At 69.9% G+C, this 40,494-nt stretch carries 31 protein-coding genes; 7 read left to right on the forward strand and 24 right to left on the reverse strand.

Annotated elements, in window-relative coordinates; all coding sequences use genetic code 11:
- Nucleotides 1-217: 217 nt before the first annotated feature.
- From ACJMNC_RS06260 to ACJMNC_RS06275, 4 genes are read left to right on the forward strand one after another with little or no spacing between them, the layout of a single operon-like run.
- Complete coding sequence (locus ACJMNC_RS06260; RefSeq protein WP_408947087.1) at nucleotides 218-880, forward strand: TetR/AcrR family transcriptional regulator; 663 nt, start codon at nucleotides 218-220, stop codon at nucleotides 878-880.
- A complete protein-coding gene (locus ACJMNC_RS06265) occupies nucleotides 873-1,793 on the forward strand; it encodes an adenylate/guanylate cyclase domain-containing protein (RefSeq protein WP_408947088.1) in 921 nt (306 codons plus the stop codon). Before ACJMNC_RS06260 ends, ACJMNC_RS06265 begins: the two co-directional genes overlap by 8 nt.
- Nucleotides 1,794-1,827: 34 nt before the next feature.
- Nucleotides 1,828-2,790, forward strand: coding sequence for an ATP-binding cassette domain-containing protein (locus ACJMNC_RS06270; protein WP_408947089.1), 963 nt, complete (start codon nucleotides 1,828-1,830; stop codon nucleotides 2,788-2,790).
- Nucleotides 2,787-3,608: an ABC transporter permease gene (locus ACJMNC_RS06275; protein WP_408947090.1), complete on the forward strand. Its 822-nt coding sequence runs from the start codon at nucleotides 2,787-2,789 to the stop codon at nucleotides 3,606-3,608. Before ACJMNC_RS06270 ends, ACJMNC_RS06275 begins: the two co-directional genes overlap by 4 nt.
- Nucleotides 3,609-3,646: 38 nt before the next feature.
- Here the strand turns inward: ACJMNC_RS06275 and ACJMNC_RS06280 are convergent, their stop codons facing one another.
- The 6 genes from ACJMNC_RS06280 to ACJMNC_RS06305 form a co-directional block, all read right to left on the reverse strand.
- The gene (locus ACJMNC_RS06280; protein ID WP_408947091.1) at nucleotides 3,647-4,903 is read right to left on the reverse strand and encodes an ROK family protein; all 1,257 of its coding nucleotides are present in this window, start codon (nucleotides 4,901-4,903) and stop codon (nucleotides 3,647-3,649) included.
- A gap of 285 nt (nucleotides 4,904-5,188) precedes the next feature.
- Nucleotides 5,189-5,866: a histidine phosphatase family protein gene (locus ACJMNC_RS06285; protein WP_408947092.1), complete on the reverse strand. Its 678-nt coding sequence runs from the start codon at nucleotides 5,864-5,866 to the stop codon at nucleotides 5,189-5,191.
- Nucleotides 5,867-5,912: 46 nt separating this feature from the next.
- Nucleotides 5,913-6,929 carry a phosphotransferase family protein gene (locus ACJMNC_RS06290; protein WP_408947093.1) on the reverse strand — a complete coding sequence of 339 codons (1,017 nt, stop codon included), beginning with the start codon at nucleotides 6,927-6,929 and terminating at the stop codon, nucleotides 5,913-5,915.
- Nucleotides 6,922-8,139 (reverse strand): acyl-CoA dehydrogenase family protein, encoded by a 1,218-nt coding sequence (locus ACJMNC_RS06295; RefSeq protein WP_408947094.1) that lies wholly within the window; start codon nucleotides 8,137-8,139, stop codon nucleotides 6,922-6,924. Before ACJMNC_RS06295 ends, ACJMNC_RS06290 begins: the two co-directional genes overlap by 8 nt.
- A gap of 120 nt (nucleotides 8,140-8,259) precedes the next feature.
- Nucleotides 8,260-8,862 (reverse strand): TetR/AcrR family transcriptional regulator, encoded by a 603-nt coding sequence (locus tag ACJMNC_RS06300; protein WP_408947095.1) that lies wholly within the window; start codon nucleotides 8,860-8,862, stop codon nucleotides 8,260-8,262.
- A gap of 9 nt (nucleotides 8,863-8,871) precedes the next feature.
- Nucleotides 8,872-9,507 (reverse strand): TetR/AcrR family transcriptional regulator, encoded by a 636-nt coding sequence (locus tag ACJMNC_RS06305; RefSeq protein WP_408947096.1) that lies wholly within the window; start codon nucleotides 9,505-9,507, stop codon nucleotides 8,872-8,874.
- 133 nt (nucleotides 9,508-9,640) lie between these two features.
- Here ACJMNC_RS06305 and ACJMNC_RS06310 point away from each other — a divergent pair, with 133 nt between their 5' ends.
- Nucleotides 9,641-10,471 (forward strand): oxygenase MpaB family protein, encoded by an 831-nt coding sequence (locus tag ACJMNC_RS06310; protein WP_408947204.1) that lies wholly within the window; start codon nucleotides 9,641-9,643, stop codon nucleotides 10,469-10,471.
- Nucleotides 10,472-10,493: 22 nt separating this feature from the next.
- On the opposite strand, the gene ACJMNC_RS06315 is transcribed toward ACJMNC_RS06310, so the two are convergent.
- From ACJMNC_RS06315 to ACJMNC_RS06330, 4 genes are read right to left on the reverse strand one after another with little or no spacing between them, the layout of a single operon-like run.
- Nucleotides 10,494-11,783: an alpha-hydroxy-acid oxidizing protein gene (locus ACJMNC_RS06315; protein WP_408947097.1), complete on the reverse strand. Its 1,290-nt coding sequence runs from the start codon at nucleotides 11,781-11,783 to the stop codon at nucleotides 10,494-10,496.
- On the reverse strand, nucleotides 11,783-12,274 hold the full coding sequence (locus ACJMNC_RS06320; RefSeq protein ID WP_408947098.1) for a DUF4334 domain-containing protein: 492 nt from the start codon (nucleotides 12,272-12,274) through the stop codon (nucleotides 11,783-11,785). Before ACJMNC_RS06320 ends, ACJMNC_RS06315 begins: the two co-directional genes overlap by 1 nt.
- Nucleotides 12,271-13,794 carry a flavin-containing monooxygenase gene (locus ACJMNC_RS06325; protein WP_408947099.1) on the reverse strand — a complete coding sequence of 508 codons (1,524 nt, stop codon included), beginning with the start codon at nucleotides 13,792-13,794 and terminating at the stop codon, nucleotides 12,271-12,273. The genes ACJMNC_RS06320 and ACJMNC_RS06325 overlap by 4 nt, the downstream gene beginning before the upstream one ends.
- 39 nt (nucleotides 13,795-13,833) lie before the next feature.
- Nucleotides 13,834-14,856 carry a Ku protein gene (locus tag ACJMNC_RS06330; protein WP_408947100.1) on the reverse strand — a complete coding sequence of 341 codons (1,023 nt, stop codon included), beginning with the start codon at nucleotides 14,854-14,856 and terminating at the stop codon, nucleotides 13,834-13,836.
- Nucleotides 14,857-14,917: 61 nt separating this feature from the next.
- On the opposite strand from ACJMNC_RS06330, the gene ligD reads away from it, so the two are divergent.
- Nucleotides 14,918-16,855 carry a non-homologous end-joining DNA ligase gene (ligD, locus tag ACJMNC_RS06335; RefSeq protein ID WP_408947101.1) on the forward strand — a complete coding sequence of 646 codons (1,938 nt, stop codon included), beginning with the start codon at nucleotides 14,918-14,920 and terminating at the stop codon, nucleotides 16,853-16,855.
- Nucleotides 16,856-16,920: 65 nt separating this feature from the next.
- On the forward strand, nucleotides 16,921-17,658 hold the full coding sequence (locus tag ACJMNC_RS06340) for a VIT family protein (RefSeq protein WP_408947102.1): 738 nt from the start codon (nucleotides 16,921-16,923) through the stop codon (nucleotides 17,656-17,658).
- Nucleotides 17,659-17,724: 66 nt separating this feature from the next.
- On the opposite strand, the gene ACJMNC_RS06345 is transcribed toward ACJMNC_RS06340, so the two are convergent.
- The 14 genes from ACJMNC_RS06345 to ACJMNC_RS06410 all read right to left on the reverse strand — a co-directional run.
- Entirely contained in the window at nucleotides 17,725-19,275 is a 1,551-nt protein-coding gene (locus ACJMNC_RS06345; RefSeq protein WP_408947103.1) for an acyl-CoA carboxylase subunit beta, read from the reverse strand.
- A 43-nt stretch (nucleotides 19,276-19,318) separates the two neighbouring features.
- Nucleotides 19,319-24,718, reverse strand: coding sequence for a polyketide synthase Pks13 (pks13, locus tag ACJMNC_RS06350; RefSeq protein WP_408947104.1), 5,400 nt, complete (start codon nucleotides 24,716-24,718; stop codon nucleotides 19,319-19,321).
- A 168-nt stretch (nucleotides 24,719-24,886) separates the two neighbouring features.
- The gene (fadD32, locus tag ACJMNC_RS06355) at nucleotides 24,887-26,791 is read right to left on the reverse strand and encodes a long-chain-fatty-acid--AMP ligase FadD32 (RefSeq protein WP_408947105.1); all 1,905 of its coding nucleotides are present in this window, start codon (nucleotides 26,789-26,791) and stop codon (nucleotides 24,887-24,889) included.
- 151 nt (nucleotides 26,792-26,942) lie between these two features.
- A complete protein-coding gene (locus ACJMNC_RS06360) occupies nucleotides 26,943-27,908 on the reverse strand; it encodes an LLM class F420-dependent oxidoreductase (RefSeq protein ID WP_408947205.1) in 966 nt (321 codons plus the stop codon).
- A gap of 201 nt (nucleotides 27,909-28,109) precedes the next feature.
- Entirely contained in the window at nucleotides 28,110-29,078 is a 969-nt protein-coding gene (locus ACJMNC_RS06365; protein ID WP_408947106.1) for a cutinase family protein, read from the reverse strand.
- A 4-nt stretch (nucleotides 29,079-29,082) separates the two neighbouring features.
- Nucleotides 29,083-29,622: a hypothetical protein gene (locus tag ACJMNC_RS06370; protein ID WP_408947107.1), complete on the reverse strand. Its 540-nt coding sequence runs from the start codon at nucleotides 29,620-29,622 to the stop codon at nucleotides 29,083-29,085.
- A 100-nt stretch (nucleotides 29,623-29,722) separates the two neighbouring features.
- Nucleotides 29,723-31,168: an alpha/beta hydrolase-fold protein gene (locus tag ACJMNC_RS06375; RefSeq protein WP_408947108.1), complete on the reverse strand. Its 1,446-nt coding sequence runs from the start codon at nucleotides 31,166-31,168 to the stop codon at nucleotides 29,723-29,725.
- Between the two features lie 167 nt (nucleotides 31,169-31,335).
- Nucleotides 31,336-32,343, reverse strand: coding sequence for an alpha/beta hydrolase (locus ACJMNC_RS06380; RefSeq protein WP_408947109.1), 1,008 nt, complete (start codon nucleotides 32,341-32,343; stop codon nucleotides 31,336-31,338).
- 352 nt (nucleotides 32,344-32,695) lie between these two features.
- Complete coding sequence (locus tag ACJMNC_RS06385; protein WP_408947110.1) at nucleotides 32,696-34,855, reverse strand: hypothetical protein; 2,160 nt, start codon at nucleotides 34,853-34,855, stop codon at nucleotides 32,696-32,698.
- Nucleotides 34,848-35,774, reverse strand: a complete 927-nt coding sequence (locus ACJMNC_RS06390) for a decaprenyl-phosphate phosphoribosyltransferase (RefSeq protein WP_408947111.1) — start codon at nucleotides 35,772-35,774, stop codon at nucleotides 34,848-34,850. The genes ACJMNC_RS06385 and ACJMNC_RS06390 overlap by 8 nt, the downstream gene beginning before the upstream one ends.
- A gap of 10 nt (nucleotides 35,775-35,784) precedes the next feature.
- Entirely contained in the window at nucleotides 35,785-36,393 is a 609-nt protein-coding gene (locus ACJMNC_RS06395; protein ID WP_408947112.1) for a phosphatase PAP2 family protein, read from the reverse strand.
- Complete coding sequence (locus tag ACJMNC_RS06400; protein WP_408947113.1) at nucleotides 36,374-38,299, reverse strand: glycosyltransferase; 1,926 nt, start codon at nucleotides 38,297-38,299, stop codon at nucleotides 36,374-36,376. Before ACJMNC_RS06400 ends, ACJMNC_RS06395 begins: the two co-directional genes overlap by 20 nt.
- Nucleotides 38,300-39,535 (reverse strand): UDP-galactopyranose mutase, encoded by a 1,236-nt coding sequence (gene glf, locus ACJMNC_RS06405; RefSeq protein ID WP_408947114.1) that lies wholly within the window; start codon nucleotides 39,533-39,535, stop codon nucleotides 38,300-38,302. It abuts the gene before it with no gap.
- Between the two features lie 118 nt (nucleotides 39,536-39,653).
- On the reverse strand, nucleotides 39,654-40,494 hold an 841-nt coding region (locus ACJMNC_RS06410; RefSeq protein ID WP_408947115.1), incomplete at its 5' end, for an LGFP repeat-containing protein.

Here is a 40,494-nt window from a genome sequence, read left to right on the forward strand (position 1 = left end):
CGGCGCGCCACCGGACGGGCTCCCTGGCCCGCCGCCGGTCGACGCTCCGCCCCAACCGCCGCGACCTGAACGGCTCCTTCCGCGCGTCCCTGAGCTCCAGGACCAGCCTCTTGAGGCTAGGCCACAGCCCGGGGAGGCCCTTCGGCTTCCGCGGGGTGTCCGCGTCCCGGTGGAGTGACAGGTCTGGCTCGCGGAGCTAGGCGGCCGGAGCCTGCGGGTGGACCAGGACATCGCCGAATCGACTCTGCGTCAACTGATCCGGCGACTCCTCTCGCTCACCCCCTCGGCGGCGCCGCCGATCCCCGAGCTGCCGGCCGACCTCTTCGCCACCCCCGGCCGGCGCGACGAGATCCTGGACGCCGCAGCCCGGCTGTTCGCCGATCAGGGTTTCGCCGGCACCGGGATGGACGAGATCGGAGCGGCCGTGGGCATCACCGGACCCAGTGTGTACAAACACTTTCCGTCCAAGGAGTCGATCCTGATCGCCATCGGCCAGCGCAGCGCGCTGCGGCTCGAAGCGGGCGCACTGGCTGCGGCGGCCACCTCGCCCGAGCCGCGCGGACAGCTCGATCTTCTGGTCGACTCGTACGTCCAATCCATCAGTGGCGCACCGGATCTGAGCGTCTCGTTTCAGAGCAGATTTGTCCTCGCAGGCAATCCGCAGGCGATCGAACTGATCGCCGGGCAGCGCCGCTACGTGGCCCGCTGGATCGAGCTGATCCGGTGCCTCGAGCCCGAGACCGACGAGCAGGCGGTGTCGCTGACGGTGCACGCCGCCCTGGCGATCGTCAACGACGCGGTGCGGATGCCGCGCAGCACCCCGCGGCCGGAGTTCGCGGCCCGGATGGCCTATCTCATGAAAGGCTTATTGCATGCGTGACGACGACTCGCGACCGGCGTCCGGCGAACGCATCTACACCCGCGACGATCTGATCGAGGCGCTCGGTCTGGACAGTGAGGTGGCCCTGCGCCTGTGGGGCGCCTTCGGCTTCCCGGAGGGGCCCGACACCGGATCGGAGTTCTCCGACCAGGACCTCGAGTCCCTGCGCGCCTTCCTCGGCAAGTCCAGCGCCGCCAACCCCGCCTCGCAGCTGGCCGCCGCCCGGTCCCTCGGGCAGGCCACCGCGCGGCTGGCCGAATGGCAGGCCGAGCAGATCCGGCTGATGGCGGCCGACCCGGAGACCGGCATGACCGAGCAGGAGCTCGCCGACGCCGTGGGCCGGCTCCAGCAGCTGGTGTGGCGACGCCATCTCGACGACCGGCTGGCCCGGCACGCCGAGAGCGGCGAGACCGAGGCGATCGTGGGCTTCGCCGACATCGTCGGTTTCACCTCGCTGTCCCGGCGGCTGCGGCTGCCCGAGCTCGAGGACCTGATCGAGGCCTTCGAATCCGCAGCTCAGCAGATCGTCAACGGCCGCGGCGGCCAGGTGATCAAGAACATCGGCGACGCGGTCATGTTCACCGCGCCGACCCCCGCACAAGCCGCCGCGATCGCGCTGGATCTGCACGATCTGACCTCGGACGGGGTGATGCCCACCCTGCGGATCGGGATGGCCGAGGGGGTGGCGCTGATCCGGATGGGCGACCTCTTCGGCGAGCCGGTGAACATCGCCGCCCGGCTGGCCAGCAATGCCCGGGAGGGCACCACGCTGGTGGACCAGAACCTGGCCGATGCGCTGGCCGACGACGAGGACGTCCGGGTGCGCCACGTGCCGGCCCTGTCGGTGCGCGGCTACCGGCGGCTGCGGGCCAGCGCCCTCGTCCGGGCGCACCGGACCGGAGAAACCCGCTAGCCGGATCCGCGGTCGGGCGCATAGGCTTGTGCGCATGCCCGATATCCCCGGCCGCTCCCCGGCCGTCGAAGCCGTCGGCCTGGTCAAACGCTTCGGCGACTTCACCGCCGTCGACGGTGTGAGCTTCTCCGTGCCGGCCGGCACCGTGCTCGGCCCCAACGGCGCCGGCAAGACCACCACCGTCCGGATGATGACCACCCTCTCCCGGCCCACCGCGGGAACCGCCAGGATCGCCGGTCACGACGTGCTCGAGGAACCGGCCATGGTACGCCGCAGCATGGGGCTGACGGGTCAGGCGGCCACCGTCGACGAGCTGCTCACCGGCCGGGAGAACCTGGCGATGATCGGCGGGCTGTACGGCATCCGGCGCGCGGCGCTGCGCAGCCGCTGCGAACAGCTGCTCGAGCAGTTCTCCCTCACCGACGCCGGGAACAAGGTGGTCCGCGACTACTCGGGCGGCATGCGCCGGCGCCTGGACCTGGCGGTGAGTCTGCTCGCCGCGCCGCCGGTGCTGTTCCTGGACGAGCCCACCACCGGCCTGGATCCCCACAGCCGCAACGAGCTGTGGGATGTGCTGCGCGAGCTGGTGGCCGGCGGCACCACCCTGGTGCTGACCACCCAGTACCTCGAGGAGGCCGATCAGCTGGCCGACACCATCGTGGTGATCGACCGGGGCCGGATCATCGCCGAGGGCACACCGCTGCAGCTCAAGGAGCGCTCGGGCGCGGCCAGCGTGATCGCGACGGTGACCCACGCGCACCAGCTCGAGCACGCGCACCGGCTGCTGGTGCAGCACTCCCCCGAGATCTTCCTCGACGCCGACGTGCGCACCCTCACCGTGGCCGCCGGCGGCCTGGACGACCTGACCCGGATCGCCGGTCTGCTCTCGGCCGAGCGGATCGCCGTTGACGACCTGCGGCTGTCCCGGCCCAGCCTCGACGATGTCTTCCTGTCGCTGACCGGGCACCGCTCGAGCACCGGGGAGGAGCAACCGTGACCAGTGCCGACCTGCCGATCACTCCGCCGGGATTGTGGCGACAGACCTCGATCATCGTGCGCCGCAGCCTGATCCACACCCGGCGCATGCCGGAGATGCTCACCGACGTCACCGTTCAGCCGGTGATCTTCGTGCTGCTGTTCTCCTTCGTCTTCGGCGCGGCCGTCTCGGTGCCCGACGGCGGCAACTACCGCGAGTTCCTGCTCCCGGGCATCATGGGCCAGACCATCGTCTTCACCGCCTTCGTGGTGGCCATGGGCATCACCGCCGACGTGGACAAGGGCATCGTCGACCGGTTCCGCTCGCTGCCGATCAGCAGGTTCTCCTATCTGCTGGGCCGGGCGATCGCCGCCCTGCTGCATTCGGCGATCGGCCTGACCGTGATGGCGGTGACCGGCCTGGTGATCGGCTGGCGGATCCACGGCGGCATCCTCGACGCGATCCTCGGCTTCGTGCTGATCGTGGTCTTCGGTTTCGGGATGATCTGGTACGGCGTGCTGATCGGTTCGTGGCTGCGATCGGTGGAGGCGGTGAACGGCTTCCTGTTCTCCACCCTGTTCCCGCTCACGTTCCTGTCGAATGTCTTCGTGCCGACCGCGCCGATGGCCGACTGGCTCCGGTTCATCGCCGAGTGGAACCCGATCTCGTCCCTGGTGCAGGCCATGCGGGAGCTGTGGGGCAACGGACCGGCCGCCGCCCCGGGCGCCGCACTGCCCCTGCAGCATCCGGTGATCGCGACGGTGTTGTGGTCGCTGGCTCTGACCGTGGTCTTCGCGCCGGTCGCACTGCGCGCCTTTGTGCGCCGCACCGCCGACTGAGCCCACACCGCCCCGGCCGACGGCGCAGCCGGGGAGCCTCAGGCGGTGTGCGAGAGCGCGTCCAGCGGATCGGAGTAGATGGCGTCCAGGGCGACGGCGCCGGCCGCCTTCTGCTGCACGGTGATCGCCGACCGGGCCACCCGCACGTCGCGGTTGTTGATCACCGACGTCGCGCGCAGCGCCTTGGAGACCACCGGCAGCGCCTCCGGGTAGTCGGTGAACGCCTGCCCGCCCAGGATCACGTGATCGGGGTTGAAGATGTCCGACATCAGTGCGACGGTGCGCCCGAGCACCTCGGCCCGCTCGGCGAGGATCTCGTGCGCGACGGTGTCGCCGGTGCGTGCCGCGGCGCGCAGCTCGTCGAGACTGGTCACGTTCAGACCGGCCGCGGCGGCCGCCTCCAGTACGCCCGAGTCGCCGACGGCGTCCTCGAGGCGACCGGTGCTGTTCGGGTCGAGCAGCCGGGTGGGGCCGGTCGGGAAGTGCCCGATGGTCGGCGGTCCGGCGGCCGGGGTGTGCACGGTGCCGTCCACACTGAAGGCGATACCGGCCATTTCCCGGGCGTAGAAGTAGAGGAAGTTCTGGCTGGATTCGGCCGGGTTGACCACCAGCTCGGCGGCCGCCATGGCCTCGACGTGCGAGGCGACCGACACCGGCAGCCCGAGTTCGGCGGCGATCAGCTCGCCCACGCGCACCCCGGTCCAGCCCAGCCGCGGATGGTCGACGACGCCCTTGTCGCCGACGCGGCCGCCGATGGCGACACCGCCCCAGAGCAGGCGCTTGCCCACCCAGCGGTCGGCGAAGCGCCGGGCGCTGGCGCCGATCGCGCTGACGATCTGCGCCGGGTCGGCGGCCTGCGGCGTGGGGATGGAGATGGCGCCGACCACGCGGTGCTGCAGGTCGTGGGTGGTGATCGAGGTGGTGCGGTAGCCGATGTGGATGCCGACGGTGAGGAAGTCGCCGGTGTTGATCTCGAACGGCACGCGGGGCCGGCCCACAGCCCCGGGCGGGGTGAGGTCGGCGCGCTCGCGGATCAGGCCGGCCCGCAGCAGCGCGCTGACCTGGCGGTTGACTGTGGAGATGGACAGCCCGGTGGCGGCGGCCGCGTCATCGCGGAAGACCGGACCGGAGACCCGGGCGGTGCGCAGCACCAGGGCGGCGGCCTTGGTGGACAGGTGCAGACCGGCCACCTCGGCGTGCGGGGCGGCGGCGCGGCGGGCGGCCCGGGCCGGGCGGACGGTGAGATCGGCCGGCGCGTTCGGGGCCGGGATACGTCGATCGAGGGTGGAAGTCATGAGTGTGGTCCTTGGTTGCCGAGTGCCGGCCGCCGGCGGCGGTGACACTGAGGGAGGGCCCGCGGCGCAGAGGCGGGCACGACGAAAGCTGGGTCAGCGCATTCGACGGCAACAAAGGACCCGGGCCAGCGGCAGACGGCATCCCAGAGCGGTGGTCACATAGGTGACCTCCGGGATCGCATACGGCTGGTGAGTCATGGACGCAAAGCTAGCAAGACCGCTGACCGGTGGCAAGCGCAGGGCCTGTGAGATCGGACTCGCGGGCGCCTGCGCCCGGCCCGGCGGTCACCGGAAGCTGGCCAGGCCGGCGTCCCCGGCGGCCAGGTGAGCGTGCTCGTTGACCGAGACCACGGTGACCCCGCTGCGCCCCACCAGCAGCCGGGAGAACGAGGCGTTGAACATCGAGCGGGCCAGCGTGGGCCACTGGGCGTCGGGCACCTGCCACAGCCGGGCGACCAGTTGCATGATCACCCCGGCCGAGGACACCACGAGCACGTTCTGGCCCGAGCCGGCCAGCGCAACCGCCCGCTCGGCGGCGGCGGCGACCCGGCCGCCGAAGGCGGCGTAGCTCTCGCCGCCGCTGTCCTCTCCGCCCACCCATCGGGCCAGGGCGGCGTCGAGCACCCGCTGATAGGCGGCGCCGTCGCGGTACATCCGGGTCAGCTCCTCCGCCGAGGCGTCGATGCTCTGCGGGATCTCGTACTCGTTCCAGTCCGGGTCGACGACCGGCTCGGGCGGCGTCTGAAAGGCCTCGAGCACCCCGGCGAGGGTGGCCCGCTGACGCGGCAGGTCGCCGCTGATCGCCGCGGTGAACCCGGGCACCAGACCGGCCAGCTCCGCGCCGGTGCGCCGGGCCTGGGCGGTGCCCAGTTCGGTCAGTCCGGGCCCGGCGGCGGCCGCGTCGCCCACGCCGTAGGCCGTGGCCGGGGCCTGCCCGTGCCGCACCAGATAGATCCCGCCCATCGGTTACCTCGCCTCTTCTTCTCGTCTGGGTGCGCCCGCCACCGGGTCAGCCGATCGCGGCCAGGCCGGCCGCGATGAACGACGCGGTGGCCTCGGCGGCGTGTTCGGCGCCGGCGGCGCCCGAGGAGCCGCCCTGCAGCGCCCGGTGGGTGATGCCTTCGGCGATCACGCCCAGCTTCAGGTTGGCCAATCCGAGGTAGAACTGCCAGTCGCCCAGGTCGGTGCCGGCGATCTGGGCGTAGCGCTGCGCCATGTGGTCGGGATCCGGATACCGGGCCGAGGTCCAGGCCGCGTCGAAGCCCAGCACCGCCGAGAACACCGGTTCGCGGTAGATGCACATCAGCGCGACGTCGGTGAGCGGGTCGCCGAGGGCCGCCATCTCCCAGTCGACGACGGCGGCCACCCGGGCCGGGTCGCCGGGCGCGAGGATGGTGTTGTCCACCCGGAAGTCGCCGTGCACGATGCTGCTGGCCGCCTGCGCGGGCACCCGTTCGGTCAGCGCGGCCGCCAGTCGCTCCACATCCGGCAGTTCGCGGGTCTTGACCAGGCCCCACTGCCGGGCCCACAGTTTCACCTGCCGGGCGGCGAAGCCCTCGGGACGGCCGAAGTCGGCCAGCCCCACGGCGCGGTAGTCCACGGCGTGCAGATCGGCCAGGGTATGCACGAGCGCGTCGAAGTTGGCTGCCACCTCGTCATCGGTCCAGGCCTGCAGGTCCTCCTCCGAGCGGATCACCTGGCCGTCGACGAAGTCGACGACGGTGCACGGGGCACCGATGAACTCGCCGGTCCGGTCGATGGCCACCGGCGCGGCCACCGGGACAGGGGTGCCGGTGAGCGCGGCGGTGACGGCCCATTCACGCTCCATGTCGTGGGCCGACGGGGTGAGTCCGGCCAGCGGTGGGCGGCGGGTCACCCAGCGATGCACATCGTCACTGACGGTGAAGGTGAGATTGGAGCGGCCGCCGCTGATCAGTTCGATGTTCAGCTCGCCCTGGACCTCGACGTCGTTGGCGGCGAGCAGCTTTCGCAGATCGGCGGCCCGCAGACCGGGATGATCAGACATGGACGATTCCCGCTTCCGTGTTCTTGCGGGCCCGGCCCACGGCCCGCCTGGCCAGCGCCCAGCGGTGCACCTCCGAGGGGCCGTCGTAGATCCGGAAGGGCCGCACCTCGTTGGCCAGCCGGGCCAGCGGCAGATCCTCGGAGACGCCGAGCCCGCCGCACATCTGCATGCACCGGTCCAGCACCCGCGAGTACGCCTCGGCGGCGAAGGTCTTGGCGATGGAGGTGGAGTCGGAGGCGTGCTCTCCCTGGTCGAGTTCCCAGCAGGCGCGCACCAGCAGCGCACGGGCGCCGGCGATGTCGATCTCGTTGTCGGCCACCATCTGCTGGATCATGCCCAAATCGCCGATCCGACCGCCGAAGCCCTGCCGGGTGCTCACATAGTCCAGGGCGAGGTCGTGGGCTCGGACCGCGATGCCCATCCAGCGCATCACGTGGGTCATCCGCGCCGGCCCCAGCCGCACCTGGGCGTAACGGTAGCCCTGGTCGGGTTCGCCGAGCACGTCCTCGTCGGGCACGAAGACATCGGTGAAGCGCACCTCGCAGTGGCCGCCGATCATCCCGCGGTCGTAGGTGTGCACGTAGCGCTGCACCTCGATGCCGGCAGCCTCGGCCGGCGCCAGGAACATGGTGGCGCCGCCGCGGTCGCCGGGTTCTCCGGCCGTGCGGGCCATGATGATGAAGAAGCCCGCGCCGTCCGCGCCGGTGATGAAGCGCTTGAGGCCGTTGATCTTCCAGCCGCCCGGCACCTTCTGCGCCAGCGTGTTCAGTGCGTTGGGGTCGGCGCCGGCGCCGGGCGCCGGTTCGGTCATCGCGAAGGCGCTGCGCACGTCGCCGGCGGCGAGGGGTGCGAGGTATTTCTGCTTCTGCGCGTCGGTGGCGATGTGGGCGAGCATGTGCACGTTGCCCTCGTCCGGTGCCCCCAGGTGCAGGGCGACCGGCCCGAAGGTGGAGCGGCCGGCGGCCTCGAAGACCGGTGCACGGTCGGACATGTTCAGGCCCAGGCCGCCGAACTCGACGGGTGCGTGCGGCGCGAAGATACCGGCCTGCTTGGCCTGCGCGTTCAGTTCCCGCCGCAGGTCGTCGCCGCCGGCCGCCTCCACGTCGCCCGCATGCCGGTTCTCCACCGGCAGCACCACGTCGGCGATGAAGCGCCGGGCGCGGTCGACGAGGTCGACGACCTCCGGCCGATAGGACAGATCGATGGACATCCCACACTCTCCTTCACCTCGGCCGTGTCCGATCGCCGGCCGGGAGCCACTATGACCGAGCGCTCGCTCGGTTGCTGCGAACACTGTACCCGGATGCCGCCGCCCGGCGTCAAGTAGCGATCAGACCGGCGAGACGTACCGGACCATGTCGTGGGCGATCTGCAGGTTCCGGCGCACCAGCTCGTCAGCGGTGAGCGGACCACTGGGAGTGAACCAGGTGGATACGCCGACCGCCATCGTCGCCAGCGCCCGCGCCGCATCCTTGGGATAGCCGGTGGTGAACACGCCCGCCTCCACGCCGGCGTCCACCACGCCCTCGATCATCCGCTGCTGCCGGTCGCGGTGCCCCACGTAGATCTCGCGATAGCCCGCATCGAGACTGCGGATCTCGGTGGAGGCGACGAAGGCCTGCTCCCGGCGGAACATGTGGAAGCGCAGCAGCGACTCGGTCAGCGCATCGAAGCGCCGCACCGGATCCTGGCCGGCCTCGTCGAGCGCCTCCTGGCTCCGGCGCAGCAGGTCCATCATGGTGATCTCACACAAGCCTTGCAGCAGTGACTGTTTGGACGGGTAGTGGTGATAGAGTCCCGGCACCGACAGCCCCGCTCGTGCCGCGATGTCCCGCACCGAGGTGCCGTGGTAGCCGTGTTCGGCGAAGGCGGCGAGCGCAGCGGCCAGCGGGGACGGCAAGTCGACGGGCCCGTACTCTCGCCAGCTGGTCATCTGATCACCCTAACGCGCCAGGCTGTTCGGCAGCAGCATGCCCACGCACACGCCGATCAGCGACTCCTTGTCGATCTGCACCGTGCCCTCGATCCACGAGGCCAGCAGCCGGGACAGGCCGCCGACCTGGAAGTGCGCGGCCGCTGTCACCTCCGGCCCCGGCGAGAGGCCCAGCGCCTCCTGCGCGGAGTCGGCGGTCAGGGCGACGAAGAGCAGCAGCGAGTCCCCGCGTTTGGCGGCCACCACCGGGCTGACCGGTGCATCCGAGAAGACCAGCCGCCCCTTCCTGGCATCGTCGTCGACCACGTCGACGATGGCCCGCACCGCGCGGGCCACCCGGCGCCGGGGATCCTGCGTGGAGGCGAAGGCGACCTGCCCCCGTTCGGCGAACTCGGCGATCACCTCGTCGTAGGCGGCCCCGACCAGATCGTCGACGCCGGTGAAGCTCTCGTAGAAGTAGCGCGGGGTGAGTCCGGCGCGAGCGCAGACGCCGCGGACGGTCACTGGCGCCGGCTCCGGCGCCCCGAGCAGATCCAGCGCCGATTCGATGAGCGCGGTGCGCCGGCGGGCCACCCGGGACCCGCCGTCCTCTCCGCCGTAGGCACGCAGTTGTGCCGACTCGCCGGCCGATCGCTGAGACACCACGCTTCCCATCTTGACACCGCATCACGGCGGTAGTTCAATCGATGTCAGTAAGTGGAAACATCTGTTATCACATTTTGAGGAGGCCGCGGTGAGCATCGAGGCGAGTGCGCAGACCGAGTTCCCGGCCGAGAACATGCATCGCTCCCGGCGCGAGGAACTCGACCACGTCGACTCCACCGGCATGGAGATGCTCGGCGCCGCGCTGCTGGCCGGTCCCGCGAATGTGATCATGCAGCTCGCCGTGCCGGCCGTCGGCTACGGCGTGTACGAGAGCAAGGTCGAGAGCGGGAATCTGTTCAAGAACCCGACCAAGCGCACCCGCACCACCCTGACCTACCTCGCGGTCGCCGCCATGGGCGGCCCGCAGCTGCGCAGGAAGTACCGGCAGGCGGTGAACAGGTCGCACGCCCACGTCCGCTCGGACGAGAACAGCCCGGTGAAGTACAACGCCTTCGATCCGTCGCTGCAGTTGTGGGTGGCCGCCTGCCTCTACCGCGGCTGGGAGGACGTCCAGCGGCTGTACGGCGATCCGCGCCGGATCACCGAGGAGGCGTACCGGCAGGGCGCGGTGATGGGCACCACCCTGCAGATGCCGCCGGAACTGTGGCCGGCCACCCGCGCCGACTTCGAGGACTACTGGAACACCACGGTCGACGACCTCGAGATCGATGACACCATCCGCGAGTACCTGATGCGGATCGTGCGGATGGAGTTCGCCCACCCGATGGTGCGCCGCCTGGGCGGCTGGTACTCCGAGGCGATGACCATCGGGTTCCTGCCCGCGCCGTTCCGCGCCAAGATGCGGATCGAGCAGAAGCCGTGGCAGCGCCGGTTCTTCGAGACCCACAACGCCGTCGCCCGGATCGTGCTGCGCGGCTGCCCCAAGCCGGTACGCCAGTTCCCGCTCAACGCCTTCCTGCTCGATGTGCGCTGGCGGCTGCGCACCGGGCGTCCGCTGGTCTGATCCGGCGTTCGTGTCCGGACCGTCAGCGGCCCAGGTACTTGAGCGCGGACCGGTCCAGGCCGGCGACGTCGGTGTGCCCGGACAGCCCCAGGGTGAGATCGAGTTCGGCGAGGATGTTCGCGACCGCGTCCCGGGCCCCTTCGGCCCCGGCCAGGGCCAGCCCGTACATGTGCGGGCGGCCGATGCAGACCGCGTCAGCCCCGAGCGCGAGCGCCTTGAAGACGTCGGCGCCGGTGTAGAACCCGGAGTCGGCCAGGATCTTGAGGCTGCCGCCCACCGCGTCGACGATGTCGACGAGCGCATCGGTGGAGCTGATCGATCCGTCGATCTGCCGTCCGCCGTGGTTGGAGACGACGATGCCGTCGACGCCCAGCGCCGCGGCCTGGCGGGCGTCGTCGGGGTGAAGGACCCCTTTGAGCACGATCGGCAGCTCGGTGCGCTGCCGCAGGCTCGCGATGTCGTCCCAGTTCAGCGACGGCCGGGAGTAGATGTCGAGAAAGGTCTGCACGGCGGCGCGCGCGTGCGGGGTGCGGACGTTGCTCAGCACCGAGCCGGGCACGTTGCGCGCGATGCGCAGCAGGGTCTTGATCGCGCCGATCGAGACCTCCGGCTTCTCCGCGGTCGCCGCCGCCAGGCGCTCGCGGACGATCTCCCAGAAGGCCGGATCCGAGGTGTACTGGTCGATGCCCTCGGCCCGCGCGAACGGCAGCGACCCCAGATTGAGGTCCTGCGGCCGCCAGCCCAGCATGGTGGTGTCGAGGGTGACGGCCAGGGCCGCCGCCCCCATCTTCTCGGCCCGGCTGATCAGGCTGGCGACCAGCCGATCGTCGGTGGACCAGTAGAGCTGGAACCAGCGCGGCGCCCCGGGACGGACACGCTCCATCGCCGCGGCCACCTCCTCCATCGGGGCGCAGCCCTGATTGGAGAAGATGTATGGCACGCCGAGCTCGGCCGCGGCCCGACCGATCAGCACGTCGGCGTTCTCGCGGGCCAGCGCCCCGGCGCCGACCGGCGCGAAGAGCACCGGCGCCGCCAGCTTCTGGCCGAAGAGCTCGATCTCCAGGGATCGTTCGCTCACATCGCGCAGCACCCGCGGCACGATGGCCCACGAGTCGAGGGCGGCACGGTTGGCGGCCATCGTCCGGCCCTCACCGGCACCGCCGGCGATGTAGGCCCAGCCGCGCCGCGACATCGTCGCCTCGGCGCGGCGTTCGAGTTCGGCGAAGTCGGTGGGGACGGTGGGCCGGCGGCCGTGAACGCCCCCGGTGTAGATGTCGTTCTGCCGGCTGCGGCCGAGGTTCACGGTCACCATCAGCGGTCCTGCCCGTCACGCTGCAGATAGAAGTAGAAGTGCCGCTCGCGCACCAGCGAGGTGGTGCCGTTCATGATGCCCATCAGCGTGTTCCCGTCGACCCGCTTGAAGTGGTCGATCACCGGCTGACCGTCGTAGACCATCGACGCGGTGACCTCACCGCGGAAGCCCACCTCCCACAGGCTGGCCGCACCCTTGCCGATCTCGAGGTTCGAGTACAGCTCGCCGTCCTCGCCGCGGCAGACCATCGGCGCCACGTCGTACCAGCTGCGGAACCACTTGCCGTACCAGCCGACCGCCGCGAGCCGCCCGTCCATCCGATGCCCGGTGGGCAGTTCGCCGCCCCGCCAGTCGCCGAGGATCTCCTCGACGGTGACCGTGTCGAGCATCGCCCAGATGGCGTCGAGCTCGGCCGGGTCGCTGATCTGCTGGGACTCCACCCGCGCGAAGAAGTCCGCGACCGCCTGGTCGCGATCGAGTGCTGTGGTCATCGTTCCTTCATCTGGTCGGAGCGGGTCCCGGCGGATCCACCGGCCGGGGGACGGGAGTTGCCGGTACCGAAGACCATGTCCTGCGTGACGTCGTACCGGCGGGCGTCGATGCCGTCGAGGATCAGGTTGTGCCGCACCTGCCAGGGCGCCTTCTCGCCCGCCTTGGGCAGCTTGCCGCCGGCGCGCTGGACGTATCCGGAGTCCAGTTCGAGCAGCGCGTGGGTGGCGGGCCGGCGGCCGTGCAGGGTCGGGTAGGCCCGGGTGTAGCTGTTGACCCGCATGTACTCGATGAGCTCGGCGACGGCCTGACTGGTCAGGTCCACCCGCAGGGTCCAGGAGGCGTTGGTGTAGCCCACCGACCACGCCAGGTTGGGGACGTCGTCGAGCATGTAGCCGCGGTAGGCGTACTTCTCCCCCGGATTCACCGCCTCCCCGTCCACCGACAGGCCGACACCACCCATCGCGATCAGGTTCAGGCCGGTGGCGGTGACCACGATGTCGGCCTTGATCTCGTCGCCGGAGGAGACCACGATCCCGTCGGCGGTGAAGTGGTCGATGGTGTCGGTGACCACGTCGGCGGCACCGCCGGCGATCGCCTTGTAGAAGTCGTTCTCCGGGATCACGCACAGGCGCTGATCCCACGGCTCGTAGGCCGGTTTGAAGTGAGTGTCCACCTCGAAGCCCTTGGGCAGATTGCGTTTGGCGATCGACCGCAGGAGCCGGCGCGAGGCCTTGGGGAACTGTCGGCAGAACAGGTACAGCCCCATCGTCAGACCGGCGTTGCGGTACCGGGTCAGGTCGTGGGCGAGCTGCTTGGGCAGCAGTTTCTGCACCGCCGTGGTCATCGGATCCTGCCACGGATACGGGAACAGATAAGTCGGCGACCGCTGCAGCATGGTCACGTGTCCCGCGGTCTCCGCCAGCGCCGGGATCAGCGTGACAGCGGTGGCGCCGCTGCCGATCACCACGATCTTCTTGCCGGCGTAGTCGAGATCCTCCGGCCAGAACTGCGGATGCACCAGGGTGCCGGTGAAGTTCTCCTCGCCGGGGAAGTCCGGACGGTAGGCGTGGTCGTAGCTGTAGTAGCCGGTGCACATGTACAGGAAACGGGCGGTCAGGGTGCGCGGCTGACCGTCGACGATGGCGTCGACGGTCCACAGATCGGTGCCGGTGTCGAAGTCGGCGGCGAGCACCTCGGTCCGGAAGGTGATGTGCGGGTAGATGCCGAAGTCCCGGGCGGTCTGCTCGAGGTAGTCGCGGATCTCGTCGCCGTGGGCCATCAGCCGGGTACCGCGCCACGGGTTCCACGGGAAGCTGAGAGTGAAGATGTCCGAGTCGCTGCGCACTCCCGGGTACCGGAACAGGTCCCAGGTGCCGCCGATCCGCTCGCGCCGTTCGAGGATCGAGTACGTCAGTCCGGGGTTGCGTTCGCGCAGCCGGTAGGCGGCGTCGATGCCGGACAGCCCGGCTCCCACGATCAGGACGTCGAAGCTCTCCTCTGACGAATCCGCTTGTGCCATCTGCTCTTTCACTCCCTGTATTTCATCGGCGGGCCGGACTCAGCTCGCCGTCCGCTTACGCGTCGCCGCAGTGGTCTTCTTCGCTGCCGTCTTCTTCGCCGCTGTCTTCCCGGCGGGATCTTTCTTGGCCGCAGTGGTCTTCTTGGCCGCAGTGGTCTTCTTGGCCGCCGTCTTCTTGGCCGCCGTCTTCTTGACCGCCGACTTCTTGACCTCCGACTTCTTGACCCCAGTCTTCTTGACCGCAGTCTTCGTCGTCGGCGCCGGCTCGGCCGGCTCGTCACCGCCCCGGTCGCGGACCGAGGCGCGCAGCGCCGCCAGCAGGTCGGCCACCTCGTCGTCGCCGGCGTCGGCCTCGGGGGCGTTCTGATCGGACGAGAACGCCTGTCCGCCTTCCGCTCTGGACTCGATCAGTTTGCTCAGCTCCACCTCGTAGGTGTCCTCGTACTGGGCCGGATCGAAGTCGGCGGCCATCGTCTCGATGAGTGACGCCGCCATATCCAGTTCCTGCGGCCGGATCGGCACCTCGGCGTCGAGGAAGCCGAACTCCGGGGTCCGGATCTCGTCCGGCCAGAGCAGGGTCTGCAGCGTCATCACCCCGTCGATCACCCGGAGCGCGGCCAGCCGGGTGCGGTTGCGCAGGGTGAAGGTGGCGATCGCGAGGCGTTCGGTGCGTTCGAGGGCCTGGGCCAGCAGCACATAGGCCTTCGGTGACTTCGACGACGGCTCGAGGTAGTAGGCCTTGTCGAAGTAGATCGGATCCACCTGGTCCGCCGGCACGAACTCGGTGATGGCGATCTCCGGACTCCTGGTGACCGGCAGGGACGCAAGGTCGTCCTTGCTGAGAATCACCACGCCGCCCTCGTCGGTCTCGTAGGCGTTGGCGATCGCGCTGTAGTCCACCTCCTGGTCGGTGCCCTCGCGCACCCGCCGGTAGCGGATGCGGGTGCCGTCGGAGGCGTCGACCTGATGGGAGGCGCGGTCGTGACTCTGCGTGGCCGAGTACACCTTGACCGGCACGTTCACCAGGCCGAAGCTCAGGTCGCCTTTCCAGATGGACCGCATAGAGGCCCATTGTGCCATCGATCACTGTCAGAGGACACGGACCGAAGAGCACAATCGGGGCATGGGCGGCTCGCATCTGGACATCGACGGGCACCGGATCGCGGTGTCCCACCTGGACCGGGTGCTGTATCCGCAGACCCAGACCCGCAAGTACGACGTCATCGAGTACTTCCTGGCCGTCGCGGACGGCCTGCTCCCCCACCTGACCGACAGGCCGATCACCCGGAAGCGCTGGCCGGCGGGCACCGGCTCGGCGGCGTTCTTCGAGAAGGCCCTGCCCGCCGGCGCCCCGGAGTGGATCGCCCGGTTCACCATCGAGCATCGCGGCGAGTCCAAAGCGTATCCGGTGGCCCGCAGCCGGGCCGATCTGGTGTGGCTCGGTCAGCTCGCAGCCTTGGAACTGCATGTGCCGCAGTGGCGGATCGCGCTCGCGGAAGAGGGGGCGCGGCGCACCGACAGGATCGTCTTCGACCTGGACCCGGGTATGGACGTGCCGCTGACCCAATGCGCCCAGGTGGCGCTGACCATCCGGGAGGTGCTGGCGGCGACGGGGCTGAGCGCGTACCCGGTCACCAGCGGCGGCAACGGCATCCACGTCTACGCCGCACTGCCCGCACCGGTGAAGGCGACCTCGGCGGCGGCGGTGGCCAAGCAGGTCGCGCTCGACCTGGCCGCCCAGGCTCCCGGCGAGATCACCGCCGCGATGAGCCGATCCGGCCGCACCGGGAAGGTGTTCATCGACTGGTCGCAGAACAATCCGGCCAAGACCACCCTGTGCCCGTATTCGCTGCGCGGCCGCGACCGGCCGTGGGCGGCGGCGCCGCGCACCTGGTCGGAGCTGAGCGAGCCGGACCTGCGGCAGCTGCTGTATTCGGAGGTGGCCGAGCGATTCGCCGCGGACGGGGATCTGCTGGCCGGACTGGACCCGGCACCCGCACCGGCGCCGGCGCTCGGCGACGGCGGGGAGGTGATCGATCTGGGCCGGTACCGCCGGGAGCGCTCCACGCGCAGCCGGCCGCTGCACTCCTCCGCACCGCCGGCACCGGCGGTCCCGGCACCGTCGACCGTGGTGGCGGGCCCGGTCCGGCCGATGCTGGCCGTCGACGAGCCGATCGAGGAGCTTGCGGCGCAGGACTGGGCGTTCGAGGGCAAGTGGGACGGCTACCGGGTGATCGTGCGGGTCTCCGGAGGACGGCTGCGGGTGCAGTCGCGGTCGGGGCTGGACCTGACCGCCGATCATCCCGAGCTCGCGGAGCTCGCCGGACTGCTGTCCGGGCACGATGTGGTGCTCGACGGCGAACTGGTGGCGGTCAACGCCGCCGGACGGACGGACTTCGCGCTCCTGGCCGCGCGGCACCGGGACGCCGAGGAGCCCCGGATCGAGCTGCGGCTGTTCGACGTGCTGTGGCTCGACGGCAGCGACCTGAGCAGCCGGCCGTGGGAGCAGCGCCGCACCGTCCTCGAGGGGCTGTCCGGGCTGCTCGACGGATCGGCGGTGATCGTGGTGCCGGAGCTGGTCGACGGCGACGGCGCCGAGGCGATGGCCACCGCCCGGCGACTCGGCTGGGAGGGGGTGGTGGCCAAACGGCGCAGCGCGCCCTACCGGCCGGGCCGGCGCAGCCCGGACTGGCGCAAGCAGAAGAACTGGAACGATGTCGAGGTGGTGATCGGCGGCTACCGGCCCGGCCGCGGGGACGACGCGGAGCTGGGGTCGCTGCTGCTGGGCCTGCCGGAGGCGGACGGTCTGCGCTATGTGGGCCGGGTGGGCACCGGCTTCAGCCGGCGGCAGGCGGCCGACCTGCTCGCCCGGCTCCAGCCGCTGCGCATCCGCGCCTGCCCGTTCACCGATCGGCTCGACCGCCCGGTGGCGAGCGGCGCCGTCTGGGTTCTGCCGACGCTGGTGGCCGAGGTGCGCTTCCTGGACTGGACGTCCACCGGCCACCTGCGCCACCCGTCCTGGCGCGGTCTGCGGCCCGACAAACTGCCCGGAGATCTCTGAACCCGTCGGCGGGCGGGGAAGCGTCGGCAACCCTTGCTTGTGCACCGTCGGACGGGTCCGGCAAGATGGAGCGGGTGACCGATCCGGTGGCCGAGAACCCGCACGCCCATCCCGACGAGCCGCACGTCGACGGCTTCGCGGGCCGGCTGAACTGGCTGCGGGCCGGGGTGCTCGGCGCCAACGACGGCATCGTGTCCACCGCCGGCGTGGTGGTGGGTGTCGCCGCCGCGACCACCGCACGCGAGCCGATCTTCACCGCGGGTATCGCCGCGCTGGCCGCCGGGGCGGTCTCGATGGCGCTGGGCGAGTACGTCTCGGTGAGCACCCAGCGCGACTCCGAACGGGCCCTGCTGGCCAAGGAGAAGGGTGAACTGCGCGACGACCCGGAGGCCGAACTCGCCGAACTCGCCGGACTGTACGAGGAGAAGGGGCTGCGCCCGGACACCGCCCATCAGGTGGCCCGGGAGCTCACCGCCCACGATGCGCTCGCGGCGCACGCCGAAGCGGAATTGAAGCTCGACCCGGACGAGCTGACCAGCCCCTGGCAGGCGGCCGGCTCGTCGGCGGTCTCGTTCACCGTCGGGGCGCTGCTGCCGCTGCTGGGCATTCTGCTCCCGCCGGCGCACTGGCGGATCCCGGTCGCGGTGGTCACCGTGCTGATCGCGCTGGCGATCACCGGCACCACCGGGGCACTGCTCGGCGGCGCCTCGCCGTGGCGGCCGACGGCCCGGGTGGTGATCGGCGGGGCGCTGGCGATGGCGGTCACCTACGCGATCGGCCTGCTCGTCGGCCACACCGTCTGAGCCCCCGGATGCACCGGGCCGCCCACCGGTGGGCGGGCGGCCCGGGCAGTCGGCTCGGGATCGCCGTCAGATCGGCATCAGGTAGTGCTTGCGCTGGGTGCGCAGTACCTGCTTGTCGCGCAGCTGCGCCAGCGCCTTGCGCAGCTGCAGCCGCGTCTGTGCGGGCTCGATCACCGCGTCGATGTAGCCGCGTTCGGCGGCCAGGTACGGGGTGGCCATCATCGCGTCGTAGAACTTGATGAAGTCCTGGCGCACCTTGTCCGCGGCGGCCGCCGAGAGTCCCTCGGTCTGCTTGCGGGTGAGAACCGCGGCCGCCGACTCGGCGCCCATCACCGCGATCTTGGCCGACGGCCAGGCGAAGTTGATGTCGGCGCCGAGCTGCTTGGAGCCCATCACCGCGTAGGCGCCGCCGTAGGCCTTGCGCAGCACCACCGTGATCTTGGGGACGTCGGCTTCGACGTAGGCGTACAGGAACTTGCCCGAGCGCCGGATGGTGCCCTTCTGCTCCTCCACCAGGCCGGGCAGGATGCCCGGGGTGTCCACCAGGAAGATCAGCGGAATGTTGTAGGCGTTGCAGGTCCTCACGAAGCGGGTGCCCTTCTCCGAGGAGTCGGTGTCGAGGATGCCGGCCATCACCGACGGCTGGTTGGCCACCACGCCCACGCTGCGCCCGTCCACGCGGGCGTAGCCGGTGATCAGGTTGGGTGCGAAGAGTTCGCCCACCTCGTGGAAGGCGCCGTCGTCGAACAGCCGGACCAGGATGTCGTGCATGTCGTAGCCGGCGTTGTCGTTGTCGGGCATGAAGCTGTTGAGCGACAGATCCGATTCGGTGATCTCCGGCTCCAGTCCGGGATTGATCACCGGCGGCTCCTCATGCGCACTCGACGGCATGTACTGGAGGTATTCGCGCACCCAGTCGAAGGCGGCCTGCTCGTCGGCGGCCACGTGGTGGATGTTGCCCCACCGTGCCTGATTGTGGGCGCTGCCCAGATCGTCGGCGGAGATCTCCTCGCCGGTGGTCTGCTTGATCACGTCCGGCCCGGTGACGAACATGTAGCTCTTGTCCTCCACCGCGACCAGGATGTCGGTGTTGGCCGGGGTGTAGACGGCGCCGCCGGCACACTTGCCCAGGATCACCGACACCTGCGGGGCCAGACCCGAGAGCAGATCGTTGCGGCGGCCCATCTCGGCGTACCAGGCCAGTGAGGTGACCGCGTCCTGGATGCGGGCGCCGGCCGAATCGTTGATGCCCACCATGGGGCAGCCGATCTTGCCGGCCCACTCCATCAGCGCGGCCACCTTGCGGCCGAACATCTCGCCCACGGTGCCGCCCATCACGGTCTGGTCGTGGCTGAAGGCCGCCACCGGGCGCCCGTGAACCAAGCCGTGCCCGGTCACCACGCCGTCGCCGTAGCCGGTGTGCCCGGCCCCCGGGGTCTTGGCCAGGGCGCCGATCTCGACGAAGGTGCCCGGATCGAACAGCATCCGCAGCCGTTCGCGCGGGGAGCAGATGCCCTTCGCGGCACGCTTGGCGATCGCCTTCTCGCCGCCCGGCTCCTTGGCGAGCTCCAGCTTCTCGCGCAGGTCGGCGAGTTTGGCCGCCGTCGTGTCTGTCATCGCAGTTCCTTCCACTTCCCGACCGTCTCGCCGGCGTGCACCGTCACTTCGCCGACGCGTTCACATCGAGCATCCGCCGGCCCAGGTCGGCGCCCACCTTGGCCACGTAGGGCTCGTCGACGATGGACAGGTGATCGCCGCCGATGTGCAGGATCTCCAGGTCGTCGACCACCTCGCCCCACCGGCCGTCCTCGTCGATCTCGGCCCACTTGGGTTCGAGCTCGATGGCGCCGTCGTGCATCCGATCGGCGCGGTAGAGCACCACCTTGCCCTCGTAGGGCTGCGGCTGGATCTGGTCGAGGATGCGGTTCTCGATGAACGAGGTCCGCTGGTGCTCGATGATCCCGCCCGGGATCTTGGTCGAGCTCATCGACATCATCTCCATGATGATCTGGAACTGGCCCTCGTCGTCGGCCTCGACCAGCCGGTCCATCGGGATGGGGATGTCCTCGTCGAGGTCGTAGTTGCGTACGGCGAAGTTCTTCCACCGCTCCAGGCGCTCGCGCTTGGTGTCGGGGGTCTCGATCATGTCCGCCCGCGGCCGGACCACGTCGATCAGGCCGACGAAGGCCACCTCGTCGCCCTGCTCACGCAGCACCTGCGCGACGCCGTAGGCCAGCGCGCCGCCGAACGACCAGCCCACCAGGACGTAGGGTCCGTGCGGCTGGATCTCCTTGAGCCGGGGCACGTAGTCGCGCACCCGCTCCTCGATGGAGCCCTCCACGCCACGGTCGAAGCCGATCACCGGGACCTGCTCGGGGAGCCGCTTGAGCAGCGCCTCGTAGGAGGTGGTGTTGCCGCCGGCCGGATGGAAGATCAGGATCGGCGACGGGTCCCCGGCGCTGGTGTCGTAGACCTTCCGGCCCTCGGGCACCAGCCGCAGGAAGCGGACGAAGCCGTCGGTGTCGGCGCCGGAGTCCAGGTGCTCGCGCACATAGCCCGACATCTCCTCGATGGTCTCCGAGTCGAGGACGTCCTCGACGTCGATGTCGCCGCCGGTCCGCTCGTTCAGGCGGTCGGTGAGCTCCTGCGCGACCTCCTCGGTGAGCACCGGCAGCTTGTTGAAGATGCCGCCCGCCGAAGTACCGGTGACCTTGGCGTAGACACCGAAGGTGAGGCGTTCGGCCGCATCGCGGGGCGGGACGTCGGATCCGGCCGCGTCGGCGACGGCCTTCTGATCGGTGATGTCGGCGGGTGCGGCCGCGGCCTCCGGAGCCGGCCGGTCGGCGGGCTGTGCGGCCGGTTCCGGTGCGGTCGGTGCCGGTGGCGCGGTCTCCGCCTCGGTCTCTGTCGCAGCCGGTGCCGCGGTCTCGGCGACCGCCGGTTCGGCCGGGGCCGCGGCGGCATCCTTGGCCAGCTGGTCGTCGATGTAGGCGTTGAGCGCGGCGGTGTCGAGCTCGCCCTCGCCGGCCGTAGTCGCCGACAGCTCGTCGAGCTGATCGCGGTGGGTCACCGCGAAGGCCACGAACTTCTCCACATCGGCCAGATTGGCCTGGCGCATGGCCTGCAGCTGCAGCTGCGGGATGTCGAACTCGTACTCGACGCGGTTCTTGATGCGCACCGCCATCAGCGAGTCCAGGCCGAGTTCGATCAGCGGCACCTCACGCGGCAGGTCCTCCGGGTCGTAGCCCATCGATTCGCCGACGATCAGGGCGAGCCGGTCGCCCACGGACTCGCCGGACGCCGGATCCCAGGTGTTGCCGATGTCGTCGACGATCTCGTCCTCGACGACCAGCGACGAGGTGCCCTCGGTGGCAACGATCGGGGTCTCCGCGGCGGCTGCGACTGGAGCAGCCGCGGCTGCCGTCGCGGCGGGGCGATCGCCCCAGCTACCGGTGACGGCGGCCTCGAAGAGCAGCGCATGCCCGTGGTCGGCGTCGGCGTGCACGGTCACCGCCGCGCCGCCCGGATGCCGGGTCAGCGTGGTGGTGAGCTGCCCGTCGCGCGGGAACTCGGCGACGGCCTCGGTGGCCGCGACGACGGGATCGCCGAGCACCTCCCGGGCGGCGGCCAGCACCAGCTGCGTCGGATCGGTCACCGCACTCACCGCGACGCCGAAGACGTGCCGGCCGTCGGGCAGCGCCACATGGGCGCCCGGGACGGCGGCGACGCCGGCCGAACTGGAGACGGCGGCGGTGAGCCAGTACGGCTTGCGCTCGAACCGGGTCCGCGGCACCGGCGCGTAAGGCAGGTCCTGTCCGGTGCCGAAGAGCGAGCCCACGTTCACCGGATGACCGTGCACCCACAGCTTCATCAGCGCGTTGACCAGACCGTAGCTCTCGTCCTCCTTGCGGCGCAGGGTCTCGATGAGTTCGGCGTTGTGCACCCCGGCCCCGAAGGTGACCGCGGCCACCGAGATCAGGACGGCCGGGTTGGGCGCCAGCTCGATGAAGGTGCGATGCCCGTTCTCCACCGTCTTGGCGACGGCCTGGGAGAACCAGACGCTGTGCCGCAGGCCCTTGAGGAAGTACTCCACCGTGTGCACGGTGCTGCCGGCCCGGTAGAACTCCTCGCGGTCGACGGAGCTGTAGATCGGGTGGGCCAGCGGCTGAGGGGCGATTCCGGTCAGCTCGTAGGACAGTTCGCCGAGGATCGGCTCGACCTGCGAGGTGTGGCTGGCGCCCTTGGTCTGCAGCTTCCGGCCGAGTTTGCCCTCGGCCTCGGCGCGGGCGACGATCGCGTCCACCTGTGGTTCCGGCCCGCCGATCACCGTGTGGGTGGGTGCCGCGTAGACGCAGATCTCCAGGTCCGGGTAGTCGGTGAGCACGGCGGTGATGTCCTCGGCACTGTACTCGACCAGCGCCATCAGCCGGATGTCGTCACCGGTGAGCGAGGACTCGCCCTCGGCCATCAGGCGCGAGCGCTGGCAGATGACCCGGGTCGCATCCTCGAGGGACAGGCCGCCGCTGATGTAGGCCGCCGAGGCCTCGCCCATCGAATGCGGCACCAGCACACCCGGCTCGGCGCCGTAGTGCCGCAGGGTGTCGGCCAGCGCCACCTGGATGGTGTAGATCCCCACCTGGCTGGTCTCGATACCGTAGGTCTGCTCGTCGTCGAGGAACAGCTCGGCGATCGAGTAGCCGAGCTCGGCCTGGACGTACTCGTCGACGGCGTCGACGCGGCCGGCGAAGACGGGGTTCTCGGTGTAGAGCTGCTTGGCCATCTTGCGGTGCTGCGAGCCGAAGCCGCTGAGCAGCCAGACCGCGGAGGCGGCGTCCGGGGAGTCGGCGGTGTAGACGAAGGGCAGCGCCTTGCCGTCGGCCACGGCGCGCATGCCCTTGACCGCATCGTCGTGGCTGCGGGCCATCACCACGCTGCGGGTGCGGCCGTGGTTGCGCCGGGCCAGGGTGCGCCCGATCTCCACCAGGTCGGCGGCCCGGCCCTCGGGGCTGTCGAGCCAGTCGGCCAGGTCGGCGGCGGCCTTGCGGCGACGCGAGGCCAGGAAGCCGGAGACCACCAGCGGGACCACGGCGCCCTCGACCGCGCACGGGGCGAAGCCGGCGGCGGGATCGTCCTGCGCGGCCGGCTCGGCGGGCGCCGGCGTAGCGGCCTGCGCCGCCAGCACGGCCCGTTCGGCCTCGGTCAGGTAGTCCTCGTCGTCGTCGGCATCGGCGGGCAGGTCCGCGGACTCCGGCAGTGCGCCGCCGGCCTCGCCGGCACCGGCGGGCGCCTCGACGAGATCCTCGGGAAGGACCTCGCGGACCACGACATGCGCGTTGGTGCCGCCGAAACCGAACCCGGAGATGCCGGCCAGAGCGTGGCCGGAGTATCGCGGCCAGTCGCTGTTCTCGGTGTTCACCTTGAGGTTGGTGGCCTCGAACTGGATGTACGGGTTGGGTCCGGCGTAGTTGAGCGAGGCCGGGATCTGCCCGTGGGTCAGGGAGAGCACCACCTTGGCCAGCGCACCGGCTCCGGCCGCGGCCTCCATGTGGCCGTAGTTGGTCTTCGCCGAGCCCAGCAGCAGCGGGGCGTCGGGGGTGCGTCCGCGGCCCACGACGCGGCCGAGCGCATCGGCCTCGATCGGATCGCCCAGGACGGTGCCCGTGCCGTGCGCCTCCACGTAGTCCACGGTGCGCGGATCGACGGCGGCATCGGCATAGGCATCGCGCAGCACGCCGACCTGCGCCTCCGGGTTGGGGGCGAAGATGCCGTTGGACCGGCCGTCGGAGTTGACCGCCGAACCGGCCACCACGGCCAGCACCTGATCGCCGTCGCGGCGGGCGTCGGCGAGACGCTTGAGCACGAAGACACCGCCGCCCTCGGCGCGGATCATGCCGTCGGCGTCGGAGGAGAAGGCCTTGATCCGCCCGTCCGGCGCCTGCGCGCCGATCGAGTCGAAGCCCAGGGTCACCGCGGGGGTGACGATCATGTTGACGCCGCCGGCCAGCGCGACCTCGGATTCGCCGCTGCGCAGGCTGCGCACCGCCTGATGCACGGCCACAAGCGACGACGAGCATGCGGTGTCGAGCGCGACGGACGGACCGCGGAAGTCGTAGAAGTAGGAGACGCGGTTGGCGACGATGGAGGTCGAGGTACCGGTCAGCGCATAGGCCGCGGTCTCGGCGGCGCCCTCGCCAAGGCCCAGGGTGGCGAGCATCTGGTAGTCGTTCGTGGAGGTGCCCATGAAGACGCCGACGGGGCCGCCGCGCAGGTCGCTGGCCGGGATGTGCGCGTTCTCGAGCGCCTCCCAGGCCAGTTCGAGGGCCAGCCGCTGCTGCGGGTCGACCATCTCCACTTCACGCGGGCTCATCTGGAAGAAGTCGGCGTCGAAGCCGGTCACGTCGTCGAGGTAGCCGCCGTGGACGTTGCCCTCGGCGATGCGCTCGGCGATCCGCGGATCGGAGGTGAACTCCGTCCACCGGTCCGCAGGTAGATCGGTGATGCCGTCCACCCCGTCGATCAGCGCCTGCCAGGTGGATTCGGGGGTGTACCCGGCCTTGGGGAAACGGGTGGCGAGGCCGACGATGGCGATGTCGTCGTCGGCGGAGCGCTCCCGCTCCCAGAACCGGTCGGCGTCGGCGGCGAGCCCCTCGTCCGGATCGCCCTCGATGATGCGCTTGGCCAGCATGGCGATCGTCGGATGGTTGTAGGCGGCGGTGGCGGTGAGAATCACCCCGGTCCGGTCTTCGACGTCGGCGGCCAGCGCCACCGCGTCGCGCGACGCCAGCCCGAACTCCTCCATCGGCCGGTCGTCGGAGATCTGGTCCTCCGGCAGGCCGGTGGTGCGGCTCACCCAGGCCCGCAGCCAGTCGCGCAGCTCCTCGACGGTCAGTCCGCCGGCGGTCTCGCCGTCGCTGCCGGTGCCGGTGCCGGGGGCTTCGGTGTCGGGTGCGTCGGCCTCGGTGGCGCTGGTGCCGGGGGCGCCGGTGTCGGGGGTGTGGCCGATCGTGCCGTCGGCGTCGGCCGCGGGGACCTGCGCCTCGTTGTTCTCAGTGTCAGACATCGCTTACCAGCCTACTTATCGGCAGTGTTGTTCTTCGTGCGCTGTTGTTCTTCGTGCGCTGTTGTTCTTCGTGCGCTGCTGTTGTTGTTTGTACGCTCCGGCCCGGTATGTCCGCGGGGGTCATACCGGGCCGGAAGCGTGTGGCTTCAACTGTCGGTCCGCCGTCGGCTACTCGCCGGCGTCCGGGAAGGCGTTCTGCTTGTAGCCGCCGCGCAGCGTGCCGTCGATGTACGCGGTCCGGGTGGCCCGCCGCGCGATCTTGCCGCTGGAGGTGCGCGGAATGGAACCGGCCGGAACCAGCAGCAGATCCCGCACCATCACGCCGTGCCGGCCGGCGATGGCCGCCCGCACTGCGTCGGCGATCTCGGCCGGATCGGCCTTGCGGCCGGGGCCGCGCTCGGCGACGATCACCAGCTGCTCGGAGGCATCCTCGGGGTCGGGGCTGAGGCCGGAGAACCCCCCCTCGAAGACCGCGGCGGGCAGTTCGTTGGCCGGCACCGCGAAGGCCGCCACGAAGCCGGGGCGCAGGTTGCTGCTGGCCTCCTGGGCGCTGGCCTCGAGGTCCTGCGGGTAGTGGTTGCGGCCGTCGACGATCACCAGGTCCTTGACCCGGCCGGTGATGTAGAGCTCGCCCTCGTAGAAGACGCCGTAGTCGCCGGTGCGCATCCACTGGGCGTCCGGCGCCGTGCCGGCCGAGTGGCTGCCCTCCGGGAGCGGGTTGGTCAGGACGTTGTGGAAGGTGTCCTTGGTCTCGTCGTCCTTGTTCCAGTAGCCCTTGCCGATGTTGATGCCGTGCAGCCAGATCTCGCCGACCCGGCCGTCGGGCAGTTCGGTGGCGGTCTCGTGGTCGACGATCACGGCCCATTCGGACAGCGCGACCTGGCCGCAGGAGACCTGGGCGACCGCACCCTCGGTGTTCTCGTCGACCGGCACGAACTCGCCCTGGTTCAGCTTGTCCCGGTCGACGTAGTCGATCCGGGCGGCGTTGTCGCGCTGGGTGGCGGAGACGAACAGGGTGGCCTCGGCCATGCCGTAGCAGGGCTTGATCGCCTTGGGCGAGAGCCCGTACGGCTCGAAGGCCTCGTTGAACTTGCGCATCGACGAGACGGTCACCGGCTCGGAGCCGTTGATCAGGCCGATCACATTGGACAGGTCGAGCTCCTCGCCGGCCTGCGGCAGACCGCGGGCGGCGGCGTGCTCGTAGGCGAAGTTCGGGGCGGCGGCGTAGGTGGGGGCGTTGTCGTCGTCGGCGGCCAGTTCCCGGATCCAGCGTCCGGGGCGCCGCACGAAGGCGGCCGGGCTCATGATGGTGACGTAGCGGCCGCCGAGGGCGGGCAGGATCACCGTGAGCAGACCCATGTCGTGGAACATCGGCAGCCAGGTGACGCCGCGGGCGTTCCGGTCGATCTCGATGCAGTCGTAGATCTGCAGACAGTTCGCGGCCACCGCCTCGTAGGTGATCTCCACACCGGCCGGGATGCGGGTGGATCCGGAGGTGTACTGCAGATAGGCCACGGTGTCGCGGTTGTGATCGGTGCCGGCCACCGGCGGCACCCAGGAGCTGCCGACCGAGTCGGGAACGGCGTCGACGGCGATGACCCGCGGACGGTCTTTGGCGGGCCGGCCGGAGAAGAAGTCGCGGACGGCCTCGGCGGACTTGGTGGAGGTGAGGATGGCGGCCGGCTCGCAGTCGGCGAGAACCGCGGTGAGCCGGTCGGTGTGACCGGGCTCGTCCGGGCTGAACAGCGGTACGGCGATATTGCTGGCGTACAGCGAGGCGAAGAAGCCGATGACGTACTCGAGCGACTGCGGGGCCAGGATGGCCACGCGATCGCCGGGTTTGGTGATCTGCTGGAGGCGGGCGGCGACGGCCTTGAGCCGCTTGCCGAACTGCGCCCAGGTCAGGTCCAGTCGCTCGCCGTCGCGTTCACGGCTGTAGTCGATGAACCGGTAGGCCAGCGTGTCGGCCTGCTCCCGGACGTTCCGTTCGACGTAGTCGACGAGGGTCGCATCCTCGGTGATCGCGAGGTTGCCCGACTCGTCGAGGAATTCCTCGAACTCCGTTTTCAGCATTTACAAACTCCTGTCCCGCGCGCCGCGCGGGTTCTCATTCACACTCGTGGCGGCGGTCGCACTCGCCCCGTCGAAAGACCGGCCGCACCCTGTCCAATACCGGCAGACACTCTCCTCAACTGCCGGGCGCACAAAACCGTCGCTGATTCTACTACTCCCGCAGAAGCGGAATGACGGGCGCAAAGGCGTCCATCTGCGTCGGGAACACCCCGATGTAGCTCATGGTGGTGCGGCGGCGCACCTCGCGGATCTGCTCGGCGATCTCCTCGAAACTGCCGAAGGCCAGATACGGCGAGGACAGGATGTCCTCGACCGTCAGCTCCACGTCCTGAGCGATGTTCGGCGGATAGCCCTGGGCCAGCGCCTTGAGCGCCATGTCAGCGGTGGCCTCGCGGTCGTCGGTGACGACGATGGTCGCGATGGTCCAGTTCAGTTCGATCTGGTCGAAGCGGTCGCCGGCGGCCTCGCGGATCCGGTCCACCCGCTCGACGGTCTTCTCGATGGTCATGTCCGACAGCCGCAGTTTGCCCTCCTTGGTGGTGCCGGTGGCCACCGAGATGATGTCGGCGTGTTTGGCCGCCAGCGCCAGCATCTTCGGGCCACCGCCGCCGACGGCGATCGGCGGCCGAGGGCCCTGACGCGGGCGGGGCGTGCCCTCGAGGCCGTTGATCTGATAGAACTCGCCGGCGAAGTCGAGGGTCTCGCCGCGCATCAGCCGGTCGAGGATGGTCAGCGCCTCGTCGAGCCGGCGGATCCGCTCGCCGGGGGTGCCGAACTCGAGTCCGGCCTTGTCGAACTCCTCCTTCATCCAGCCCGAGCCGATGCCCAGTTCGAGCCGGCCCTTGGAGAGCACGTCGATGGTGGTGGCCTCCTTGGCCAGGATGGCCGGATGCCGGAAACCGTTCGCGAGCACCGAAGTGGCCAGCCGGATACGGCTGGTGGCCTGCGACAGTGCGCCGAGCGCCGCCAGCGGGCCCACCTGGTTGCCGAGGTGGTCGGGCACCGCGAAGGTGTCATAGCCGTACTCTTCGGCGGTCTGGGCCAGTGCGACGAATTTGCGGGCTCCGCCCTCGTCCTTGTTGCCCTCGCCGCCGGCACCGAAACGGAACTTCCGCAGACCTTCGGCGGTGTGGGTGGCCGACGCTGCCGGCCCCGCGTCGGGGCTCTGAGGTGGGGTCACGGACTGCACTCCTTGCACTGTCGTACACATGGTGGACAGCAGGCTGCCCGTGTATGTCACGAAAAGGTTAACGCAGCAGGTGAGCCGAGCTCAAAAGACCCGCGGAGCCGGTCGGCACGGATCTGGAAGGCCGTGCCGTCAGCTGTGTGCCGGATGCGGGGCGTTCTCGATCAGATCCGCCGCCCAGCCGTACATCCACTCGGTGGCGCTGGCGCCGTTGCGGCTCCAGTACTTGGTGGTGGCGTACATCGCGTGGACCGGATTGTTGATCGCCCCGAGCAGCTCGCTCACCGCGGTGAGCGGATTGTTCACCGTCGGCGCCCGGCAGATGAGGTCGCCGCCGGCGCAGATCGAATAGGTGCGGTCCTCGAGTTCACCGAAGCCGCCCGTCCGCGAACCGGTCATCGTGATGCCGCCGACCAGCGAGCCGATTCCGCCGAGCGAGATCTCCGCGCCGACCCCGGCGGGGCTGCCCAGATCGTGCTGCTCGCCGGAACGGCGGCGGCCGTCGGCGATCAGGCCCACGCCGAGCACCAGATCCTGGTCCTGGGCCGAGAGCGGGCCGCGGCCGTTGCCGATGTCGCTGGCCAGATCGCCCACGATCACCGCGCCCTGGGAGAAGCCCATCAGCACGTAGGTCGTCAGCGGGCAGTGCTCATTGGTCTTGCGGACCTTGGCCCGGGCGCGTTTGAGGCCCTGCGCACGGGAGTCGTCGTAGGTGCGCTGCCGATCGGTGAGCACGGTCGGGTTCCGGAACTGCGCCACGTAGGGCACCGTGTAGACCTCCGCCCGGGAGCGGTCGAAGCGTTGCTGCAGCTCCGAGGTGACCCGAAGCATCAGCGACTTGCGGTTGGCGGTCGGGTTGTACGGATCGTCGGACGCCTTGGACTCCCAGGTGCCCGGCACCGACAGCACCAGCACGTCCGGGCAGTCGGCCGGCTGCGCCTGCGGACGCTCGGTGGACGGCGAGGTGCTGCCGCCGCCCGGCCCGGGCGACGGCGACTTGGGCGGCGACGGCAGCAGCACGATCACCAGAATGATCACCAGGACCAGCGCGATCAGCGACAGGAGCCCCAGGAACAGGGCGATCTTGACTCGGCGGCTCACCAGCTCAGCAGAGTTTCTGGTCGGCCGTGGCGATCAGCTTGTCCGCCTTGGCGTTGGCCTGGTCCTCATTGTCGGTCATTGGGCCGATACCGGCGCGGACGGTGACCTTGATCAGCATCGGATCCACCTTCTTGGCCTGCGCATCGCAGACGTAGTGCCCCATGCTCAGCGACACCGAGCCGTCGTCGTCGCCCATGAAGGCCACCTTCTGCTGCTTGAGCGCGGCGAGGTAGGCCTGCTCCTTGTCGGTCAGCTGCGCCGCGCCCCCACCGCCGCCGCCCGGAAAGTTGCCCGGGACCTTGGTGCTCGAGTCCGGTTTGGTGGCCGGCAGCGTGCTGGTGGCCTTGGACGCGGCCTCCTCGGCCTGGCTGGACGCCTCGGCGGCCGCCGACGAGGACGAGGAGTCCTCCGAGGACATCTGCCGGGTGGTGACGTCCTGGGTCAGCGGCGCGGTGGCCGTCGACGAGTCGCCGCAGGCGGCGACGGCGACCACGCCGACCAGCGCGAAGCCGACCGTCAGCGCGGCACGAAAGAGCTTGCTCATGGCTTCGAGGCTACCTGCCCGCCGCGGCGATCCCGCGTCGGCAAGGGTCTTCACCTGCGTAAACACGGCAGATCCTCAGATGACTCTCAGCGATGGGCCGCTATTTGGCCTCCACCCGGGCACCGCCGGTCGGCGTCCAGGTGATCTTGCCGCGCTCGAAGGTGTTGAACTTGACCTTGCCGTCCTTGGTGGTCTTCTCGTCGCTGGTCGGCAGGCCGAGCTTTCCGAAGGCCGGCACATAGGCGCCGCCGATCGCCCCGCCGACCACCTTGGGGCCGTCGGGTCCGGTGAAGATGCGACCGTCGCGGAAGTCCTGCGCCTGCCCGCCGGGCACGGCGTACTGGCCGGTGAGGCAGCCGCCGAGCCTGCGGACCTGCGGGGCCTTGGCGAAGGCCTTGCCCACCTTGCAGGCCACCTTGTCGCCCGAGAGGCCCAGGGCGCTGGCCGCCTGCGGCCAGGCCTGCTGCATCTCGAACTCCCAGTACGGCCAGGTGTGGGTACCCGAGGGCCGGTAGACGGCCTGCGCCGGGATCCCCTCCTTGGCCAGCTTGGCCGCGAACTGCTGGCTGGTGGTCCGGGAGATCACCTCCAGGCCGACGCCGGAGTAGTTGGTGGCGAGCATCGGGATGTCGCTGGGCTTGTCGTGCGGGCCCACCATGCCGTTGCCGGAGGAGATGTACAGACTGGTGCCGCGGAGCTTGTCGGCCAGCAGGTACGGGTCGTGCTCCTTCCAGGCCGGATCGCTGGGCGGACCGAACATCTTCATCGAGTCGTAGCCGCCGCCGTCGCGCAGCGCGAACTGGACCGCCTGCGGCATGCCGTACGAGGACATCTGCAGGATGCCCGAGTAGGAGGCGGCGAACTTGTAGAAGCCCGGGTTGCGCGAGGCCAGCATCATCGCCGCCGAGCCGCCCATGGACAGCCCCTGCACACCGCGCACGTCGGTCGAGCGCCAGTCGCCCTCGAGGACCGGCGGCAGCTCCTTGGTCAGGAACGTCTCCCACTTGTAGTTCTTACCGTTGTCCGGTTCTTTCCAGTCGGTGTAGAAGCTGGACTCGCCGCCCACCGGCAGCACCACGTTGACGTTCTTGTCCTGGTAGAACTTCTCGATCCCGGTGTTGAGGATCCAGCCGCTCTGATCGTCCTGCGCGCGCAGCCCGTCGAGGGTGAGCAGCTGCGGGAACTTCTCCTGCGGCTTGGCGAACCAGTCGCGGGCCAGCAGCAGCTGCACCTGGATCTCGGTGTTCATCGCCGGCGAGTACACCCACAGCGCCACGCGGTGGCTCGAGTACCAGAAGGTCTTGGTGACCCGGCCGGGGGTGGCCCGTGCGGCGGGCTTCTCGGCGGTCTTGCTGCGCTTGGGCGCGTTCTTGGTCTTCTTGGGCGCCGACTTCTGCGTGGTGGCGCCGGGCTTGGGCGCCGGATCGGCGTAGGCGGCCGGCACGGTCGCCGGAATCACCAGCGCCGCCGAGACCGCGACGGCCGTGATCGATCGTTGCGCCGCCCGCGCCCGGGCGCTGCGGCCCATGGTCGTCCTCACCGTCACCTGATTGCTCCTTCACCTGCGTCCCCGACGGGTTCCTGCACGCCCACGCATAGACGAAACGGGACGCTCCACGTGTGTTCTTACACGCGGAGCGTCCCGATGTCCGCACGCCACGCTGTGGCGCATGTGAATTGTGTGACTAATGTTTCATAGCCGCCGGCCGCCTCCTAGCGGAAGAAGCCACGAGCCTTGGCGTTCCAGACCATGTCCTGCCAGTAGCCCCAGGCGTGGGTGCCGTTGGCGTAGAAGGTCATCGGATGCAGACCCTGCGCGATCGCACCCACCTCGAACGCCTTGGCCTGGGTGAAGGCCAGCAGCTCCAGGGGCGTGCCCTTGAACAGGTCGTCGATCACGTTGGCCGGGTTGTTGTGCTTGCCGAACAGGCCGTTGCCCGAGCCGATGTAGAGCTTGAGGCCGTGCATCCGGTTGATGTTCATGAACGGATCGTTCTGCGTCCAGCGCGGGCTCCACGGCGGACCCCACATGGAGTCGACGTTCCACGGCTGCGGCGCCACGTCGAGCATGGCCAGGCGCAGCGCGGTGCGCATACCGGGAGCCGAGAGGAAGTTGTAGCCCGAGAGCGAGCCCGCGGCGTAGTACTTGCTGCGGTTGTGGGCCGCCGAGACGAGGGCCGCGTTACCGCCGGAGGAGATACCCATGATGGCGAACTTGCCGCCCTTGGTGGCGAAGTGGCGGCCGCGGTCGCCGGAGCGGAGCTTGGAGATCAGCTTCTGGTTGATCACACAGTCCCACATGTAGCGCTTCTTCTGGCCGTTGAAGTTCGACGGCGCATCCCAGTTGGTGTAGAAGCTGGCCGGTCCGCCGACCGGCATGACCACGTTCACGCCGCTGTTGGCCATCCGCGAGACGTTGGTGTTGATCTCCCAGCCGCTGCGGTCGTACTGGGCGCGCATACCGTCGAGCATCACCACGGTGCGGGTGTTGCCGCTGCGGTGCCAGTAGTTCACCTTCACCATGCCGGGCGTCATCGGCTTGTTGCCGAAGGCGCCGTTGGTGGGCATGCCGCAGGCGTTGATCCACATCGTGTACCGGGTGGCCGCTTCGGCGCCGCCGGTGCCCACCGCAGTGCTGACCAGTCCCATCACCGTCAGCACAGCCACCAGTGCGGCAACGGCCCGCCTCCCGGTACGCGAGGTGCGTGTACTTGCGCGCATCGACTGTTCACTCTCCTGAAGATTCTCGTCTCGGCGTGGCGGGAGACTCTCCCGCAACACCACCCTCTTTGATGTCACTCAGTGTCATCAGACAACACATGTCACAACCAGCTCCCGTGGAAGCGTAGCCGAGACCACCCCGGCACCTGTCACAGTGTGAGCGTCGTCACAGTGTCGTTGCTGGCATTTTTCGATTTTCCAGTTTTCAATCCCGGTCCGGGCTGATCACCGTCGCCCCTGTATCGAGGACTTCGCGCAGGACGTTACCGTTCCGAGACAAACGACACCAAACCCGTACCACCCGATCCCCCCGGTCGGCCGACACCCCCGATGCCGGCCGCTGCCGCGCCGGTCAGCGCTCGCCGCGCACCACCGGCGGCGTCAGTCCGCAGCGCGCGAGCTCGTACTCCGGGATGCGGGCGATCCGGTAGCTGTTGAACTCGGCCGAGCGCCGCAGGTTGCTCTTGAACCGGGCGAACGACCAGGTGTCCTTGTACGACTCGAACCGGTCCTGGGTCTGCGGGCAGGTCAGGGCGACGTAGGCCTCTCTGACCGTGTAGCCGTCGAGGTAGCCGGGCAGGCCCCGGCCGCCGACCACCCCGCCGGATTCGGCGACCACCCATTCGGTGGGCAGGTTCTTGTCGTGACCGATCCGGCCGTCCACCAGACGCTCGGTGTGCGCGGCGAGCGGATAGGCCAGGCCCATCTGGTCCACCACCCGCACGTCGAGCGGGGCGTTCATACTCGTCATGCCCAGATTCAGGAAGTACACGGTGGTCTTCCGGTCCTTCTGCCCGCGCGTGCCCAGTTCGGCCACATACCACTCGTCGTAGTTGCCCGACGGCAGGATGATGCCGCCGCTCTCGCGCAACTCGTCGATCTTGGCCACCATCGCGCGCATCCGCGGATAGTCGAGATAGTCCTCGGCGGTGACCGGGTTCTCGTTGGCCATGTTCGCCACGTAGAAGCGCCGCTCGTCGACGATGCCGTTGCGGCCGATGTCCATCGGCGACGCGGACAGCACGTTCGACGAGGCGACCGCACCCCACCACGCGGTGCCCGCGACGGCCAGCACCGTGAGCACCCCGGCCACCAGCTGACGCCGGCCGAAGGCGCTGCGGGCGTGGGCGGGCAGCGTGGCCGGCACCACCATCACCGGCAGCAGCAGGATGAACAGCGGGGCCAGCAGCACCCGGCCGTGCATGAAGTCGCCGCCCTGCCGGATCCAGTACAGCGTCAGCAGCACACCGGCCAGCAGCGTCACGACGACCACGGTGGACCGCTGCTGCAGCCGGGAGCTGAAGTCCTTCCACCGGGTCACCAGCGGCCGGTCCACGTCGTCGAGCACATCGTCGATCACGTCCGCGGCGTCATCGGCCGACGGATCATGCGGGTCGATCTCCTCCGGGGTGGCCCCGGGCGGGCGGCTCAGCGCCAGTGCGATGCCCACCACGATCGCCAGGATCACCGGCAGCAGCAGCGTGTACGGCCCGAACAGATTGGTCAGGTAGGTCCAGCCCTGGCTCCACTTGGAACCGCTGGCGTCCTTGGCGATGGCCGGATTGGGCACCAGCACCGCGTAGTAGCCCATCCGGAAGATCTGATAGCCCACCGGCACCACCGCCGCGGTGACCACCAGCGCCAGCCGCATCCACCAGCCGACCGGGGCCAGGAAGAGCACCAGGAGCACCAGCCCGCCGAAGATCGTGATCTCCGGACGGATCAGCGGCGCCAGCCCGGCCACGAAGCCCAGTGCGAGGAAAGCCGACCGGGCCCGCCAGTCGGTGCGGCCGGGTTCTCGCCTGGCCCAGGCCAGGAACAGGCACCAGAGTCCGGCGATCCAGAAGATCACCAGCCCGTTCTCCAGGCCGCTGGTGGCGAAGTCGCGGGCCGGCGGCAGAGCGATGTAGATGACCGCACCCAGCGGCAGCAGCAGCGTGATCCCGCCGCCGATGTTGCGCCAGCCGCCGTAGAGCCGCGCGGTGCCGTACATGGCCAGCGGAATCGCCGCCACCGACAGCACCAGCGCCACCCACAGCGCCACGTATTCGAGCTGTCCGCCGGTCACCCACGCCCAGAACCAGAGCAGGTAGGTCCAGGCGGTGGAGGTATTGGCCTCCACCCGCTCGCCGGCGTTGAAGACCGGGCCGTTCCCGGCCAGCAGATTGCGCAGGGTACGCAGCACGATCAGCCCGTCGTCGGCGATCCAGCGCCGCTGCCACGCACCGATGGCGAAGAAGACCGAGACGGTGATCGCGCTGATCGCCCAGCTGACCGCCGGCACCCAGCGGCGCGGTCCGCCGGTCGCCCCGGCCCGATGCCCGGCGCCGTCCGGCGACGTTGCACCGGAGCCCGGGTCCGGCTCGCCGGCGGTGCCGTCGGCGAGGCCCTGCGGATGCTCGGAGGCGTCGTCGGCCGCCCCGCGGGCGGCGTGCCGGCCGGAGCGCGGCTGCGCAGAGTCCCCGGCGCCGGAGTCGGCGCCGGGGTCCTCGGTGAACAGATGATCAGCCATAGACGGCGATACCGACCAGGATCAGCCAGGCCAGGGCGAGGAACTGCAGGACACGGTCGCCCAGGGCGATCTCCTCCGGCTCGCCGGCGTTGGCGCCGTCGACGTCCACCGCATAGCGCAGGATCGCGATGGTGAACGGGACCACCGAGAGGGCGTAGAAGACGTTGTCGTCGTGCATCGCCGGGTCGCCCTGGGTGTCGAACGCCCACAGGCCGTAGCAGAGCACCACCGCGGTGGCCGCCAGGGTCCACACGAACCGCAGGTAGGTGGGCGTGTAGTACTCCAGCGACTTGCGGATCTTGGCGCCGGTCGAGGTGGCCAGCTGCAGTTCGGCGTAGCGCTTGCCGGCCGCCATGAACAGCGAACCGAAGGCCATCACCAGCAGGAACCACTTGGACAGCACGATGTCGGCGGCCACACCACCGGCGATCGCCCGGAGCAGAAAGCCCGAGGAGACGATGCAGATGTCGAGCACCGCCTGGTGTTTGAGACCGAAGCAGTAGGCCAGCTGGATCGCCAGGTAGATGCCGATCACCAGCGCCAGCTGCCAGTTGGCGATGAACGAGAGCCCCACCGCGGCGGCCATCAGGATCACGGCCAGCACATAGGCCAGGCTCTGCGGCACCACGCCGGCCGCGATCGGCCGGAAACGCTTGGTGGGATGCGCCCGGTCGGCCTCCACGTCGAGCGCGTCGTTGATCAGATAGATCGACGATGCGGCCAGACAGAAGACCACGAAGGCGATGCCGACCATGCCCATCTTGTGGCCGTCGGTGAGGGTGTCGGTGCTGCCTGCCACCACGGGAGCGGCCAGCACCAGTACGTTCTTCACCCACTGGCGCGGACGGACGGCCTTGATCAGACCGGTCACCAGGTTCTTGGGCGGGCCGGCGGCGTCGTCGATCGGCTCCTCGCTCATCTGGGCTTCCTCACTCATTCGATGCGGACGGCGCAGGCCGCCCGGGGTGGATCTTGTCGGTGTAGATCTGGTCTGCGGCCACCAGTGCGGCAGCGCTCGCAGCCCCGATCAACGCCCCCGCCGCTACATCGGAAGGGTAATGGACGCCCAGCACCAGCCGGGACACCAGCATCGGTGGAACCAGAACCGCGGGCAGCGCCGCGGGCGGCAGACCCGCCGCCCGGCCCAGCAGCAGCGCCGCCGCCGTGGTCGAGGTGGCGTGGCTCGACGGGAAGCTCAGCTTGGACGGCGTGCCCACACCCACCCGGATCGCCGGATGGTCCGGACGGCGGCGGCGCACCACCCGCTTGATCACCACCGAGGCGGCGTGCGCCCCGAAGGCGCCGATGCCGGCCTCGACGTACCGGCGGCGGGCATCGTCGTCGCCGCGGCGGGCGGCGAGCACGGCCCCGGCCGCGGCCAGCCCCAGCCAGCCGAGCGAATGCTCACCGAAGTGCGAGAGTCCGCGGGCGCCCGCGAGGACGCCCGGCCGGTCGGCCAGCGCCGACTGGATCGCGACCAGTGCGGCGGCTTCCCCGGTCGGGGCGGCCGCCGGGAGGTCAGTCGATTCCGAAGACATGCGCCCAGCTCTCCTTGCTCACCAGTTCCTCGTGTGCGTCGCGATACTGCCCGCGCATCTCGTCGAACCGCTCCCGCAGCTGACGCTGCAGCCGGATCGATTCCTTGCCCAGTGCGATCATCTTCTCCCGATCGCGCTGCCGATAGACCACGCCACGCCCGTCGGCGGTGGTGACGGTGACGCCGTCGACCCGGCCGAGCGAGTACCAGCGCGCCTCGACCGGCGGATAGTTGGCCTGCGGCACCTCGTGATGCCGGGGGTCGGCGGGCCGCAGATTGTTGCGCACGGCCGCGGCCAGCGCCTTGACCTTGCCCAGCGTGCCGCGCGGCTCGTTCACGCCCAGCGCGGTGGCCTCACCGGTGGTACGCGGCAGTTCGGTGGCCGACGGCAGCACCACGGCGTCCGGGTACTCCTTGCGGATGCCGGCGACCTTGCCCAGTGCGGTCGGCAGGATCTCCCGGATGTGGTGCGGTCCGGCCAGGAAGTCCCGCATGGCCTCGTTCTGGATGGCCACCGTCGAGTACTCCAGGCACAGCAGGTGCTTGGCCGTCGCCTTGGTCATCGAGGTGAGGATGCCGTCGATCGGCCCGTCGGTGTGCAGCGAGGCCACCACCAGCCGGTTGCGCAGGTGGAAGTACGCCTGCCAGTCGATGGCATCGTCTTTGTCGCTCCAGGCCATGTGCCAGATGGCGATGCCGGGCACGGTGACCGTCGGATAGCCCGCCTTGCCGGCGCGCAGGGCGAACTCCCAGTCGTCCCACTTGATGAACAGCGGCATCGGCAGTCCGATGGTCTGCGCGCATTCCCGCGGGATCATGCACATCCACCAGCCGTTGCCCTCGACGTCGATGCGCCGGTGCAGGTTCTTGGAGTGCTCGCGGTCGCTGAGCGGGTACTTGGCGAAGTTGTGGTCGTACTCGACGAAGGGCGCCGCGGTCCACATGAACTTGTGCCGGTCGATCACCTCGCCCATGCAGTGCAGATGGCTGCGGTCCTGCAGGTTGAGCATCTGGCCGCCGACCAGCATCGGGGTCTTGGCGAACCGGGACATGGCCAGCGCCCGCAGGATCGAGTCGGGCTCGATCATGATGTCGTCGTCCATGTACAGGATGTACGGGCTGTCGGTGAGCCGCAGCGCCTCGTACATGATGCGCGAGTAGCCGCCGGAACCGCCGAGGTTGCCCTGGTCGAAGATGCGCAGCCGGTCGCCGAGGGCGGCGGCCGCCTCGGCGTAACCGGCCTCGTCGACCACCTTCCGGGTGCCCTGGTCGGGCATCAGCACCGCGTCGACGACGGCGTCGACCAGCGGATCGGAGGTGAGCGCGGACAGCGCGGCGACGGCATCGGCCGGCCGGTTGAAGGTGGGGATGCCCACCGTCACATTCGGCGAGCCGTGCTCCGGCTCGACGGTGGCGTACCAGCCGGCGGCAGTGATCTCGGTGGCGGCGTCGGTGGTCACGTCGAACCAGATCCAGCCGCCGTCCTCGAACGGGCCCAGATCGGTCTGGAACTCGAAGACGCCGCGACCGTCGTCGCCGACGGAGACCAGATCGCCGCCGATCGCGATGCGCGAGCCGTCGATCTTGGAGCGGTACAGGTCCACCCGGGCCGGGGCGGTGCCGGCGGCGCCGCTGATCTCCACCCGCAGCACCACCGTGTCGAGCACAGTCCAGCGCCGCCAGTAGGCGGCGGCGAAGGCGTTGAAGTATGTGCAGAAGCTCACCTGCGACTCGTCGCCGAGGTGCACTCCGGTGCGGCCGAGGGCATGCGCTCGCGACTCGTTGCGGTCGTCCTCCACCAGGTACAGCGACCGCACGTCGAGCGGTTCACCGGCCCGCGGGAAGATGACGCGCTGCAGCAGCGAGACCGCTGCACTGTCCGGGCGGTTGCCGTCGGGGTTACTCATCTACTCCGCTCCCGACGCCAGCGGCGCACCGTCTCGCAGGTGCGGCGCCAGCGTGTTGTCGAACATGGTCAGGGCACTGGCGATCGCCATGTGCATGTCGAGGTACTGGTAGGTGCCCAGGCGGCCGCCGAAGAGCACCTTGCGCTCGGCGGTCTCGGCCTTGGCCAGCTCCCGGTAGGCCGCGAGCATGGCGCGATCGTCCGGGGTGTTGATCGGGTAGTACGGCTCGTCGTCGTCGCCGGCGAAGCGGCCGTACTCGCGCATGATGACCGTCTTGTCCGACGGGTACCCGGTGCGCTCGGGGTGGAAGTGCCGGAACTCGTGGATCCGCGTGTACGGGACGTCGGCGTCGTTGTAGTTCATCACCGGGGTGCCCTGGAAGTCGCCGGTGGGCAGCACCTCGGTCTCGAAGTCGAGGGTGCGCCAGCCCAGCCGGCCCGCCTGATAGTCGAAGTAGCGGTCCAGGGGCCCGGTGTAGACCACCGGGGCGTCCGGACTGGCCGCCCGCAGGTCGTCGCGCACATCGAACCAGTCGGTGTTCAGCCGCACCTCGATGCGCTCGTCGGCCGCCATGTTCTCGAGCCACGCGGTGTACCCCTCGACGGGCAGTCCCTCGTGGGTGTCGTTGAAGTACCGGTTGTCGAAGGTGTAGCGCACCGGCAGCCGGGTGATGTTGGACGCCGGCAGGTTGGTGGGGTCGGTCTCCCACTGCTTGGCGGTGTAGTGCTTGATGAAGGCCTCGTAGAGCGGGCGGCCCACCAGGCTGATCGCCTTCTCCTCGAAGTTGCGGGCCTGGTCGGTGTCGATCTCGCTGGCCTGCTCCGCGATCAGTGCGCGCGCCTCGTCCGGGCTGAAGTACCGGCCGAAGAACTGGCTGACCAGGCCCAATCCCATCGGGAACTGGTAGGCCTGGCCGTCGTGCATGGCGAAGACGCGGTGCTGATAGCCGGTGAAGTCGGTGAACTGGTTGACGTACTCCCACACGCGCTCGTTGGAAGTGTGGAACAGGTGGGCCCCGTACTTGTGGATCTCGATGCCGGTCTCGGGTTCGGCCTCGGAATAGGCGTTGCCGCCGAGATGACTGCGCCGTTCGACGACGAGCACCCGCTTGCCCAGCCGGCTCGCGGCCTGCTCGGCCACTGTCAGCCCGAAGAAACCGGAGCCGACGACGATCAGATCGACGGCGCCGGGCGCCTGCGTTCCGGCCGCACTACTACTGGCACTGTTATCGGTCACGGTTGTCGAGGGTATCGGACCAAAGCTGAGGGTTTGACAAGGCTGGCGGCGGTCGGCCCGATCCGAGAGGCCGATCACGGCGCGCGGCGGGCGCCGGCGCCGTGATCGGTGGAACGGGTCAGCGTCCGGCGTCGGCGCGCGGGAAGCCCAGCGCGGCCACGCCACCGCGGTCGAGGAAGTCGGTCAGCGCGTCGCCGAGCAGGACGTGGGCTCCGGTGGCCGGGCTGAAGTAGATCATCCCGTTCTCGATGATCTGGGCCAGTCCGGGCAGGCCCTTGCCGTCGAGCAGCAGTTCCGGGGCGGCCACCGTGCCGGTGGAGCCCTGACTGTTGTCGCTGACCACCGGGGTGGCGTGGACCCGGGTCTGCTTGGCGGCCAGCGCCCGCGTACCGATATCGATCAGCTGCTCGATCATCGGCGTGATCTGCCCGGTGTAGGTGGACAGCTCCGACAGCCCCAGCGAGCTCAGATCCGGGGCCGACCCGCTGAGCAGCGCGGTGAGCGGGCTGAGATCGAGCAGGTCCGACAGTCCGCCCGCCCCCGGGACGTTCGGTCCCACCTGTGGTTTGACGATTTTGGGCATGCTTTTCTGGCCTTTGACCGAGAACCAGTCGGACTTCAGTCCGAGTTTGGTGCGGGCCTGGTCGCCGGTGGCCTCGGCGGTGCCTCCGGAGCCCACCGCCCGGACCTTGACCACCCGGCCGGAGCCCTCGCCGAGACCGTTGGCCTCGATCACCTCGAAGGAGCGCAGGGCGCCGACGCCGAAGGCGGAGCCGATCGCGGAGGTGGCCGCCGATGTGGCGGCCGCCGTAGAAGGGCCGCCAGCAGCTGCGGCCACTGAGCTAGAGCGGGTTGGTGAGGACCTGCGTCTGGGAGTCGCGGAGCGTCTAGCCGAGGCGGAAGCCGCAGCCGCGGGACGCGAGGAAGCTCCACTAGCTCCGGTTGCCAGAGCCGCTCCC

Source organism: Gordonia sp. VNK21 (assembly GCF_046098115.1).
In the GTDB taxonomy this organism is placed as follows: domain Bacteria; phylum Actinomycetota; class Actinomycetes; order Mycobacteriales; family Mycobacteriaceae; genus Gordonia.

Coding starts and splice junctions, on each gene's coding strand:
- ACJMNC_RS06315 (WP_408947097.1), bottom strand. CDS start 11,783: ATGGTGACCGTGAACCTCGGCCGCAGCCGGCAGAACGACATCTACACC.
- ACJMNC_RS06295 (WP_408947094.1), bottom strand. CDS start 8,139: ATGTCCATCGATCTGTCCTATCGGCCGGAGGTCGTCGACCTCGTCGAC.
- ACJMNC_RS06330 (WP_408947100.1), bottom strand. CDS start 14,856: ATGCGGTCCATCTGGAAAGGCGACCTGAGCTTCGGCCTGGTGAACGTG.
- ligD (WP_408947101.1), top strand. CDS start 14,918: ATGGGCGGCTCGCATCTGGACATCGACGGGCACCGGATCGCGGTGTCC.
- ACJMNC_RS06370 (WP_408947107.1), bottom strand. CDS start 29,622: ATGAGCAAGCTCTTTCGTGCCGCGCTGACGGTCGGCTTCGCGCTGGTC.
- ACJMNC_RS06270 (WP_408947089.1), top strand. CDS start 1,828: ATGCCCGATATCCCCGGCCGCTCCCCGGCCGTCGAAGCCGTCGGCCTG.
- pks13 (WP_408947104.1), bottom strand. CDS start 24,718: ATGTCTGACACTGAGAACAACGAGGCGCAGGTCCCCGCGGCCGACGCC.
- ACJMNC_RS06395 (WP_408947112.1), bottom strand. CDS start 36,393: ATGTCTTCGGAATCGACTGACCTCCCGGCGGCCGCCCCGACCGGGGAA.
- ACJMNC_RS06310 (WP_408947204.1), top strand. CDS start 9,641: ATGCATCGCTCCCGGCGCGAGGAACTCGACCACGTCGACTCCACCGGC.
- ACJMNC_RS06280 (WP_408947091.1), bottom strand. CDS start 4,903: ATGACTTCCACCCTCGATCGACGTATCCCGGCCCCGAACGCGCCGGCC.
- ACJMNC_RS06265 (WP_408947088.1), top strand. CDS start 873: ATGCGTGACGACGACTCGCGACCGGCGTCCGGCGAACGCATCTACACC.
- ACJMNC_RS06285 (WP_408947092.1), bottom strand. CDS start 5,866: ATGGGCGGGATCTATCTGGTGCGGCACGGGCAGGCCCCGGCCACGGCC.
- ACJMNC_RS06380 (WP_408947109.1), bottom strand. CDS start 32,343: ATGCGCGCAAGTACACGCACCTCGCGTACCGGGAGGCGGGCCGTTGCC.
- ACJMNC_RS06390 (WP_408947111.1), bottom strand. CDS start 35,774: ATGAGCGAGGAGCCGATCGACGACGCCGCCGGCCCGCCCAAGAACCTG.
- ACJMNC_RS06325 (WP_408947099.1), bottom strand. CDS start 13,794: ATGGCACAAGCGGATTCGTCAGAGGAGAGCTTCGACGTCCTGATCGTG.
- ACJMNC_RS06320 (WP_408947098.1), bottom strand. CDS start 12,274: ATGACCACAGCACTCGATCGCGACCAGGCGGTCGCGGACTTCTTCGCG.
- fadD32 (WP_408947105.1), bottom strand. CDS start 26,791: ATGCTGAAAACGGAGTTCGAGGAATTCCTCGACGAGTCGGGCAACCTC.
- ACJMNC_RS06400 (WP_408947113.1), bottom strand. CDS start 38,299: ATGAGTAACCCCGACGGCAACCGCCCGGACAGTGCAGCGGTCTCGCTG.
- ACJMNC_RS06340 (WP_408947102.1), top strand. CDS start 16,921: ATGGAGCGGGTGACCGATCCGGTGGCCGAGAACCCGCACGCCCATCCC.
- ACJMNC_RS06345 (WP_408947103.1), bottom strand. CDS start 19,275: ATGACAGACACGACGGCGGCCAAACTCGCCGACCTGCGCGAGAAGCTG.
- ACJMNC_RS06290 (WP_408947093.1), bottom strand. CDS start 6,929: ATGTCTGATCATCCCGGTCTGCGGGCCGCCGATCTGCGAAAGCTGCTC.
- ACJMNC_RS06300 (WP_408947095.1), bottom strand. CDS start 8,862: ATGACCAGCTGGCGAGAGTACGGGCCCGTCGACTTGCCGTCCCCGCTG.
- ACJMNC_RS06385 (WP_408947110.1), bottom strand. CDS start 34,855: ATGGCTGATCATCTGTTCACCGAGGACCCCGGCGCCGACTCCGGCGCC.